We start from the raw sequence: 52,550 nt of genomic DNA on the forward strand, positions 1-52,550 counted from the left end.
TTTTCACCAGGCCCTCCGGGCTTTCCCTTCGGTCTTGCGTTTCCAACCTTACCAGATCGTTTTCCCATTCCGTTTCCGGACTTGGATTCCGATCGAGCGGCCGATTGGAGAGGCCTTCTTGCTTTTGCCTTTCGGCGATTCCGACTTTATCAGAGATTCTGAGTCGGATTCTCCGGCCCCTTGGGAAGATCCTGATCGACTTGGTCAACCGGGTTTCCCGCTCGGGCGGAGCCGTAAACGTACTGGAGCGGGGCGCCCGGATGCAAATCGGGGCGCCCCGCTCCATGAAGCGCGACGTCAGACGGTCGGGACCGGTCCGGGCGTCAGACCTCGATGACCACGGGAAGGATCATCGGGCGGCGGCGGTAGGTGTCGGAGACCCAGCGGCCGACGGTCCGGCGGACCAGCTGCTGGAGCTGGTGCGGCTCGGCGACCCCGTCCGAGGCGGACTTGGCGATCGCCTCCTCGATCCTGGGGATCACGGCACTGAAGACCGCGTCGTCGATACCGGAGCCGCGGGCCTGGACGTGCGGGCCGCCGACGACCTTGCCGGTCGTGGAGTCCACCACCACGAAGACCGAGATGAAGCCCTCGTCACCGAGGATCCGGCGGTCCTTGAGGGACGACTCCGTGACATCGCCGACCGAGAGGCCGTCGACATAGACATAGCCGGCCTGGACCTTGCCGACGATCCTGGCCCGGCCGTCGACCAGGTCGACCACCACACCGTCCTCGGCGATCACGATGTGGTCCTTGGGCACACCGGTCAGCGCGCCCAACTCGGCGTTGGCCCGCAGATGGCGCCATTCGCCGTGGACCGGCATCAGATTCCGGGGGCGGCAGATGTTGTAGAAGTACAGCAGCTCGCCCGCGGAGGCGTGACCCGAGACATGGACCTTGGCATTGCCCTTGTGGACGACATTGGCGCCCCAGCGGGTCAGGCCGTTGATCACCCGGTAGACCGCGTTCTCGTTGCCCGGGATCAGGGACGACGCCAGGATGACCGTGTCGCCCTGGACGATCCGGATCTGGTGGTCGCGGTTGGCCATCCGGGAGAGGGCCGCCATCGGCTCGCCCTGGGAGCCGGTGCAGACCAGCACGACCTCGTGGTCCGGCAGGTCGTCGAGGGTCTTGACGTCGACGACGAGCCCGGGCGGGACCCGCAGATAGCCCAGGTCTCGGGCGATCCCCATATTGCGGACCATCGAACGTCCGACGAAGGCGACCCGCCTGCCGTACTCGTGCGCCGCGTCCAGGATCTGCTGGATCCGGTGCACATGGCTGGCGAAGCTGGCGACGATGATCCGCTTCTGGGCATTGGCGAAGACCTGCCGCAGCACATTGGAGATATCGCGCTCGGGCGGGACGAAGCCGGGGACCTCGGCGTTCGTGGAGTCCGAGAGCAGGAGGTCGATACCCTCCTCGCTCAGCCGGGCGAAGGCGTGCAGATCGGTCAGCCGCCGGTCGAGCGGAAGCTGGTCCATCTTGAAGTCGCCGGTGTGGACGACCATGCCCGCGGGGGTGCGGATGGCGACGGCCAACGCGTCCGGGATGGAGTGGTTGACGGCGATGAACTCGCAGTCGAAGGGGCCGATCCGCTCGCGGTGCCCCTCGGCCACCTCCAGGGTGTAGGGGCGGATCCGGTGTTCCTGGAGCTTGGCCTCGATCAGGGCGAGGGTGAGCTTGGAACCGATCAGCGGGATGTCCGGCTTCAGACGGAGCAGATAGGGGACGCCGCCGATGTGGTCCTCGTGGCCGTGCGTGAGCACGATGCCCTCGATGTCGTCGAGGCGGTCCCGGATCGTGGTGAAGTCGGGCAGGATGAGGTCGACACCGGGCTGCTCCTCCTCGGGGAAGAGGACGCCGCAGTCGACGATGAGCAGTCGGCCGTCGAACTCGAAGACCGTCATGTTCCGGCCGATCTCACCGAGGCCGCCGAGCGGGGTGACCCGGAGGCCGCCCTTCGGGAGCTTCGGCGGGGGACCGAGTTCTGGATGCGGATGACTCAAAAGACTCTCCTCACCATGCACCCCCGCCCCCGGTTCGGAGGCGCGGCGTACATGACATTCGTGCACGTGCTGTGTCGTACGTATTCAGTTGGTGGCGCGTATTCGGTTGTCAGGTCTTGCCGTGTCCGGGTTCAGAGCTGGACGCCGCCGGCCGTGAGGTCCGCCTTCAGCTGCGCGGTCTCCTCGGGGGTCAGCTCCACCAGGGGAAGTCGGAGGGGCCCGGCGGGCAGGCCCTGGAGGGTGAGAGCGGCCTTGGTGGTGATCACGCCCTGGGTGCGGAACATGCCGGTGAAGACCGGGAGCAGCCGCTGATGGATCTCGGTGGCCTTCTGGACGTCGCCGTTGAGATGGGCGTCGAGCAGGGCGCGCAGCTCCGGGGTGACCACATGGCCGACGACGGAGACGAAGCCGACGGCTCCGATCGAGAGCAGGGGGAGATTGAGCATGTCGTCGCCGGAGTACCAGGCGAGTCCGGAGCGGGCGATGGCCCAGCCGGCCCGGCCGAGGTCGCCCTTGGCGTCCTTGTTGGCGACGATCCGGGGGTGGGCGGAGAGCCGGACGATGGTCTCGGTGTCGATGGGGACGCCGCTGCGGCCGGGGATGTCGTAGAGCATCACGGGCAGCTCGGTGGCGTCGGCGATCGCCGAGAAGTGCCGGAACAAGCCCTCCTGCGGGGGCTTGTTGTAGTACGGCGTGACGGCGAGGAGGCCGTGGGCGCCGGCGCGTTCGGCCGCGCGGGCCAGTTCGACGCTGTGGCGGGTGTCGTTGGTGCCGACTCCGGCTACCACGAAGGCTCGGTCCCCGACTGCTTCCCGTACGGCCCGTACGAGCCGGTCTTTCTCCGCGTCGCTGGTGGTGGGCGACTCGCCGGTGGTGCCGTTGATGATCAGACCGTCATTACCGGCGTCCACCAGATGGGCCGCCAGGCGCTGGGCGCCGTCGACGTCGAGTGCGCCGTCCGGCGTGAACGGCGTGACCATGGCGGTGAGGACCCGCCCGAAGGGGGTCTGCGGAGTGGGGATGGGAGCCATGGGTAACACGCTACTCGCTGCTCAGTGCGGTGTGGCCCCTGAGGGGACGTGACGTAGGACGTGGCATGCGGAGCCCGGCACTGCCTGCTCGGGGGTTCAAGCAGTGCCGGGTCCGTTTGATCAGCCTAGATGAAGTTTACGAAAGCCCGCAATGCGGACATTCCACCCGGATAATCCGTACATCTGTACCGCTCGGTGGTCCGACCGGGGGACGGCCGGGCCACGGTCGGGCAGCCGGAATCAGGGCGCGACGCGTCCATTGGCGTTGAAGGCCGCGTACGTCAGCGGCATCAGCCGGGCCCAGTGCTCTTCCATCCGCTCGCCGACCATCTCGATCTCGCGCTGCGGGAAGGACGGCACCGCGGCCTGTTCGTGCTGGGTGCGCAGGCCGAGGAAGTGCATCAGGGAGCGGGCGTTGCAGGTGGCGTACATCGAGGAGAACAGACCCACCGGCAGGACCGAACGGGCGACCTCGCGGGCGATTCCGGCCGCGAGCATCTCCTGGTAGGTCTCGTACGACCGGCGGTAGGAGTCCTGCATCGCCTCGGAGACGACCTTGTGCTGCTCGGGGCTGCCGTCGATGAAGACGTACTTGCCGGGGCGGCCCTCCTGGACCAGCTTCCGGTCCTGGCCGGGCACGTAGAAGACGGGGCCCAGCTCCCGGTAGCGGCCGGACTCCTCGTTGTACGACCAGCCCACCCGGTGGCGCATGAACTCCCGGAAGACCAGGATCGGGGCGCTGATGAAGAAGGTCATCGAGTTGTGCTCGAACGGGCTGCCGTGCCGGTCGCGCATCAGATAGTTGATGAGCCCCTTGGACCGCTCCGGGTCCTTCGTCAGCTCGTCCAGGGACTGCTCACCGGCCGTCGACACCCGGGCCGCCCACAGCACGTCGGAGTCTGCTGCGGAGTGCTTGACGAGCTCGACGGTGACATCGCTGCGGAATGTGGGGGTCGCGGCATCGGCCGGCAGATCGGGCACCTGAGAGGTTCCTTCCTCGGGCGGGGTGGGGGCGGCACCCACCTTAGACCACCCTCCGCCGACCATTCGGGGAGGATTTTCGGACCGATTCACCCGGATCCGGCACCGAATCGCCGTTCTGTTCGTCTCTCTGGGTAACAGGAATCACTGTCGATCATCCGAGGAGCGTGATCCGATGTTCCGCCGGCGGGAAGCCGTCCCGTTCTCCTTCGTCGCCCGGGCCGCCGAAGCCGAGGTCGAGGCCGAACGGTTCCGCAGTAACGTCACTCCCCCGCCACGCGAACGTCCCTCGGTCTCCCGGCTCGCGGGTCGTACGCTGATCGGGCTGACCATCGTCGGCGGCCTGGCCGGCGCCCTGCTGTTCGGGCTCCCGGCGATGGAGTCCGGGGCCGCCCGGGACGCCGAGCGCGGCAGCGTGTCACAGGGCGAGGCCGCCGAACGGCGGTGACCCGCACGGCCCCCGGGGGTGGTCGGTCCCGGGGCACCTCGGTAGCCTCACCCGTCACAGCCCCCACAATTCGAGTGTGCTGGTGAGTGGAGAACAGCCGTGCCCCTGACCTTTCTGACGGCCGACCGCGGAACCGACGCCCGGGCGGCGGACGCGGACGACATCGCGCTGCCCTTCGACGACCACGACCAGTGGCGGCGGCCGTACCGGCCCGGCCCCTGGCGGGTGGGGGCGGCGGCGCTGCTCCTGCTGCTCGCCTCGTTCGTGATGATCGCGGCCATGATCATCGCCGCGGCGGGGGCGATGTCCGGGGCGGGCGTCTGCCTCGCCCTCGGACTGGTGATCATCGCCCTCTCGCTGCGGATGCTGCGGGCGGGCGTCTGGGTGAGCCGCCACGGCCTGCGCCGGGTCGGCTTCTTCGGCACCTCTACCCTGGCCTGGTCCCGGGTGACCCGGGTACAGACGGTCCAGCGGCCGGTGCGCTGGCTGGGGCTGCCGCGGACCGTCCAGGGGCAGGCGCTCCAGCTGGTCCGGGCCGGCCGCGACGAGCCGGTGGAGCTGATCACCGACCACAACGCGGACTTCCTCTCCCGGGAGACCGCCTTCGAGCGCGCGGCCGACACGGTGGAGGCATGGGCGTCGGAGTACGGGCAGACGCACTGAGCGGGGCCGGCGGGCCGTACGGGCGGACGCGCCGGCCGCAGGCCGGGAACGGGCCGTGCTCCCGAGACGTACCGAAACCGCGCCGGACCACGATGGTCCGGCGCGGTTTCTCATGCCGTCGCCGATCCGGGCCCGAATCGGTCCGGGGCGGGTCCGGGCGGGTCTTCTACGCCTTGCCCTCGTGGAGCGTGATGGCCCGCTGCATCGCCCGGCGGGCCCGCGGGGTGTCCCGGGCGTCGTGGTAGGCGATCGCCAGCCGGAACCAGCACCGCCAGTCGTCCGGGGAGTCCTCGGTCTCGGCCCGGCGCAGGGCGAAGACCTCGTCCGCGGCGTCCCGGTCGATCCGGCCGGCCGGGGTCCGGGCCAGGTCGTCGACCGGCAGGCCGCCCTCGGCGTCGAGTTCGGCGGCGAGGGCGTTGGCCCGGGTGACGAAGCGGGTGTTCTTCCAGAGGAACCAGACACCGATGACGGGCAGGATCAGTACGGCCACGCCGAAGGTGACGGTGAGCAGGGTGCCCTGCTGGATGAGGAGCACCCCCCGGCTGCCGACCAGGAAGAAGTAGAGGACCAGGACGGCGGCCGTGACGAAGTAGGTGATTTTCGCGCGCATGACGATCTGTGGTGCCCGGATCAGCCGAGGTCGAGGAAGTGTTCGAGGCCGATGGTCAGCCCCGGTACGGAGCCGATCCGCCGGACGCCGAGCAGGATGCCCGGCATGAAGCTGCTGTGGTGCAGGGAGTCGTGCCGGATGGTGAGGGTCTCGCCCTCGCCGCCGAGCAGCACTTCCTGGTGGGCGAGGAGGCCGCGGAGCCGTACGGCGTGTACGGGGACTCCGTCGACGTCCGCGCCGCGGGCGCCGTCCAGGGCCGTGACGGTGGCGTCCGGCTGGGGCCCGAGACCGGCTTCGGCCCGGGCGGCGGCGATCAGCTGGGCGGTCCGGGTGGCGGTGCCGCTGGGGGCGTCCGCCTTGTTCGGGTGGTGCAGCTCGACCACCTCGGCCGACTCGAACCAGCGGGCCGCAGCCTGCGCGAACTTCATGGTGAGGACCGCGCCGATGGAGAAGTTGGGGGCGATCAGTACGCCCGTCTCCGGGGACGCGGCGAGGCCGGTGCCCAGCTGGGCGAGCCGGTCCTCGGTCCACCCGGTGGTGCCGACCACGGCGTGGATGCCGTGCCGGACGCAGAAGTCGAGATTGCCCATCACGGAGGCGGGGGTGGTCAGCTCGACCACCACCTGGGCCCCCGTGTCGACCAGGGTCTCCAGCCGGTCGCCCCGGCCGAGGGCGGCGACCAGCTCCAGGTCGTCGGCCGCCGCCACGGCACGTACCGCCTCGGAGCCGATCCGGCCCTTGGCACCGATGACCGCCACGCGCAACTTGCTCATCAGTCTCTGTTCCTCCGGGAGGCGTTTCTCAGATCGTCGGGCCCCAGCCTAGGCGGAGCCTGGGGCGTGTCCGGAAAATAGCGCCGTCCGCCCGCAGGGCGGGGCCCGCGGCGTCCGGTGCGCGCGAATTCGCGACGGCGGTGGGAGTCCCCCCGGCGAAGCCAGGGGGCGGCTTCCCCCGTACGGGACGTACTCGGGAAACCCCGGCAACGCCGGGAGCACCTCCCCTGCCCGAAGGGCACAGGGGAAGAGTGCGCGTACCGGGCGTCACGGGCCGGGCGGGATTTTCCGGACACGCCCTAGGAGACCGCTTCGTGGAGCCGGTCGGCCTGGCGGTCCTTGAGGGGGCCGATGACCGCCAGGGACGGCCGCTGTCCCAGGACGTCGGCGGCGACGGAGCGGACCTCGTCGGGGGTGACGGCGGCTATCCGGGCCAGCATCTCGTCCACGGACATCTGGGTGCCCCAGCACAGTTCGCTCTTGCCGATCCGGTTCATCAGCGCGCCGGTGTCCTCCAGGCCGAGGACCGTGGAGCCGGAGAGCTGGCCGACGGCGCGGCCGATCTCTTCGTCCCCGAGGCCCTCGGTGGCGACCCGGTCCAGTTCGTCCCGGCAGATCTTGAGGACGTCGTGGACCTGGGCCGGGCGGCAGCCCGCGTAGACGCCGAAGAGTCCGCAGTCGGCGAAGCCCGAGGTGTACGAGTACACGCTGTAGGCGAGGCCCCGCTTCTCCCGGACCTCCTGGAAGAGGCGGGAGGACATGCCGCCGCCGAGGGCGGTGTTCAGCACGCCGAGGGCCCAGCGGCGGTCGTCGGTCCTGGCCAGTCCCGGCATGCCGAGGACGACATGGGCCTGTTCCGTCTTCCGGCCGAGCAGTTCGACCCGGCCCGCGGTACGGATCGTACGGCGGCCGTCGCGCGGGGCGAGCGGCACCGCGTCGGTACGGGTGAGGGCGCCGGCCTTCTCGAAGGCGCGGCGGACCTGGCGTACGACGGCGGCGTGGTCGACGTTGCCCGCGGCGGCGACCACCAGGTGGGTGGGGTCGTAGTGCTTCTTGTAGAAGCGGCGGATCCGGTCGGCGGCGAGCCCGTTGACGGTGTCGACCGTGCCGAGCACGGGCCGGCCGAGCGGGGTGTCGCCGAACATGGTCTGCGCGAAGAGGTCGTGTACGCAGTCGCCCGGGTCGTCCTCCGTCATCGCGATCTCCTCCAGGATCACGCCGCGCTCGGCGTCGACGTCCTCCTGTTCGATCAGCGATCCGGTGAGCATGTCGCAGACGACGTCGATGGCGAGCGGCAGATCGGTGTCGAGGACCCGCGCGTAGTAGCAGGTGTACTCCTTCGCCGTGAAGGCGTTCATCTCGCCGCCGACCGCGTCGATCGCGGCGGAGATGTCGAGGGCGGACCGGCGCCGGGTGCCCTTGAAGAGGAGGTGCTCCAGATAGTGCGTGGCGCCGTTGAGCGCCGGGGTCTCGTCACGGGAGCCGACGTGTGCCCAGATCCCGAAGGTGGCGGAGCGTACCGACGGCAGGGTCTCGGTGACGATCCGCAGCCCGCCCGGGAGGGTGGTGCGCCGGACCGTGCCGATGCCGTCGGTGCCCTTGAGAAGCGTTTGGGTACGGGCGACGGCCCGCGCCTCCGAGGAGGTGCGGGCCGTCGCCTTGAAGCCGTGCGACGTCACTTGGCAGCGTCGTCCTTCTGGTCCGCCGCGTCGTCGCCGTCCTCGCCCTCGACCACGGGGATGAGGGAGAGCTTGCCGCGGGAGTCGATCTCGGCGATCTCGACCTGGACCTTGGCGCCGACGCCGAGGACGTCCTCGACGTTCTCCACGCGCTTGCCGCCGGCCAGCTTGCGGATCTGCGAGATGTGCAGCAGTCCGTCCTTGCCGGGCAGCAGGGAGACGAAGGCACCGAAGGTGGTGGTCTTGACGACCGTGCCCAGGTAGCGCTCGCCGACCTCGGGCATCGTCGGGTTGGCGATGCCGTTGATGGTGGCGCGGGCGGCCTCGGCGGCCGGGCCGTCGGCGGCACCGATGTAGATCGTGCCGTCGTCCTCGATGGTGATCTCGGCGCCGGTGTCCTCCTGGATCTGGTTGATCATCTTGCCCTTGGGGCCGATGACCTCGCCGATCTTGTCCACGGGGATCTTGACGGTGATGATCCGCGGGGCGTTCGGGGACATCTCGTCCGGGGTGTCGATCGCCTCCATCATCACGTCGAGGATGTGGAGCCGGGCGTCACGGGCCTGCTTGAGGGCCGCGGCCAGGACGGAGGCCGGGATGCCGTCCAGCTTGGTGTCGAGCTGGAGGGCGGTGACGAACTCCTTCGTACCGGCGACCTTGAAGTCCATGTCGCCGAAGGCGTCCTCCGCACCGAGGATGTCGGTGAGGGTGACGTAGTGCGTCTGGCCGTCGATCTCCTGGGAGATCAGACCCATGGCGATACCGGCGACCGGGGCCTTCAGGGGCACACCGGCGTTCAGCAGCGACATGGTGGAGGCGCAGACCGAGCCCATGGAGGTGGAGCCGTTGGAGCCGAGGGCCTCGGAGACCTGACGGATCGCGTACGGGAACTCCTCGCGGGTCGGGAGCACCGGCACGATCGCGCGCTCGGCGAGCGCGCCGTGGCCGATCTCGCGGCGCTTCGGGGAGCCGACGCGGCCCGTCTCGCCGACGGAGTACGGCGGGAAGTTGTAGTTGTGCATGTACCGCTTGCGGGTCACCGGGGAGAGGGTGTCCAGCTGCTGCTCCATACGGAGCATGTTCAGGGTCGTGACGCCCAGGATCTGGGTCTCGCCACGCTCGAACAGGGCGGAGCCGTGGACCCGCGGGATCGCCTCGACCTCGGCGGCCAGGGTACGGATGTCGGTGACACCGCGGCCGTCGATCCGGACCTTGTCCTTGATCACGCGCTCGCGGACCAGGTTCTTGGTCAGGGAGCGGTAGGCGGCGGAGATCTCCTTCTCGCGGCCCTCGAAGGCCGGGAGGAGCTTCTCGGCGGCCAGTTCCTTGACGCGGTCCAGCTCGGTCTCGCGCTCCTGCTTGCCCGCGATGGTGAGCGCCTGGGCCAGCTCGCCCTTGACGGCGGAGGCCAGGGCCTCGTACACGTCGTCCTGGTAGTCCAGGAAGACCGGGAACTCGCCCTCGGGCTTGGCGGCCTTGGCGGCGAGGTCGGCCTGGGCCTTGCAGAGCACCTTGATGAAGGGCTTCGCGGCTTCCAGACCGGCGGCGACGATCTCCTCGGTCGGCGCCTCGGCACCGGCCTTGACCATCTCGACGGTCTTCGTGGTGGCCTCGGCCTCGACCATCATGATCGCGACGTCGCCGTCGTCCAGGACCCGGCCGGCGACGACCATGTCGAAGACGGCGTCCTCCAGCTCCGTGTGGGTCGGGAAGGCGACCCACTGGCCCTTGATCAGCGCGACACGGGTGCCGCCGATCGGGCCGGAGAAGGGCAGACCGGCCAGCTGCGTGGAGCAGGAGGCGGCGTTGATCGCGACCACGTCGTAGAGGTGGTCGGGGTTGAGCGCCATGATCGTCTCGACGATCTGGATCTCGTTGCGCAGGCCCTTCTTGAAGGAGGGGCGGAGCGGCCGGTCGATCAGCCGGCAGGTGAGGATGGCGTCCTCGGAGGGACGGCCCTCACGGCGGAAGAAGGAGCCGGGGATCTTGCCCGCGGCGTACTGCCGCTCCTCGACGTCGACCGTGAGGGGGAAGAAGTCGAGCTGGTCCTTGGGCTTCTTCGAGGCGGTGGTGGCCGACAGCACCATGGTGTCGTCGTCCAGGTAGGCCACGGCGGAGCCGGCGGCCTGGCGGGCCAGGCGACCGGTCTCGAAGCGGATGGTGCGGGTGCCGAAGGAGCCGTTGTCGATGACGGCCTCGGCGTAGTGGGTCTCGTTCTCCACTAGCGTGTTCTCCGTTACGTTGCGTTACGTTTGCGTCTTTACGCCCCCTGCCCGTGTGGCGGGGGACGGGCGGAGAAGCCCTCGTACTGGGCCGGTCTTCGATCGAAGCTTCCGGGGTTCGAGTCTCCCGGGAGCCACTACCGAGGACCGGCGGCGGCGAGTGGGCCTCTCCTGCTGTGTTCGTTGCCGCGTCTGCTGCGGCTCTTCGTGCCGCCCGGACGGTTGTCGTGCGCCGTCACCGGTCGCGCGGTCCGGGCCGGTGCGACCAGACTAAATGCCGGGCGGTATGTCGCGCACGTACAGCGGGCACGTACGGCGGCACGTCCGGCGAAAGAGCCGGTACGTACCGCATATGCATACCGCAGATCGGTAAAAGGACGGCAAAAAGCGAAGGGGAGCGGTCCCGTCTCGCGGGAACCGCTCCCCTTCACGGCGTCTTACTTGGCGCCGCCGGCCGCACCGCGGCGGATGCCGAGGCGGTCGACCAGCGTACGGAAGCGCTGGATGTCCTTCTTGGCCAGGTACTGCAGCAGCCGGCGGCGCTGGCCGACGAGGATCAGCAGACCACGACGGGAGTGGTGGTCGTGCTTGTGGGTCTTGAGGTGCTCGGTCAGGTCCGAGATGCGGCGGGAGAGCATCGCGACCTGGACCTCGGGGGAGCCGGTGTCGCCCTCCTTGGTGCCGAAGTCGGCCATGATCTGCTTCTTCGTGGCGGCGTCGAGAGACACTCGGTACTCCTCAGATGGTTCGAAGCGCCCGCGAGTGCCCCTGGCGTTTTCTCAGGGGGACTTCCGTGACTCGGGGGCGAGGGTCCGATGAGCGCTGCGCCCAGCTCCCCGCTGGGGCCCGTGAGGGCTCCGGGGACTCCGGGCGGGCGTACACAAACGGCCGTCAGCCAGAGTACCAGCCTCCACGGCCGGTCCGGGCCGGATTCCGGGCTCTGGCCGGAGCGGGTGGGCGCAGGGGCCCGGTACCGGGTGCCGGGGTCCTTCGGATACCGGGACCGGGTGTCAGTCCGAGGTCAGGGCGCGGATCGAGTGGTAGACGTCGAAGACCGCCAGGCAGAGCGGGAGCAGCGTCAGCAGGACGAAGGTCTCCGCGATCTCCAGGAAGCGGCCCCAGAACGGGGTGACACCCGCCCGGGGGACGATCAGCCCGATGGCGGTGATCAGGGCGGCGACCCCGGCGACGGCGGCGGTGAGCCAGACCGTACGGATGTCGAGGGCGGTCGTGTCGCCCTTGAGGGCGTCCGCCATCAGCTCGATCGGCGGGTTGATCGCCAGACCGAGGCCGAGCAGGACGAGGCAGCCGAGGCCCGCCGCGAGGGCGCAGCCGACCTGGGCCGTATAGCGGAAGAGATGGGCGCGCATCAGCATCGCGACACCGGTGGCGAGGGCGAGCAGCTGGCCCCAGACGTTGTCGGAGAAGCCGAGGACCGCTCCGGCGCCCAGGGCGACCAGGGCGCAGCCGCCGACGAGGCCGACCAGGAGTTCATGGCCGCGGCGGGCCTGGGCGGCGATCCGCTCGCCGTCGACGGGTCCGGCGGGCTCGTCGTCGGAGCCGTAGTCGCCGACGGTGGTACGGGGCGGGTCGAAGCCGATGGGGAGCCGGGCGAACCGGGTGGAGAGGCCGGGCAGGAAGGCGAGGGTGCCGACGGCGAGCGGGGCGCACATGGCGGCGGTCTCGACCGGGGTCAGCTCCTTCCAGATGGCGACGAAGGTGGCGAGCAGACCGATCGTGGCGGCGAAGACGAAGGCGACGAAGGGGCCGTCGCCGCCGGGCGCGACGATGGTGAGGACGACGGCGACCAGGAGGACGGCGGCACAGGCGAGCAGGAACTGGAGCTTGCCGACGCCCTCGCCGTCGGCGGGGGGCAGCAGTCCGCTGCCGCCGATGGCGGCGTTGGCCATGGCGCCGATGCCGAGGGCGACGGCGGAGGCCCGGTCGTCGTAGACCCGGGCGCGGACTCCGGCGATCGCCAGCAGCAGTACGGCGGCGACCCCGGCCAGTACGCCCGGCAGGCCGTGCATGTCGTTGCGGGGGTCGGAGGTCCACAGGACGAAGGCGAGCAGCAGGAGGAGGACGGAGCCGCCGAAGAGTCCGGCGCCGCGCATCAGACCGTCGCTCCACAGGGTGCGGTCCTTGGCGACGGCGGTGGCGACCGCGTCGGAGACGTCGTCGAAGACGGCCGGGGGGAGGGATTCGGCGAACGGGCGCAGGGAGAGGAGTTCGCCGTCGAGGATGCGCTGGGCGCCGAGGGAGCGGGCGCTGTCGAGGACGGTGCCGTCGCGGCGTACCAGGTGGTAGCCGACGGGGGCGCCGGGGTCGGGGCTCTGGCCGGAGAGCCGGAGGATCTCGGGGTAGAGGTCGGCGACGGCGATGTCCTCGGGGAGGGCGACGTCGACCCGGCCGTCGGGCGCGACGACCGTCACCCGGCAGAAGCCGGTTCCGCTGCTGGCCGGGGTCACGGGTCCCGGCTGACCGGTTCCGTGCGCCGCCGCTGAGGCCGTCATACTCACCTGCTGCATCCCCTCGTGATGTGTCCGCCGCGCCGCCGCCGCGGGCGGTGGCCGTTCGGTCGGCCCGGTGCGCGGTGGCGCCCGGTGTCCGCGTCGGGCGCCGCCGGGCGGTGGTCCGCCGCGGGAGGCCGGTCCACCGGTCGGCCCGATTGCCGTCGTGCCGCCGTACCGTCCGCCGCCGGTCCGCGGTCGGTCCGATCGTCGTGGTGCCGCCGTACCGCCCGTCGTCGCCGTGGTGTGCGGCGGACGGGCGGGGCGTGGACCGCGCGCCGCCGTGCTCGTCGTACCGGTCGCCCACCGCTGTTCGTACGGTGAGTGCCGCCGCCCTGTCCGCCGTGTACACCGGTCTCGTGCGAACTCCGTACGAAGGCTTCACAGATCGCCTGCGTATCGGTGGACACACGGGCCCGACCGCAGCGGCACGCACCTTAGGTCCGGCTTTGCACCCGGCCCGAACGGTCCGAATACGTACTCACGGTCCGCATTCCTCGCACCCGGGCCTTTTCCGCTGATTCGGCATTGCGCTCCGAATGACCCGTTTTCCATGGCGTTTCCACGGTGGGTGCACCGGCGCGCAGGGCCGTCGCGTCACCCTACCCCCCACCTCGCGCACAGGGCGCAAGTAGGATCCCTCACCGCGGACGGGGCCGTCGCCACGGGGGCGCCGATAGGAACATTTCCGTCCGGCAAGGGAATTGGTGAGCTTGTGAGTCAGATCGTCGTCAAGCGCCCACCACGGGCCCTGCCTTCCGAGGTGCCAGGCAACCCGCTCCAGTTGCAACCCCCTCCGGAACTGCCCCGCGGGCAGCAGGAGGGCGCGCTGATGCAGTTGCTGCCGATGCTGGGCATGGGCGGTTCGGTGGTCTTCTTCTTCATGACGCCGAACCCCATCATGCGGATCATGGGCATGATCATGATCGCTTCGACGATCGCCATGGCCATCGCCATGCTGGTCCGCTATCGGCGCGGCACCCAGGGGGAACTGGCGGATCTGCGGCGCGATTATCTGAAGTATCTGAACCAGACCCGCCGCCAGGTCCTGCGGACCGCCCGGCTCCAGCGCGACGCCCAGTACTACCTCCACCCTTCGCCGGAACAGCTCTGGGCGCTGGTCGCCGAGGGCAGCCGGGTCTGGGAGCGGCGGATCGGCGACGCCGACTTCGGCCAGGTCAGGATCGGTCTGGGCAGTCAGCAGCTGGCCACCCCCGTGCTGGCGCCCGAGACCGCGCCGGTCGACGATCTGGAACCGCTGACGGCCGGTGCCATGCGGCAGTTCCTCGCCGCGCACAGCACCCTCGACGACCTGCCGCTCGCGGTGTCGCTGCGCGCCTTCTACCACCTCACCGTGAGCGGGCACGCCGACTCCGTACGGTCCACCGCCCGGTCCGTGATCGGGTCCTTGACGTCCCTGCACTCCCCCGACGACCTGGTCGTGGTGATCGCCGCGAGCCGGGAGTCGGTGGACCGGTGGGAGTGGGCGAAGTGGCTGCCGCACCTCCAGGCCGACGGCGCGGGCGACGGCGCGGGCAGCCGGCGGCTGATCACCGTCGACCCCCGGGAGCTGGACGAACTGCTCACCGCCCGGGTCGACGGCCGCCCCCGCTTCCAGGGCGGCGGCGCGCCCCTGCTGGACCAGCCGCATGTGGTGGTGGTCCTGGACGGCCAGTCGGTCTCCCCCACCTCGCCGCTGGCGGCGCCCGAGGGCATCCAGGGCGTCACCGTGATCGAGGTCGTCCCCGGTGATGTGACCGGGCCGCGCGGCGGGCTCTCCGTCGTCGTCACCCCCGACTCGCTCCGGCTGGAGTCCGGCCACGGCATGGTCTACGACGGGGCGCCGGACCGGCTGAGCACCGAGGCGGCCGAGGCGCTCGCCCGCCAGCTGGCACCGCTGCGGATGGCCAGCGGCGGCGACGACGACCAGCCGCTGCTCGCCAATCTCGACTTCACCGATCTGCTCAATCTGGGCGACGCGGCCTCGGTCGACGTCAGCCGCACCTGGCGGCCCCGCTCCCAGTCGGAGCGGCTGCGGGTCCCCATCGGCGTCGGCGAGGACGGCGTACCCGTCATGCTCGACCTGAAGGAGGCCGCGCAGGAGGGCATGGGACCGCACGGCCTCTGCGTCGGAGCCACCGGCTCCGGAAAGTCCGAGCTGCTGCGCACCCTGGTCCTGGGGCTCGCCGTCACCCACTCGTCGGAGACCCTGAACTTCGTACTCGCCGACTTCAAGGGCGGCGCGACCTTCGCGGGAATGTCGCAGATGCCGCACGTGGCGGCCGTGATCACCAACCTGGCGGACGATCTGACCCTGGTCGACCGGATGGGCGACTCCATCCGCGGCGAGCTGAACCGGCGCCAGGAACTCCTCCGGGACGCGGGCAACTACGCCAATATCCACGACTACGAGAAGGCCCGCGCGGCGGGCGCCCCGCTCCAGCCGATCCCGTCGCTGGTCCTGGTCATCGACGAGTTCAGCGAGCTGCTGACGGCGATGCCGGACTTCATCGAGATGTTCGTCCAGATCGGCCGGATCGGCCGCTCCCTCGGCGTCCATCTGCTGCTGGCGTCCCAGCGCCTGGAGGAAGGCCGGCTGCGCGGGCTGGAGACGTACCTCTCCTACCGGATCGGTCTGCGGACCTTCTCGGCGGCGGAGTCCCGGGCGGCCATCGGCGTCCCGGACGCGTACACCCTGCCGAACGTGCCCGGCTCGGGCTATCTCAAGTTCGGTACGGACGAGATGGTGCGGTTCAAGGCGGCGTACGTCTCCGGGACCTACCGGGAGGGCGGCGACCGGGTCGTCACCGCGAGTGGGGCGCTGCCCGTCGACCGGCGCCCGGTACGGTTCACGGCCGCGCCGGTGCCCGTACGGTACGTCCAGCCCACCGCGCGGCCCGCCGTACCGGACGCCCGGACCCCCGAGGACGACGCCCTCGCCGACACGGTGCTCGATGTGATCGTCCGCAGGCTGGAGGGGCGCGGCGCGGAGGCCCACCAGGTGTGGCTGCCGCCGCTCGACAACCCGCCGACGCTGGACGAACTCGTCCCCGGGCTGGCCAATGTGGACGGCCGGGGCCTCACCCAGCCCGGCTACGAGGGCGCGGGACGCCTCGTCGTACCGCTGGGCGTCGTGGACAAGCCCTTCGAACAGCGCCGGGACACCCTCTACCGCGACTTCTCGGGCGCGGCGGGCCATATGCAGATCATCGGCGGCCCGCAGTCCGGCAAGTCGACCCTGCTGCGGGGCCTGATATCCGCCTTCGCCCTCACCCACACCCCGCACGAGGTGCAGTTCTACGGGCTCGACTTCGGCGGCGGCGGCATGTCGGCGGTGGCCGGGCTGCCGCACGTCGGCGGGATCGCGTCCCGGCTCGACCCCGAGCGGGTCCGGCGTACCGTCGCCGAGGTCCACGGCATCCTCACCCGCCGCGAGGAGTACTTCCGCAGCGCCGGGATCGACTCCATCGCCAGCTTCCGTACGATGCGGGCGCGCGGCGACATCTCGGTGACCGACCAGCCCTGGGGCGATGTCTTCCTGGTCATCGACGGCTGGGGCAACTTCCGTACGGACTACGAGGCGCTGGAGCCCGCCGTCCTCGACATCGCCGCCCGGGGACTCGGCTACGGCATCCATGTCGTCCTCTCGGCCGGCCGCTCCATGGAGGTCCGGGCCAACCTCAAGGACCTCCTGATGAACCGGCTGGAGCTGCGGCTCGGCGACACGATGGACTCCGAACTCGACCGCAGGGTCGCCGCGAACGTCCCCACCGGGGTGCCCGGCCGGGGTCTCACCCCGGAGAAGCTGCACTTCATGGCGGCCGTGCCGCGGATCGACGGCATCAACTCCGACAGTGATCTGTCGGAGGCGACGGCGGCGATGACCCAGGAGGTCACCCGGCACTGGACGGCCCCGGGCGCGCCCGCCGTACGGCTCCTGCCGCGCGAGCTGCCGGCGTCCCGGCTGCCCGCGGGCGACACCGACCCGCAGCGCGGAGTGGCCTTCGCGATCGACGAGAACAACCTCGAACCGGTCTGGCTCAACTTCGAGCGCGACCCGTTCTTCCTGGTCTTCGGCGACAGCGAGTCGGGCAAGTCGAATCTGCTGCGGCTGCTGATCAAGCAGCTGACCCAGCGGTACGACGGCGACTCGGCCAAGTTCTTCGTCATCGACAACCGGCGGGCGCTGCTGGACGTCACCCCGGCGACCCATCTCGCCGAGTACGTGCCCATGTCCAACGCGATGGAGCACCATGTCGACGCCCTCGCCGACCTGATGCAGCGCCGTACGCCGTCGGCCGATGTCACGGCCCAGCAGCTCCGGGACCGCAGCTGGTGGCGGGGCCCTTCGGTCTATGTGGTGGTCGACGACTACGACCTGGTCTCCACCTCCAGCGGCAACCCGCTCGGCAGGCTGACCGAGCAGTTGCCGTTCGCCCGCGACGTCGGCGTCCGGTTCATCATCGCCCGCAGCGCGGCGGGCGCCAGCAGGGCCTCGTACGAGCCCTTCATGCAGCGGATGATGGAACTCGGCGCCCAGGGCGTACTGCTCTCCGGCGACCCCCAGGAAGGCGATGTCCTCGGCGGGGTCCGGATGCGTCCGATGCCGCAGGGACGGGGCATCTTCGTCTCGCGGCAGCGGGGGAACCCGCTGGTGCAGACGGGGCTGATGCCGGAGGACCTGGTGTAACCCCGGAGGGGCCGGACACGAGTGTCCGAGCCGGATGTCTCGAACCGAGGGCCCGCGACGATCAGGTCGCGGGCCCTCGGCTTGTGCGGGGGGCTTCCGGGGGTCCGGCTTTGCGCCATTCTCCGGCCGACTTCACGGTCGGCGGCGAGTTCTCCGAGGCCTCGGAAGCGGCGACTCGTTGTAATGGGCGCCGACGCCGCCACGCCCCTCGGAGGCCCGTGCCGACGCGCCCCGGGGCGTACCGCCGATCCGGCGTCTCCACAGGAGGGAGCCCCCGATGGCATGGGAAGAATGGGACCGGCTCAAGGCGTCCGCGGCGGAGCGCGGCTCCGCCGCGGACACCGGGATGCGCCTCAACGGCCTCCCCGACGACGAACGACCGCAAAGGGCCGGTACGGGAGACCTGCTGGAGGTCGCCCATACCGATCTGGCGGCGGTCGGGGACCACGCGTACAAGCTCTACAACCGGTTATGGCCCGAGGCTCGCCAGGCGGTGATCCCCGGCACCGAGAAGGCCGCCACGAGCCTGACGTCGCAGGACTTCGCCCTGGGCGGGGCGCTGGAGCGGGTCGCGGAACGCTGGGACAAGCAGCTCAAATCGCTGATGGACGCCTGTGCCCACATCTCGAATCATATGGATTTCAGCCAGAAGACCCACCGGGACGACGACGAGTGGATCCGGCGGTCCATGAGCAGCATCTACGAGCTGGACCGGGGCTTCGACGACGACTACGCCCGGAAGGGCGCGCCGAACGCGGTCTATGCGAGGAAGGACGAGGAGGGCGGCGGGGAGGACGGGGAGAAGGCCGGCTGACCATCCATGGCATGCCGTCGCCGGAACCGCTTCGACGGCCCGGCACCGGGCGGTCGCGAGCCCCTCAGCCCGTCGCCCGTCATCGCCCGTCATCGCCCGTACAAGACGAAACACAGGCTCTCCATCATGAACTTCACCGCGTTACACGACGCCGCCTTCGGCCCGCTCGACCATGCCGTCAGCGACTGGGACCAGGTCGTCCGTAACCTGGAAAAACTCGAACGGGACGCCGATACCGGGCTGCGTGGCCAGGCCAACAAGGCGAACTGGGCCGGTCTGAACGCGACGGTGTCCCGTCAGTTCATCGGGAAGACCGCCGGGGAATTCGCGGACGCCCGCACCCAGGCCACGTCGATCCGCAACATCCTCAGCGACACCCGGACCGAGCTGAAGACCTGCCAGAGCAAGCTCAAGGAGGTGGTGGAGCGCTGCCGGGCGAAGAACATCGTCGTCGCCCCCACCGTGTTCGGCGGGTTCACGGTCACGAAATCCCCCGGGGACGGGGATGGGACCGGCGGCGGGACCGGAGGCGGGGGCGCGGGCGGCGGCGCGCGGACACCCGCGGGCACCCCGGACGAGACGATCGCCTTCCGGGACGAGATCCAGGCCCTGCTCAACAAGGCCGCCGACATCGACGACAGCGCGGCACGAGTCCTGAAGGCGCTGGCCGCCCAGTCGGACCTCGGCTTCTCCGACGCCGAGTACGCCGACCGGGACGCGGGCACGGAAGCCCTGGAGACCGCCGACCGGCTGGCGGAGATCGCCAAGAACCCCCGGAATCTCACCCCCGACCAGTTCGCCGATCTCAACGCCGGGCTGAAGCGGTACGCCCACGACGAACTGTTCGCGGAACGCTTCGCCACCGCGGTCGGCCCCCGGGGAGTGGCCGAGTTCTGGGCCGGGCTCGGTACCGACCACCGGTCGGGAGACGTCCGGCGGGCCCATGGCGACGACTACGACGAGCTGCAGCAGTATCTGAGCTTCACCCTCGCCACCGCGTCCCAGAGCGACACCCCCGCGATGACCCGGTGGAAGAGCGACATGATCGACCTGGGTGACCGGCAGATCGGCGGCGGCATCAACGCGCCCCTGGGCTTCCAGGTGATGAGCAACCTCATGCGCTTCGGCAACTACGACGACGGATTCCTCACGGAGTACGGCAACGCACTCATGGCGGAGGAGCGGCAACAGGGCGACAACGGCCGAAGGACCGCGTTCGAGCGGGCCCATGTCACCCCGGTCCTCAACTACACAGGACCGGACTCCGGCGTCGACCCCCTGATCGGCTACCTCAAGGGCCTCTCGGGAAGCCCGGCGGCGGCGACTGATTTCTTCGGAGAAAGCTTCGTCCGCACGTCCGACGACCACGATTTCAAGGAAGAGGAAGGGGAGAAGAAGGCCGAACTCAGCAACTTCGACTACCTCTTCGAAGAGCGCCGCTGGCCCATGGACCACTCGGGCAAGGACAGCCCCGCGGGCCGCGACTTCCTGGCCCAGGCCCTGGAGGCCGCGACCACGGGCCACCCGGCGGGCGAGATGCCGACCGTGGACACCCCTCCGCATACGGAGGAGCAAGCGGCGCTGTTGGAGAAGCTCGTCCAATCGATCAGCAATGACCCGAAGCGGCTGACCGATCATATGCAGATGGCGGACAGCTTCGGCCAGATCGCGTCGGAGTATCTGCCGGACATCAGCCGGGCAGCGTCCAACGACAGCTTCGGGAACACCGACAAGCTGTTCCCGATCGCGGGCCAAGCGGCCGAACTGTCCCATGTGGACGTCACACGCTTCCTGGTGACGGTGGGGCAGTCCCCCGAAGCAAATGCGGCCGTCCAGGTCGGCCAAGCCAATTACATGGGCTCCCTGATGGCCTACCACCTCGACCCGAACCTGCCCGAGGAACTGCGCTACCCGCATCCGCCCGAGGACATCGTGGAAGCCATCTCGCGCAGGTCCGCGGAGGTCGACGGTGTCCTGGCCATCGGCCAGCAGGAAGCGATCCTCGGACCCGCCGGTAAGGAAGTGCAGGACTTCCAGAACTCGGTGGCCCAGCAGAAGAACGCCTGGTCGGGCGCGATCGGCCTGGGTGTCGGCGTCGGCGTCAGCTTCATCGCCACCCCTCTGGGAGGGGCACTGGCCGGAGGAACGGCGGGGACGGTGAGCAGCCTGGTACTGGAGCACATCTTCCAGCAGGCGGAGACCAATTCGTTGCAGGACGCCGCCAAGCACTCTGCAGGCATTTGGGAGTACAGCCAGGACGAGAGTCTCGCGCGTTCGCAACTGGCCGCCGAAAAAGCGGCGGAGATGCACAGAACAGATTATCAGCACCAGGTCGCGGACTGGGTTGACAAAGGCACGAAGAACGGCTTCAACGACGCCGATAGCAACACCGGGAGAATGGCCAAAGATTTGACCACCGAAGTCTCTTGATCATGACACTGAACAATATAAACAGACTGACGGAATCATGAGAATCAAACATTTAACAGCTTCAGTGGCAGCCATAGCCACACTCACACTAACGACTTCCGGATGCAGCTCCGAAGAGAAGAAGACAAAGGCATACACCGTGCCATCTGAACTCTGCGGAACTCCGATCTCGCAGCAGGCGCTGGAGCTGCTACTGCCCCCCGGAGATGAACTCACCGTACGCAAAGCGCAAGGCATGTCCGACTCTTACGTGCGGTGCTCGCTCGACGTCGATGACGAATACATCCTCTCCAGTCGCATCGACTGGGCCAAAAAGAACGAGACAACCATCGAAGTCGCGAAATATCACTGGGAGCCCCGGTTCACTCAAAGTCTTCAGGGAGCTTCAAAATTGGAGTATTCGAGTCTCGGAGGCGTCGGCGCAGTGGAATGCGCCAATCCGAAGCTCGAACACCGAAAGAATCTGCAACTCTATGTATCCATCGCCGTACGAGATGGCAAAGAAAGGGCAAAGGAGGACGTGAAAGCACTTCTTCTCGCTTATCAGAAATCCGTCGGTGAATCAACGCTCTGCCGACGGACGGCAAGCTGAAATGAGAAGGCCATAACGCCATCGGGGTGGGCATCTCCCGCGCATGCCCACCCCGATGTCCCGCTGGCTACGGCTTAGAAGTAGCCCGCCGCCTTCTTGTCGCCCGCCGAGTACGCCGGGCCCGCCTCGCGGACCGCGCGGGCGATGCCCTTCAGCGCGTTGTGGATCTGACGCGTCTCGGTGTCCCACTTCTTGTGGGCCGCGTCGGCAGCCGTCTTGGCCTCACCCTCGAAGGTGGAGGAGACGCTGCGGATCTTGTTCTGAAGGTCTTCGAGCGTCTGGTCCAGACGCTGCGCCTGCTTCTCGATCGTGCTCGCCGCCTGGTCCAGCGACGCGTACGTGACGAGCATGAGGCCGTCGTTGCCCTGTGCCATGAGTCGTCCTCCAACTGCCATTCTGAAAATTGGTTCTGTTGTGGTGCGCCGGGTCGCGGCGCGTATCAGTAGCCGGCGATGTTCGAGGTCGCGGCGCGGGTCGCGCCGGCGTCGCCCGAGAAGCCCGCGGTCACGTCGACGCCCTGAAGCGCGGCACGGACCTCGTCTTCGGTGTTACCGGCGGTGGTGCGGGTGACCTGGATCGCTTCCTGGAAGTTGAGCATCAGCTTGGCGATGCGCACCATGCCCTGGTTGATCTCGGCCTGCTTGACGTCGAAGGCGCCGGCGCCGATTCCCTTCCAGGAACCCTCCAGGCTGTCGATGACGCCCTGCAGGTTCTGCAGCTGCCCCTTGACGTCCTCGAACTGCCGAGAGATCTCGTCCTGGAAATCCTTGAGACTCTGATCGCCGACCTTCTGGACTGCTGACATATCCCGGTCTTCCTTTCCCTGTTGTTTCTCTGGGGTTGTGCGTAGTGGCTTGTGTGCGAGGGGCCGCGCTCAGGCGGCGCGCCGTCGCAGGAAGAAGAAGGCACCCCCGGCGACAACGACCACAGCCACGGCGCCTCCGATGATGAGACCGGTGTTGCTGTCGTCCTTCTCGCTGGTCTTGCTGGAGCCTGCCACGGCGGCTTCGCCTGCGGAATCGCTCTTGGGCGCTTGTGACGAGGCTGGTGCAGAAGACGGAGAGGCGGAAGCCTTGACGCCTGTCTTGAGGTTGGTGAGAGGGCTGATGTCCGGCGCGCCGGGGTCGCCCTTTTTGTCCAGAAGGATCTGCCCCGGCCTGATCAGGCCGTGGCCCAGATAGTTACTTCGGGTCCCCTTTGCCCAGCTGCGCCCAGCGGTGTCGATCAGCGCACGAAGGACCTGGTTTCCGGTCCAATCGGGGTTGGCTGACCACACCAAAGCTGCAGTGGCTGCGGCGATAGCCGTGGCGGAGCTGGTGCCGCCACTATCGCAATAGGACTTGAAATTAGCGTCACACCATGCCGGAATATCATTTCCCGGCGACGCGAGGTCAACATTGTCGCCATGTTGAGAGTATTCGGCCACCGTTCCCTTACGGTCCGCAGAGGCGACACCGATCACGTCTGGATAAGCTGCCGGATACTCGGGCTTGTTACCTCGCTGAGCATTGTTTCCTGCCGAAGCAAAGAACAACTTGCCTTGACTCCAAGCGTACTCCACTGCAGCGCGCGTATCCATGTTCGAGAACTCGGATCCCATGGACATGCTGATGATATGCACGTCGCTATCTGCGGCAGCCCGGATAGCATCAGGAACGTCCTGAGCATTCACCTTCTGCTTATTCTGAAGCTCGGTATCCGACACGCGCATCGGGACGATCTTCACACCGGGGGCCAAACCTCGCAGCCCGCCACCAGCACCGGTTCCCGCGATAAGTTCGGCCATACTGGTGCCGTGACCTGTGTAGTCGTCGGTAGCCTCTCCAGGGGTTTCCGTAAAGTCCTTCCCTTCAAGGACCTGGCCCTTCAGGGAAGGCGTAGCAGGGTTCACACCGGTATCAATGACAGCAATCTTGATGCCCTTCCCAGTGCTGACCTTCCATAGCTCTCTGGCCTGCATGGCATCGAGGTACCACTGGTCAGCAGGTCCCGGGGCGGCTGCAGCCGTTGAGATCGCACCGGGGACACCACCAGCCCAGACACAGATCGCGGCCAGCGCGCACACCGCACCTCGCCGAAGAACGCGAGGTGCACTGCGCTTCTGCGTCTGGATCATTCGTGCCGTCATCGTGGCTTCCGAACCTTCCCAGTACCTAGTCGATTACCGGCGGCCCGGCATTGCGCCGTTGCGCCGTCCACGTCTCTTCGTCTTCCGTCAGATAGTCGGGGCGAGTCGACTCGGACCGCTCTTCTTCTCTGTCCGAGGGCGTGCGGCCGGCACGGCCGCCCACCAAGCCTGCTCCTCCGGTGGTGAAGTTCCCCCGGCTCCCACGGGAGCCTGCGATACTCCCCGAACGAGGTGCCCCGACGACACCGTTGACGCTCTGTGCCCCGCCACCGATCACACCCGGCTGCGGCCGGGTCACCGGTCGGGCGCTGGAGGGCCCGTCCGCGCCCACGATGGTCCCACGAGGGATCCGAGACGCGTTGGTCCCTCCGGCCGCGCGCTGAGGTGTACCGCCGACGATTCCGTCACGGCCCGCCCGAGATCCGGCGGACGGCGTATTCGGGCGTCCGGCCATGGGCTGTGCCGGCTGCCCTCCACGACCCGTGATCGGACCTTGCCCGCCTGCGGCCGGACCTGTGGCCATCGGGTTGGCCCGTCCCATGGGTGACTGCTGTCCCCCCGACCCCATCGGTCCGGTGGGTCGTCCGACAGGGTTCGAAACACCGGTCGACGACGGCGGCGCACCGCCGATCACGGGCTGGCGTCCGGGCCCGTACGGCTGACCCTGCGCGCCACGCGAAGTCACATGGTTCTGGCCGCCCTGGCCGGGACCACTGATGGACTTGGAGACGACCGGCGGGGGCGATCCCCCGGGCCCGGGCTTGAAGGTGTTGGGCGGCGTAGCAACCACCGGGGGGCCCATGGGCGGGGTCTGGACGACCGGAGGGACTCCGCCCGGCCCAGGGGTGATGGTGGGAGGCGGCGCCGAGTTGGGGTTCATGGGCGGCGCCGCAGGGGGTGCGACGCTGTCGAGTTCCATGGACGGGCCCCGGCCAGGTGGGCTCGACGGAGGCGCCCCGGGGACTTCGGACCGAGGGCGCTCACCATTGACAACGGCTTCCGAGCGCCGATCGGAGACTGATGAAGTCTCGGGAGTGCCGGAGATAGTACCGACCGACCTCTGTCGGGTCGGCGGTTCCGTTCGCCTGCCGATCGGAGGCGGCACATCCGCCTTCAGCACCCTGTCGAACTTCGGCGCCTCCTGCCCCGCCAGGGCCTGTTCCGAGACCGCGTAGAAGGAGGCCAGGCGGTTCATCTGATTGATGGCCTCCTGGCGGTTCTGTTCGGCCTTCTTTGCGGCGACGTAGTCCGGGTTGGTGTCGACGCGTTCCGGGACCGGCATCGTCTTGGCGTCGTGCTTGATGAGGCGGTTGTCGCGTTCCGGCATGGAGCTGCGGACGGAGGCGAGGCCCGTGCCGGCGACGCGGATCTGGGTGGCGGCGATGTCCGCGAAGGTGCTCAGTTTGTCGGCGTGGTCGGCGAGGGCCTTGCCGAAGTCGCGGAATGCCTCGCCGGACTGGCCTTCCCAGTGGACCTTGCCGACGTTGGTGCGGAGTTCCTCGGCGGCGTCGCTGAGGGCCTTGCGGGCGAGCCAGAGGTTGTCGCCCGCGTTCTCCAGGTCGGCGGGGTTGGCGGTCTCCACCATGTCGATCATGGCGTTGAGGGCGTGGCCCTCGAAGTCGGTACGGGCGAAGGCTCCGTTGCCGCCGAAGACGGAGGTGACGGCGCGGGTGATATCGGTGATGCCGAGCTGGGCCTGGACGCGCGCCAGGTCCTGCTTGTGCTGTTCCGCTGGGGTCAGCTCCGGCTCTTTGTCGTTGTCAGTCATGTGTCACCGCCATTCCGTTCCGGCGCTCTTGTCGTTGGTGTTCGCCGGTGCGTCCGTCTTCGGGCGCTCGCGTTCGCGTTCGGCCGCGCGCTGCTGGTCGAGGCGGGCCTGGATCTGGGCGAAGCGGACGCGGCGCTCCTCGTCGACGTTGTCCGTACCGACATCGGCGGAGTAGACCGCGATGTTGAGGGCCTCGATCTGGTCTCCCAGGCTGCGGGAGAGGGAGATCAGGGCCTGGTGGACCCGGTTGTACTGGTTGAAGAGACCGTCCGCTTCGGCGAATGCTCCGCCGGGTCCGCTGAGGGAACCGCGATTGACCGTCTGTTCGGAAACCTTGGACTTGCCCGCGGCACTTCCGTTGAAAGTGGCGAGCAGGGTGTTCACCCGCTTCTGGAAGGTGGTCAGTGCCAGGTAACCCTTTTCGAAGTCACCTCTGGCCCTGCCCCCGCCCCCGCCATCGGCTGGATAGACCACTATGCCCTTTCCTCCCCGTTTGTTCCTGCTGCACCACATTGCCAGTGTGATGATCCGGTCTTCTTGAAAAGAGACCGCTTACCACTCTAACGACTGGCTATGACAGTCCCAAGTGGCTTAGTCGTTCCACCACTTCCCGGACGTCCCCCGGTGCCGCGCCCGACCATCTCATCATGGGGGTGGCGCGGCCGGGGTCGGGGGGCGCCGGGTCTCCTCGGGATCTCCCCGAGTCAGCCGCCCATGACCCGGCTCGCGCGGCGGCGGGCGTCGCGGAGGGCGACGGCGGCGCCGGAGATCACGGCGACCAGGACTCCTCCGCCGATCACGACATAGGTGGCGAGGCGGGCGTTGCGTTCCTGGGCGGTCTCGCCCAGGTCGTACCGGGCGGGGCTGGGGGCCTTGCCGCGGACGAGTCCGCCGGCCTCGACGGGCTTCTCCAGGGGGCGTTCGTCCTCGGTGAGGGCGCGTACGGGGTCGACGATCCCCCAGCCGACGAGCCGGTCGTGGCCCGGGGTGGAGCGCTCCGCGGTCTGCTGGATCTGGGCGATGATCTGGTGGGGCTTCCAGTCGGGGTGCTTGGCCTTGACGAGGGCGGCGAGTCCGGCGACGTAGGGCGCCGAGAAGCTGGTGCCGTTGTCGGCGCAGTGTCCGCCGAGCGGGACCGTGGTGACCATGTCGACGCCGGGGGCGGCGACGTCGACGAAGTCGCCGGACTGGGAGAAGGCGGCCCGCTCGTTGTTCCGGTCGGACGAGGCGACCGCGAGTACGCCTTCGTACGAGGCGGGGTACGTCTTTTTGATGTTGCCGCCGGAGCCGTCGTTGCCCGCGGACGCCACCACCACGACTCCTTCGGCCAGGGCCCGGTCGACGGCGTCCTTCAGCGCCTCGGCGGGGGCGACGGCGTCGGCGGTGTCCTGGGAGATGTTGATGACTCCCGCGCCCCGGTCGACGGCCTCGTTGATCGCCTTCGTCAGTGACGCGGCGTCGCCGTTGCCCTCGGCGTCGTTCTGTTTGACGGGGATGATCGTGGCGCCGGGCGCGAGGCCGACGAAGCCGGTGTCGGCGGCGGGCCGGGCCGCGATGATCCCGGCGACCTTGGTGCCGTGGCCGACCTCGTCCGTGGTGCCGTTGGCGGCGCCGCGTTCGATCTTCTCCCCCTTGTCGTTCTTCTCCGGGAGGAGGTTGAGGCCGTTCTTCGCGTCCACGGCCTTGCTGAGCTGGGGGTGCTTGATGTCGACGCCGGTGTCGATGACGGCGACCTTGACGCCCTTGCCCGTGGACTGTTTCCACAGTTCGTCGAGGAGTACGCGCTGGAGCGCCCAGGGGCGGCCCTTGTACGGCTTGCTCGGGTACTCGCACTGGGTACCGCTGGCGGTCGCCTCGCCCGCCGTGACGGGTACGGCGGCGAGGGCGAGGGCGGTGGCCGCGCAGACGGTCAGGGCCCGGCCCGGGGAGGGGAGTGTCATCCGGCCGCCCGCCCTCATGAGCCCTGCGGCTCGTTGGCCGCGCCGGTCGAGAGCCTCGGGCCGGTGGGCAGGAAGGCGGACCACTCGGCCGGGACCCAGACCGGGGTCACGTCCTTGTAGCCGAGCTGCCGCTGGGCGAGCTGGCTCTGGGTCTCCTGCTCCTTCTTCTGCTCCTCGGTGGTTCCGATGCCGGAGTCGTCGGTGGCGCTGTCGCTGTTGGACTGCATGGCGTACCGCAGACCGGTGTCGGTGACCAGGAAGAGGAAGCCGGACCCGACCGACTTGCCGGTGAGCTGGCGGTAGAGCAGCCCGGAGCCCGGGGTGACGTAGGCGGTGCTCGAACCGGTCGGCAGATCGGCCGGGAAGTCGGTCCCGGCCCAGGTGCTGAGGGTCGTCGCGCCTCCGGCGGACGCCTCGCGCAGCACATTGCAGACGGTGTTGCGGCTGCCCTCGCCGAGCCGGGGCGTATTGACGGCGGCGGGCGCCTCGGCGGGCCACTTCCTCGTCCCGGCGAAAGCTTCGCCGGGCTGGAAGGCACCGGCGCTGACATTGGTGGCCTTGCCGCCCTGCTTCAGCCCGACCAGCCGCTCGTCGGGGCTGTTGAGCAGCAGCTTGGCGACGAAGTCCGTGATGGGCGCGACGCTGCCCTTCAAGACGACGTAGTGCTGCTCATCGGTGCCTTCCGTGGCCCTGAGGACCATACCGACCCGGTTGGCGTCGGGTTCGAGGCTGCCGGTGACGCCCGCGTCCTCGCCGACCGTCTCGGGCAGTTCGGGGAAGGTGATCCGATGGCCCTTCTTGAGGGTGGCCAGCCACTGCTTGGAGACCCGCTGGGGTTCCGAGTCCCGGCCGACGACCACGCGCAGCAGGGTCTCGTTCTCCTCGACGGGGTACGCGGTACCGCTCGCGTCCACGACATAGCGGACCTTGTCCGACTCGACGTACAGCAGCTCGCCGCCCGCCAGCCGGTGGTCGCCGTCGACCTTGCCCTTCTCGCGGTCGGCGAAGATGAACGCGGCCTTGTGGATGGCCCGGCCACCCGGACCCGGCCGCTCGCAGACGGCCCAGCGCTTCGCCTTGCCCGCGTCCTTCGCCTTCGGCAGCCGGTCCGGCGCGTAGGGAATTCCGAGGGTGGCGCCGTGCGGGATCTTTCCGCTGTCGAGTATCGACTCGTCGACCTTGATGACCTTGCCCTTGTCGAGATTCAGCAAGAGTTTCGCGGAGGCCATGTTGAGAACGGGATGAAGCTGCTTCTTCCCGTCGGTTTCCACCACCACATATCGCGTGGTGGACTTGCTGGCGATGATCACGTTCTCGCGCGGCTTGTCCCACCCTTTGGGTGCCACCGGTTTGAACATCCCCCACGCACCGAATCCGGCGAGAATCACCACACCGATGATGGCGCCGGGGACGACCGCGCGCAGCGGCTTGGGCGCGCCTTCCTCCGATCCCGTCGTATTGGGCTGGAGGAACTGCGCGATCAACCGTCGCTTGGCGAAGGTGTAGGCGTTGAGTTCGTCCCGACGTGATGCCATCTGTCCGCTTGTCCCTCTCCCCGCTTGGCGACCGGGCCGTGCTTCACCGTCGTTCTCCGAATCGGCCCGCCGTCGTACGGCCCCTACTATGCCTGCTGGGGCTCGTGACTTACCGCTCAGGTAGGGTGATCGCCCTGTCAACGTCCACCGGAATTTGGGAATTACGGACACGAGGGGGCATCGCGGCGATGGCTACGGCGACGCGCGCGCGAAATGGGCGGACGCCCGGACGACGTGCGGGGGGCGCGCGCAACGACCGTGGGCGCGGCGGTTCACGGGGCCGCGGGCCGCGTTCAGGGGCGGACGGCGGCATATCCCGTCCGGGCCCGGCCGCCCCGCCCGCCACGACGACCCTCCGTCCGCTCTCCCGGACGAGCCGGCTCGGCCCGTTGCAGCTGCGGCAGCTCGCCCTGGTGGAGATCGCGCTGGTGATCGCCGCCGTCGGGGCGGTCGCGGGCAAGTTGTGGCTCGTGCCCGCCGCCGCGGTGGCCGCGGTCCTCGTCGTCCTCGCCTTTCTGCGCCGCAGGGGCCAGTCGGCCCAGGACTGGACGACCACGGCGCTGGCGCTGCGCTCGCGCCGCAGGGCATCGGCTCCGGCCCCGGCCGACACGGATCCTTCACTGGCCCCGGTCGTCGAGGGCGTCCCCGGACTCCGCCCCAGTCCTTATGTCGACAAGAACCGCCGTACGGTCGGCATGCTCGGTGACGGCTCCTTCCTGACGGCGGTGGTACGGATCGAGGCGAGCGGCGCCGCGCTGCGCCCGGCGTTCGGCGCCCGTGCCCTGCCGCTCTCCCTGCTGGGCGGCGCGCTGGAGGTGGACGACATCGTCGTCGACTCGGTGCAGCTGGTGCAGCAGGTTCGGTCCGCTCCCGCGCCTCATCTGCCGGAGCGGTCGGTGGCCAGGCTGTCGTACACGCCTCTTCAGGAGAAGACCGGTGCCCCGGCGCTCCGGATGACCTGGGTGGCGGTGAAGCTCGACCCCGAGCTGTGCCGGGAGGCCGTGGAGGCCCGCGGTGGCGGTGTGACGGGCGCCCAGCGCTGTCTGGTGCGGGTCGCGGACCATATCGCGAGCCGGGCGACGGGTGCCGGGTTCTCGGCCGTCGTCCTGGACCAGCAGGAGCTGAACTCCACCCTGGCCACCGCCGCCTGCGCGAGCCCCCGGCTGGCGGCCCGGGCGTCGCGCCCGGACGCCGTACCGCAGCGGCGGACCTCGGAGACCGCCCGGGTGTGGCGCTGCGACGACCGCTGGCACACCACGTACGCGGTGGGCCGCTGGCCCGAGCTGGGCCGGGGCGCGGCGCCGCTGCCGAAGCTGGTGGCGCTGCTGACGGCCGCGCCCGCGTACGCCACCACCTTCAGCCTGACGCTCCGGCGGGGCGCGCACCGGGGAGCGATGTCGATGGCGGGTCATGTCCGGGTCACGGGCGGTTCGGACACCGAGCTGATCGGGGTGCGGCGCACCTTGGAGCAGCACGCCAGGACCGGCAAGGTGTCCCTGGTCCGGCTGGACCGCGAGCAGTTGCCCGGCGCGCTGGCGACGCTGCCGCTCGGGGGTGCGCGATGAGGCTGCTTCCGGCGCGTTCCGCGCGGCGGCTGGCGGGGCCCCGTCATCCCGGTCATACGATGCCCGTCGCCGATCTGGGGGCGCTGTCGCTGCCGGTGGGCGACGACGGTGTGGTCATCGGCGACGACGCCGAGGGCCGGGCGCTGATGGTGGGCTTCCACCGGTCGACTCCGTACGACGTCCTGCTGATCGGCGGGTTGTGGACGGCACAAGTACTTGCGCTGCGGGCGGCCGGGACGGGCGCGCGGGTGGCGGTGGAGACCGGGCGTCCGCAGGCGTGGACGACGCTCGCCCAGGCGGCGGGCGCGGGTCTCGACTGCATCACGCTGCACGAGGTGGGCCGGGTTCCGCCGATGGGCGCGACGGTCGGCAGTCCGGTCGTGGTGATCCGGGACTGCGGGATGCGGCCGCCGCGCGGCCGGGTGGTCTCGGCGCCCTGGCAGTCGGTACTGACCCTGCTGCCGTATCTGAGTCCGGTGGCGCCCCGGCTGCTCCGGGCGGCGACCCTGGTCGGCGTCCAGCGGGTCTCTCCGCAGGAGGCGGCGCAGATCGGCCGGATCCTCGGTCTCGCGGAGGCGGAGAGCGGCGCGCTGCCGACGCTGGCGGACGGGGTGACGCTCTGGTGCGCGGGCCGCGAGCGGAACTGGGTGATGACCAGCGGTACGGACGCGGAGACGGGACTGCTGGGCACGGCCCGGCGGATGGACTGACCCGGGCCGGGCCGGGCCGGGCCGTCGCGGGGCGCGGGGCCGTGGAGGCCCGCGGGACCGCAGGTCCGGTTTGCACGGCACGGCGGTACGGCTCCGGAGGATGTACGGGTCCGGAGGCATACCGGTCCGTACGCGTGGAGGACCGCCCACGCGTACGGACCGGGCACCGGCGCCGCACATCCGTTCGCCGGGTGGTCGGGCGGCGTGGAGCCGGGTCGCGGGTGTCGGGGATCTTCCGGGGAACAGCTCCCGGAACCAGGTCCCGTTGAGCCTAAAATCCCTTCAGTTGCACGGACCGGCGGCCTTCGCACGGTCCGGCCGTCCCGGTGCGGGACGGAACGCGCACGAACGAAGGGGAGCGTGGCCCATGGGCAGCGCGCAGGAGAAGGACGAGCTGTACGCGCTCGACATCTCGGACGTCGAGTGGTTGAGCGCGCCCGGCACCGAGGCCGACGAGGAGCGGGTCGAGATCGCCCATCTGCCGGGCGGCGGGGTGGCGATGCGCTCGTCGCTGGATCCGGACACGGTGCTGCGGTACACGGCGGCGGAGTGGGAGGCGTTCGTCCTGGGCGCCCGGGACGGGGAGTTCGACCTCACCTGACGGCCGTCGGCGCCCCGCGAGCCCGGCGTGCGAGCCGTGCGCCCGGGGCGCGCGCCGTCCTCAGTGACACCGGTGTACGGCACCGCTCGCCGATGCCCGCCGGTGGACCGGGCACCGTTCACCGGGAGTTCACCCGGGCGCCGAAGCGCCTCCTGGAGGCGTTCCGTACCGTTTCGTCCTTCTCGCCGCAGCGCCGGACGGGCCCCGGGGCATACCGGGGCCCGGGCCGCGGGCCGGTGGCGGCGCCGGGGCTGCCGGGCTGTCGTCCCTGGCGTTTAGGGTGGAGGACAGCGGCGGACCGTACCCACGAGCACCCCGTCGCCGAGTGACGGTACCGGCGGGCCGATCGGCAGACGGCGGTCGCCCATCGCACCGGGACCCATCGGTGCTCGACCACACCAGGAGGCAGAGTGAACAGCGATCGGGACGGGATCCGCGGGGGCTGGGACCTTCCCGCCGACGAGTCCGACGCGGATCCCGCCGAGATGACGGGTGAGTTCACCATCGACTACACCCCGCCCGCCTGGTACACGCAGAACACGCCGGGCGACACCTCGGGTGGTGCCACGCCTCCGCCGCCCCCGCCGCCGGACAGCGCGCCCGTGGCGGTACCCGGCCCGCCCGCGGACGGCGGCTATCCGGCCCAGCAGGGCTGGCACCAGCCCGCGCCCGGCCCCGAAACGCCCCCGGCGCCGCCCGCGTACGGCTACGACCCGGCGGCGGCGCAGGGTGCCGCGCCGCTCCCGCCGCCCGTCCCCGGCCCGGAAGCCGCTCCCGCCGCTCCCGCCGCTCCCGCCGTCGACGATTACGGTCACAGCCACGGTGGTACGGCTCCGGCCGCCCCGCCGGCGGCGGCCGAGCCGTTCGGCGGCGGCGATGTGGAGAGCGGCGCCACGATGCGCTTCTCGCCCGCGGCCCTGAAGCGGGAGATCGCGGAGCGGGACGCGGCCGCCGCCGCCGCTGCCGCGGCGGAGCGCGCCGCCGAGGAGGAAGAACCGGCGGGCGACGCCGTCCTCGGCGGATCCGGTGGTACGGAGGAGAGCCCGGCCACCCCCATCGACGCACCGGCCGCACCGGCCGCACCTGCCGACGGTTCCGCGACGGACGGGTCCTCGGACGGGTCGGCGGACGCCGGCGCCGTACCGGAACTCCAGGACTCCCCCGGCGAGACCGAGGAGAGCCGGGCGGCCGGCCCCGAGGTCTCGGACACCTTCGACGGGGCGGCCGACGAGCCCCGCGACACGGTGCCACCGGCCGTGCCGCCCATGGCCTTCGAGCCCGAGGCCGCCCCCGTGCACACAACTGCCGCACCCGTCGCTCCGCACGTACCCGACGCGCCGCCCGCCGCCGAAGTGCCGTGGGACGCCCGGCCGGACGCGGTGCCGCCCGCGCCCGCGCAGCCGTGGACGCCGGGCCCGCCGCAGGGCGGCACGCTGCCGCCGCTGCCACCCGCGTTCCAGCCCGCCGAGGCGTCGGAGCCGCAGTGGCCGGTCTCCCCGCAGACCGCCGACCAGTCCGCCCCGCCGCCGTCGGCGCCCCCGCACGGCGCCCCGCCCCTGCCGCCCGTACCGCAGCAGTCCGGCTACGCCTATCCGCACCCGGCGACGCCGCCCCGGCCCGGCCCGCCCGCGCAACCGCAGCCGCCGGTACAGGCACAGGCACAGCCGCTTCCGCAGCAGCAGGGCACGGGGTACGGATTCCCGCAGCCGCAGACGCCGCCCGCGGTCCCGCCGGTCGTGCCCGCGCAGCCGCAGTCACAACCGCTGCCGGACCATCAGCCGTCGCCGCAGGCGCAGGACCCGGGTCCCGCGCGGGGCTACGGTTTCCCGCCGCCGCACACCGCTCCGTCGGCGCCGCTGCCGCCCGCCGCGCACGAGCCGGGGTACGGCTTCCCGCACCCGGCGCAGCCCGGACCGCCGCAGCACCAGGCGCAGCCGCCGCAGGCGCAGGATCAGGGTCCCGCCCAGGGTGCCGGGCAGCCGCCCGCCGACCCCCGGGCCGGGGGCGGCTGGCCGACGGCCGTCACCCACGACCAGCGCGAGCGTTCCGTGCCGGGCGCGCCGCTGGGCTACACGGCGGCGGTCGAACTGTCGTCCGACCGGCTGCTGCGGAACAACAAGCAGAAGGCCAAGTCGAGCCGGAACCCGGGCGCCGCGTCCCGGTTCAAGCTGGGCGGGCGCAAGGAGGAGGCCGAGCGGCAGCGGAAGCTGGAGCTGATCCGTACGCCCGTGCTGTCGTGCTACCGGATCGCGGTCATCAGCCTCAAGGGCGGTGTCGGCAAGACCACCACGACCACGGCGCTCGGTTCGACGCTGGCGACCGAGCGGCAGGACAAGATCCTGGCCATCGACGCCAACCCGGACGCGGGGACGCTCGGCCGCCGGGTGCGGCGGGAGACCGGGGCGACCATCCGCGACCTGGTGCAGGCGATCCCGTATCTCCACTCGTACATGGATATCCGCCGGTTCACCTCCCAGGCGCCGTCCGGTCTGGAGATCATCGCCAATGACGTGGACCCGGCGGTCTCCACGACCTTCAACGACGAGGACTACCGGCGGGCCATCGAGGTGCTGGGCCGTCAGTACCCGATCATCCTCACCGACTCCGGGACCGGTCTGCTGTACAGCGCGATGCGCGGGGTGCTGGACCTCGCCGATCAGCTGATCATCATCTCGACGCCCTCCGTCGACGGCGCCAGCAGCGCCAGTACGACCCTGGACTGGCTCTCGGCGCACGGCTACGCGGAGCTGGTGCAGCGGTCCGTGACCGTGATCTCCGGGGTCCGGGAGACCGGGAAGATGATCAAGGTCGAGGACATCGTGGCGCATTTCGAGACGCGCTGCCGCGGGGTGGTCGTGGTGCCGTTCGACGAGCATCTGGCGGCGGGCGCCGAGGTCGACCTCGACATGATGCGGCCGAAGACCCGGGAGGCGTACTTCAATCTGTCGGCACTGATCGCCGAGGACTTCTCCCGCGCCCAGCAGCAGCAGGGGCTGTGGACGGCGAACGGCAATCCGCCGCCGACCATGGCGCCCCCGATGCCGGGCCAGCCCGGCTACGGACAGCCCGGCGTGCCGGGACCGTCGGGGCAGCCGGGTCAGCCGGGACCCGGCGGGTATCCCCCGGCCGGACCGCCCCAGCAGGGGCAGCCGTATCCGCCGCAGCAGTCCGCGGGCGGGCCCGTACCGCAGATTCCGGGCCAGCAGATCCCGGGGCAGCCGACACCCGGTCAGCCGTATCCGCAGGGCGGCGTACCGCACCCGTACGGGGGACAGCTCCCGCCCCAGCAGCCCTATCCGCCGCAGGGGCAGCCCACCGCTCCCCCGGCGCAGCAGACCGGCTGGCCCCAGCAGCCTCCGCAGGCTCAGCAGCCGCCGCAGGCCCAGGGGTATCCGCCCGTTCCGCCCCTGCAGGGACCGCCCGCCGAGGCGGATCAGGCCGAATCCCAGGGCGCGGTGCCGCCCGCCGGCTGGCCGCAGCAGCCACCGCCGGCCCCTCAGCAGTAGGGCGGCAGAGGAGTGGACCAATGAGGGCCCGGATCGCCGAAGCGATCCGGGCCCTCGGGGTATCGCCGCAGCCCAGCGGGGGTACGCCGGGCCGTCTACGGGGTATGTACCAGCGCCGGACCGGATCGCCCGCAGATCCCCGGCTCGGCCCGTCCGCGATCCCGCCCCAGCCGACGCGAGGTCACCGCCATGGTCCCCCAGGTCCCGTCGTCCTCATCGGTCCCTCCGGCCCACCCCTGCGACCCGGCCCGGGTCCCGGCCGCGGCGGGCGGGGGCCCGCCGCCGTCCCGGCCCCGCGCGACCGGTGCGGGACGGCTGCTCACCGCCGCCGCGGCCGGTGCGCTGCTCGTCCTCCCCCCGCTCCCGGCCGCCGCCGCCGACGACGGCCGGGACGGCGCCGGAAACGACGGAGGCGGCGGCCGGAAGGTGCTGACGATCGCGGTCTCGCAGAGCGTCGACTCGCTCAGCCCGTTCCGCGCCCAGCGGCTCGTCTCCACCACGGTCCACCGTCTGGCCTACGAGTATCTGACGAACTACGACGTCACGGACGGCCGCCCGATCCCCGGTCTCGCCACCTCGTGGCGCTCCTCGCCGGACAAGCTGACCTGGACGTACACCATCCGGCGGAACGCCCGCTGGTCCGACGGCCGGGCGCTGACCGCCCATGACGCGGCCTGGACGTTCGACAAGATCCTCACCGACGAGAACGCGGCGACCGCCTCCGGCAGCTTCACCGCCAACTTCCGGCAGGTGACCGCGCCCGACGACCGCACCCTGGTGGTACGGCTGAAGAAGCCGCAGGCCACCATGGTCGCCCTGGATATCCCGATCGTCCCCCGGCATATCTGGGAGAAGGTCGGCGACTTCTCCACCTTCAACAACGACAAGCGGTTCCCGGTCGTCGGCAGCGGGCCGTTCGTGATCACCGACTTCAAGATCGACCAGTATCTGCGGCTCAGGGCCAATCCGTCGTTCTGGCGGGGCGCCCCGGAATTCGACGAACTGCTGCTGAAGTACTACAAGGACGGCGACGCGGCCGTGGCCGCGCTCCGCAAGGGCGAGGTCTCCTTCGTCCAGGGGCTGACGCCCGCTCAGGCGAAGGCGCTGGCGGGCGAGCGTTCCATCCGGGTGAACGACGCCCCGGGGCGCCGCTTCCTCGCCCTGGCGACCAACCCCGGGGCCCGTTCCCGCGACGGGAAGACCTTCGGCAGCGGGCATCCGGCGCTGCTGGACCCGGCGGTCCGCAAGGCCCTGTTCCACGCGGTGGACCGGCGGACCCTGGTGGAGAAGGTGTTCCAGGGGCACGCCGTGGAGGGCGACGGCTACATCCCGCCCCGCTATGCCGCGTACTTCTGGAAACCGGCCGCCGGGCAGCGGATCGGCTACGACCCCGCCCGCGCCGCCGCCCTGCTCGACCGGGCCGGATACCGGCGCAAGGCCGACGGACGGCGGGCCGGGAAGGACGGCCGCCCGCTCGACTTCCGGCTCCTCTGCCATGCCGTCGACGCCCACGACCGGGCCATCGGCAAGTATCTGCGGGAGTGGTGGGGCGAGCTGGGCATCGGACTGCGGGTCGACTGTCTCGACAATGTCTCCGACCCCTGGCTCAAGGGCGACTACGACCTGGCGTTCGACGGCTGGTCGGTCAATCCGGACCCCGACTTCGCCCTCGCCATCCATACCTGCGCCGCACTGCCCGCCACCCCCCGGGACACCGGTTCCACCGACAACTTCATCTGCGACCGGCGGTACGACGAGCTGTACGCCGCCCAGTCGGCCGAATACGACCCGGCCGTCCGGGCCGGGCTGGTGAAACGGCTCCAGTCCCGGCTGTACGACACCGGCTATATGAACGTCCTCGCCTATCCGAACGCGGTCGAGGCCTACCGCACCGACCAGATCGCGTCCATCACGACGATGCCCGGGGCCGCGGGCAACATCTGGGGCCAGGACGGCTACTGGAGCTGGTGGTCCGCCGTACCGGCCGCCGGGGCCGGTGACGGTACGCCGGACGGCACCGGCGCCCGAACGATACTGCTCGCCCTCGGCGCGGCACTGGTACCCGCGACGGTCCTCGCGATCCTCGTCGTACTGCGGCGCCGCGCGACCGTGGAGGACCGTGAGTAGCCGATGACCTCTCCCTCGACCACACCCACTCCCCCGCCCGCCGCGGCCGTCGCCCTCGGCGCGCCCGGCACGGACACCGGCCCCGAGAAGACGGCCGCGGCCGGGCGCGGCGCCCGGCTGCGCGGCCGGGCCCGCGGCTATCTGCCCTATCTGGCGTCCCGGCTGGCCGGGGCCGCGTTCTCCCTGCTCGCGGTCCTGGTCACCAGCTTCTTCCTGTTCCGGATCGTCCCCGGCGATCCGGTGAAGGCGATGACGCACGGCACCCCGACCTCGGCGGAGCAGCTCGCGACACTCCGCCGCCAGTTCGGTCTCGACCAGCCGATGTGGCGGCAGTTCACGGAGTACTGCGCGGGCGCGCTCACCGGCGATCTGGGGATGTCGTACCAGTTCCGGGCCCCGGTCGGGGAGCTGATCGCCGAGAAGCTGCCAGCGACCCTGCTGCTCACCGGGGTGGCCGTGGTGCTCTACTCGGCGCTCGGGCTCTGGCTGGGCACCCGTGCGGCCTGGCGGCACGGCGGACTCGGCGACCGGCTGAACACCGGGGTGGCGCTGACCCTCTGGTCGGTGCCGTCGTTCTGGCTGGGGCTGCTGCTGATCGTGGTGCTCGCGGTCGGGGTGGGCCCGGTCCCCGGGCTGTTCCCCACCGGCGGGATGGAGTCCGGTGATACGACCGGCTTCGCCCGGGCCCTCGACATCGGCCACCATATGGTGCTGCCGGTACTGACCCTGGTCGCCGTGGGCTACGCCCAGACCCTGCTGGTGATGCGGTCGTCGCTGCTGGACGAGATGGGCGGCGACTATCTGACCACGGCCCGCGCCAAGGGGCTGCGGGACGCGGTGGTACGCCGCAGGCACGCCGTACCGAACGCCCTGCTGCCGACCGTGACCATGGTCTTCATCAATCTGGGGCAGGTGGCGGCCGGTTCCATCCTGGTGGAGACGGTGTTCTCCTGGCCGGGCCTCGGCGGGCTCTTCTACCAGGCGCTGAGCGTGCCGGACCTGCCGCTCGTACAAGGACTCTTCGTGGTGTTCGCGGGGGCGATGATCGTGATGAACCTGCTGGCCGATCTGGTCTATCCGTTCCTCGACCCCCGGGTGGCGCGATGAGCGCCCCGGCGTCCCTCGCCCGCGCCCGCCGCCGGGCGTCGGCCGTCCGCTTCTGGCGGGCGTACCGTACGCACCGCGCCGGGCTGCTCGGCCTGGCGGCGCTCACCGTGATCGCGCTGGTCGCCCTGGCGGCGCCGCTGCTGGTCGGCGACGACGTCCAGAGCGTCACCCGGGCGTCCGGCGGGCCGCTGGAGCCGCCGAGCGCCGCGTTCCCGCTCGGTACCGACCAGTTCGGCCGCGATCTGCTGGGCCTGCTGGTCTGGGGTGCGCGGATCTCCCTCCTCGTCGGACTGCTGGCGGCGGCGCTCTCGGTCGCCATCGGCACCCTCGTCGGTGTGATCGCCGGGCACTACGGCGGCTGGTTCGCAACGGCCCTGATGCGGGTCACGGACTGGTTCCTGGTGATGCCGACCCTGGTCCTGGCGATCGTGCTGGCCACGGTGATGTCACGCGGCGTCTGGACGGTGGTGGTGGCGATCGGTGTCACCAGCTGGCCCACCACGGCCCGGCTGGTCCGGGCCCAGACCATCGCCGTCGAGTCCCGGCCCTACATCGAACGCGCCCGGGCCCTCGGCGGCGGCCACGGCCACATCATGAACCGGCACGTCCTGCCCAATGTGATGCCGCTGGTCCTGGCCCAGACGACGCTCGGGATCTCCGCCGCCATCCTCACCGAGGCCACCCTCGCCTTCCTCGGCCTCGGCGATCCGACCGTGGTGTCCTGGGGCGGCATGCTCCAGGACGCCCGGGAGGCGGGCGCCGTCTCCTCCGGCCACTGGTGGTACCTCGCCCCGCCCGGACTGGCGATCGCCGCCGTCGCCCTCGCCTTCACCCTCTGCGGCCGGGCCGTGGAATCCGTCCTCAACCCGAAGCTGGGGGCCCGCTGATGACCACGGAACCACTGCTGAGCGTCCGGGACCTACGGGTCGCCTACGGCTCCGGGCCCGGCGCCGTACCCGCCGTCCGGGGCGTCGACCTCGAACTGCCCGCCGGACGGAAACTCGGCATCGCCGGGGAATCCGGCTGCGGCAAGTCCACCCTCGCCATGGCGCTGCTGCGGCTGCTGCCGCCGGGCGCCTCCGTCGGCGGCGAGATCCGGTTCGCGGGCGAGGACGTCCTCACCATGCGCTGGGGGCGGCTGCGGGCCGTCCGCTGGGCGGGCGCGTCCATCGTCTTCCAGGGCGCGATGCACTCCCTCAACGCGGTCCACCGGATCGGCGACCAGATCGCCGAACCGATCCTGCTGCACCGCTCGGCTCCCCCCGCCCGGGCCCGGGAACGGGTCACCGAACTCCTCCACCAGGTCGGCCTGCCCCCCGACCGCGCCGACGCCTATCCGCATGAACTCTCCGGCGGCCAGCGCCAGCGGGTGATGATCGCCATGGCCCTCGCCTGCGACCCCCGGCTGATCATCGCCGACGAACCCACCACGGCCCTCGATGTGATGATCCAGGCACAGATCCTCCGGCTGATCGGACGGCTCGTCGCCGACCAGGACATCGGACTGCTGATGATCAGCCACGATCTGGCGGTACTCGCCGAGACCTGCGACCGGCTGGCGGTGATGTACGCGGGCCGGATCGTCGAGGAGGGCCCGGCCCGGGCGGTCCACACCGCCGCACACCACCCCTACGGCCGGGCCCTCGCCTCGGCGTTCCCCCGAGTCGGCGACCCCGCGTCCCGGCGCGCGCCCCGGGGACTGCCCGGCGACCCGCCCGACCCGTCGGCGCTGCCCGGCGGCTGCACGTTCCGGCCGCGCTGCCCCAGGACCGACGACCGCTGCGGCGAACGGGAACCCGCCCTCGTCCGGGTCGGCACCGCCCACCACGCGGCCTGCGTCCACGCCGGAGAGGGGTCGCGGTGACCACCACGACGGGCCCGCTGCTCGGCGCCGAGGACATCCACGTCACCTTCCCGGGACGCCGCGGCCGACCCCCGGCGCGCGCCGTCGACGGAGTCGACCTCACCGTCGGCCGAGGCGAGATCGTCGCCCTCGTCGGCGAGTCCGGCTGCGGCAAGACCACCCTCGCCAGAACCCTCCTCGGACTGGTCACCCCCACCTCCGGCCGGGTCGCCTTCGCCGGACGGCCCCTGGAATACACCGCCCGCGCCCTCAAGGCGTACCGCCGCCGCGCCCAGCTCGTCCTCCAGGACCCCACCGGCTCCCTCAACCCCCGGCACACCGTCTACGACGCCGTCGCCGAGGGCCTGCGGGTGCACGGGACACCCGGCGACGAACGCGCCGCCGTCGCCCGCGCGCTCTCCCTCGCCGGGCTCCGGCCGCCCGACCGCTTCTTCCTCCGCTACCCGTACGAACTCTCCGGCGGCCAGCGGCAGCGCGTCGTCATCGCGGGCGCGCTCGTCCTCCAGCCCGAACTCCTCGTCGCCGACGAGCCCGTGGCCTCCCTCGACGCCTCCGTACGCGGCGAGATCCTCGCGCTGCTGCTCCGGCTCCGCGACGAACTGGGGCTCTCCGCACTCGTCGTCACCCACGACCTGGGCCTGGCGTGGAACATCGCCGACCGGGTCGCCGTCATGTACCTCGGCCGCGTCGTGGAAGCGGGCCCGGTCGAAACGGTCCTCACCGAGCCCCGGCACCCCTATACGCGGGCGCTGCTCTCGGTACTCCCCGAATCCCCGCTCCCCGCGACGGTCCTCTCCGGGGAACCCCCGGACCCGACGCGCGTCCCACCCGGCTGCCGCTTCCACGCGCGCTGCCCGTCACTGGCGTCCGGCGCGGCGGAGTCCTCGGGCGTGGCCTCGCTCTGCCGCGGGACGCCGCCGGTCCGCATCGGTGACGCGGGGGTCTCCTGCCACCTCACCCAGGTGGCGCCCCGGGTAGCGCCCGGCGCCTGACGCTTCTTCGCGGCCCGCGCCCCTGGTCACGCCCCTCGTGAAGGGGTGCGCCCTCCGGGCCGCGACAGTGCCTCCTCCGGAGGTGTTCCGACCGCGGGCCGTCGTGGGCTTGTCGTGCGGTTCCGCCCCCTATGCCTTCGGCACTGGGGGGACCCCCAGCGCCTCGGCCCTCCTGAGCACCGCCCCGAACTACCCGGGACGCGCCCAGCAACCTGATGTTGTCGGCGGCCTGCGGCCCGTGCGTGGCTTGTCGCGGCAGTTCCCCGCGCCCCTGACCACCTCCCCCGGGACGGGCTCCAGCACCAGGGGACAGGTGCGGTCGGCGTGGTCGGGGGGTGCGGGGTCGCCCCCTGGGGGTCCCCCCAAAGGCAGCTTTGGGGGAGGACGGCGGAAAAGAGACGGGTCTCCCTCCCAGGCAACCCCACCTCCGCCGTACGTGAGGAGGTGAGCCCGGAGGCCACCGACCCTCCCGCCACAGAACAAGACCGCCCGCATACCGCTGGAGCAACGGTCACATCCCCAACAGCCCCGCCGGCACCTGAGGCGCGAACGGCCCCGCACGAAGCGGGAAACCTCAGCACCCGGCGCCCCGACGCGGCGCACCCCACAGCGGGAGGCGCCCCAGCGACTACGCCAAGAGCTCCCGGCACTGGGATACGTCGCGGGCCATGGCCACCAGGAGGTCGTCGACCGTGGCGAATCTTTCCTGGCCGCGGATGTACTGGAGGAAGTCGACCGCCACGTGGAGGCCGTACAGATCGAGGTCGACGCGGTCGATCGCGTACGCCTCGACGCTCCGCTCGACCCCGTCGAACTGGGGGTTCGTCCCGACGGAGATCGCCGCCGGCATCCGTTCGCCGTCGGCGGTGAGCCAGCCCGCGTAGACCCCGTCCGCGGGGATCGCGGTATGCGGCAGGGTCTCCACGTTGGCCGTGGGGTAGCCCAGTTCCCGGCCGCGCTGGGCACCGCGGACGACGATGCCCTCGACGCGGTGGGGGCGGCCGAGGATCTCGGCCGCGCCCGCGACGTCACCGGCGGCGACGAGGCGGCGGGTGAGGGTGGAGGAGAAGGGTTCGCCGCCGCCCGCCGCACCGCTGACGTAGAGGTCGACGACCTCGACGTCGTAGTCGTAGGTGGCGCCCAGTTCGGCGAGGTACGCCACGGTCCCGGCGGCTTTGTGGCCGAAGCGGAAGTTGGGGCCTTCGACGACGGTCCTGGCGTGGAGTTTGTCGACGAGGACCTTCACGATGAAGTCCGCCGGGGAGAGCTGGGAGAACTCGGAGGTGAACGGGAGGACGAGTACCGCGTCGACCCCGAGTTCGGCCATCAGTTCGGCACGCCGGTGGTGCGGTGCGAGGAGCGGGGGGTGGCTGCCGGGCCGTACGACCTCGCTCGGGTGGGGGTCGAAGGTGACGACGACCGCCGGTACGGACAGTTCCCGGGCCCGTTCCACGGCCCGCCCGATGATCAGCTGATGCCCGCGGTGGACCCCGTCGTAGGAACCGATGGTGACGACGCTGCGCCCCCAGTCCTGGGGGATGTCCTCCAAGCCACGCCAGCGCTGCACTGTGACCGCTCCTCGCCGAACCATCAGTTTCACCAGACCAGTATTCGCAGCACTAAGGGTGCCATGTCCCCGGCGGAGGACCGCCACCGGCCGCCACTTCGGCCGCCCGCCGCCCCTCGCCGGACGGCGGATGGGCGGCGGGCGGACGGCCGTCAGACGAACACGGCCAGGCTCTTGGCCTTGCCCTTCTCTTCCTCCACGAGCGCCACGAAGCGGTCCTCGGGACCGAACGCGGCGACCGGTGAGCGCTCGTACGACGGCATGTCGAGCCGTACGCCGTTGGCCAGCAGCCGGGCGCGCCGGTCGTCGACGTCCCAGCGGGGGAAGGCCGCCGCGGCGGCCTCGGCCACCGGCATCACGGTCAGCTCTTCCTGGAGCTGGTCGAGGGTGCGGGCGGCGTCGAGCCCGTAGGGTCCGACCCGGGTCCGCCGCAGGGCGGTCAGATGGCCGCCGACCCCGAGTCCGGCGCCGAGGTCGCGGGCGAGGGCCCGGATGTAGGTGCCGGAGGAGCAGACCACGGAGACGACCAGGTCGAGGACGGGGGTGCCGTCGTCGGCCACGGCGTCCCGGACGTCGTAGACGGTGAAGGCGGAGACGGTCACCGGGCGGGCCGGGATCTCGAAGTCCTCGCCGCCGCGGACCCGGGCGTACGACCGCTTGCCGTCGATCTTGATGGCGCTGACCTTGGACGGGACCTGCATGATCGCGCCGGAGAGGGCGGCGACTCCGGTGTCGATCGCCGCGCGGGCGATCCCGGAGGCGTCGGCGGACCCGGTGATCTCGCCTTCGGCGTCGTCGGTGACGGTGCTCTGGCCGAGCCGGATGGTCCCCAGGTACTCCTTCTCGGTGAGGGCGAGGTGGCCGAGGAGCTTGGTGGCCCGTTCGACGCCGAGGACGAGGACTCCGGTGGCCATGGGGTCGAGGGTGCCCGCGTGGCCCACCCGGCGGGTCCGGGCGATGCCGCGCATCTTGGCGACGACGTCATGGGAGGTGAAGCCCGACGGCTTGTCGACGATGACCAGGCCGTCGGGCACGGGGGTGCGCTGCGTCATGCGGAGGTGTTGCCCTCGTCCTCGTCGTCGCCCTCACCGGGCTTGCGGTACGGGTCGGCCTCGCCCGCGTAGGCCGCGCCGGACGAGGTCTCCCTGACCCGGGCGTCCGAGGCACGGGCCTGGTCGAGGAGGTTCTCGATAGTCTTGGCGTTCTCCGGGAGGGCGTCCGCCACGAAAGTGAGGGTGGGGGTGAATTTGGTGCCCGCGGCGGCGCCCACGGCGCTGCGGAGTACGCCCTTGGCGCTCTCCAGACCGGCGGCGGCACTGGCCCGGTCCTCGTCGTCGCCGTAGACCGTGTAGAAGACCGTGGCCTCCCGCAGATCTCCGGTGACCCGGGTGTCCGTGATGGTCACATGCGTACCGAGCCGCGGGTCCTTGATGCCGCGCTGCAGCTTCTGGGCGACGACTTCCCTGATCAGGTCCGCCAGTTTCTTCGCCCGCGCGTTGTCGGCCACTGGTCCTTCTCCTTCTTACCTGCTGTGCCGGGCCACGGTGTCGTGGCGGCGTCTCCTTCAGTCTTCGTCGCCGTGAAGCCTGCGTCGAACCGAGAGCAGTTCCACTTCGGGGCGTCCGGCGACGAAACGTTCGCACCGGTCGAGCACATCCGTCAGATGCCGTATGTCGCCGGAGACCACCGCGAGGGCGATCTCGGCTCTGCGGTAGAGGTCCTGGTCGCCGGTCTCCGCCACGCTGACCGCGAATTTGCGGTGCAGCTCGGCGACGATCGGGCGGACCACCGAGCGCTTCTCCTTCAGCGACCGTACGTCGCCGAGGAGGAGGTCGAACGAGAGCGTCCCCACAAACATGGATAAATCCGGATGTCCCGCCGGTTCGGGTTCAAGGGCGCCTGTCGGTGTTCGACAGGGACACAGGAACCGTACACGCAGCGGCCGGGGCCGATCGACGGAAATTCTCCGTCGACCGGCCCCGGCCGACCGCCCGGCATCAGCCGCGCGGCTTCTCGCGCATCTCGTACGTCGCGATGACGTCGTCGATCTTGATGTCGTTGAAGTTTCCGAGGTTGATACCGCCCTCGAAGCCTTCGCGGATCTCGGTGACGTCGTCCTTGAAGCGGCGCAGACCCTCGATGTTGAGGTTCTCGGCGACCACCTTGCCGTCTCGGATGAGGCGGGCCTTGGTGTTCCGCTTGACCTCGCCGGACCGGATGAGGACACCCGCGATGTTGCCCAGCTTGGACGAGCGGAAGACCTCGCGGATCTCCGCCGTACCCAGCTCGACCTCTTCGTACTCCGGCTTGAGCATGCCCTTGAGGGCCGCCTCGATCTCCTCGATGGCCTGGTAGATCACCGAGTAGTACCGGACGTCGACGCCCTCGCGCTCGGCCATCTGCGAGGCCCGGCCGGCCGCGCGGACGTTGAAGCCGATGACGATCGCGTCGGAGCCCATGGCCAGGTCGATGTCCGACTCGGTGACGGCACCGACGCCGCGGTGCAGCACCCGGATGTCGACTTCCTCGCCGACGTCCAGCTGGAGCAGCGACGCCTCCAGCGCCTCGACCGATCCGGACGCGTCGCCCTTGATGATCAGGTTGAGCTGCTGGATCTCGCCCGCCTTGAGGACCTTGTCGAGGTCCTCGAGGGACACCCGGCGTACCCGCTTGGCGAACGCGGCGTTGCGCTCACGGGCGGCGCGCTTCTCGGCGATCTGGCGGGCGGTGCGGTCCTCGTCAACGACGAGGAAGTTGTCGCCCGCGCCCGGGACGTTGGTGAGACCGAGGACGAGGACCGGGGTCGAAGGACCGGCCTCCGCCACGTTCTCGCCCTTGTCGTCGAGCATGGCGCGCACACGGCCGTAGGCGTCGCCCACGACCATCGTGTCGCCGATCCGGAGCGTTCCGCGCTGGACCAGGACGGTCGAGACGGCGCCGCGACCGCGGTCGAGGTGGGACTCGATCGCGATGCCCTGCGCGTCCTGCTCCGGGTTGGCCCGGAGGTCGAGGGACGCGTCGGCGGTGAGGACCACGGCCTCCAGCAGCTCCTCGATGTGGAGGCCCTGCTTGGCGGAGATGTCGACGAACATGGTGTCGCCGCCGTACTCCTCGGCCACCAGACCGAACTCGGTGAGCTGACCGCGCACCTTGGTCGGGTCGGCGCCCTCGACGTCGATCTTGTTCACCGCGACCACGATCGGCACCTCGGCCGCCTTGGCGTGGTTGAGCGCCTCGATCGTCTGGGGCATCACACCGTCGTTCGCCGCCACCACGAGGATCGCGATGTCGGTCGACTTGGCACCGCGGGCACGCATGGCGGTGAACGCCTCGTGACCCGGGGTGTCGATGAAGGTGATCCGGCGGTCCTCGCCGTTGACCTCGGTCGCGACCTGGTAGGCACCGATGTGCTGGGTGATGCCGCCGGCCTCGCCCGCGACCACGTTGGTCTTGCGGATCGCGTCGAGCAGTCGGGTCTTACCGTGGTCGACGTGGCCCATGACGGTGACCACCGGCGGACGGGAGACCAGCGATTCCTCGCCGCCCTCGTCCTCGCCGAACTCGATGTCGAAGGACTCGAGCAGCTCGCGGTCCTCCTCCTCCGGGGAGACGATCTGAACCGTGTAGTTCATCTCGCCGCCGAGGAGCTGGAGCGTCTCGTCGGAGACCGACTGCGTCGCCGTGACCATCTCGCCGAGGTTCATCATCACCGCGACGAGGGACGCCGGGTTGGCGTTGATCTTCTCGGCGAAGTCGGTGAGGGACGCGCCGCGCGACAGACGAATGGCTTCGCCGTTGCCGCGGGGCAGCATCACGCCGCCGACCGACGGGGCCTGCATGGCCTCGTACTCCTGGCGCCGCTGCCGCTTCGACTTGCGGCCACGACGGGCCGGGCCGCCGGGACGGCCGAAGGCGCCCTGTGTGCCACCGCGGCCACCGGGGCCGCCGGGACGGCCACCGAAGCCGGGACGACCGCCGAAGCCGCCGCCACCGCCACCGCCACCGGGACCGCCGCCGCCGGGACGGCCGGCGAAGCCGCCGCCACCACCGGGACGACCGCCGCCGCCACCGCCGCCGGGACGGCCGGCGAAGCCGCCACCGCCGCCGGGGCGACCGGCACCGGCACCGCCGGGACGACCGCCGCCGCCACCGGGGCGACCGCCACCGCCACCGGGACCCGGACGGGGGCCCGCGGCCGGACGCTGCGGCATCATGCCCGGGTTCGGGCGGTTACCCGCGGGACCGCCGCCGGGGCGGGGGGCCTGCGGACGAGGCATCGCGCCGGGCGTGGGACGGGCACCGCCCTGGCCCTGCGGACGCGGGGCGCCGCCGGGGCCGCCCTGCGGGCGGGGAGCGCCACCGGGCGCGGGGGCACCGCCGGGACGGGCGCCGCCGGGACGGGGCGCCTGGGGGCGCGCCATTCCGGTGGAGCCGCCGGAGGTGAAGGGGTTGTTGCCCGGACGGGGACCGGCCGGACGGTTGCCGCCGGGGCGCGGGGCGCCCTGGCCGGGCGCGGGACGCCCGGGACGGTCACCGCCGCGGTCGCCGCCGCGGCCACCCTCACGACCGCCGTCGCGGCGGTCGCCGGACGGGGCGGGACGGGCGCCGGGACGCGGACCGGAGGCACCGGGCCGGGGACCGGACTGGCCGGGCTGCGCGGCGGGCTGCGCCGGGGCCGGGGCGGAGAACTCCGCCGCGGGTACGGGCGCGACCGGGCCGGGCCGGGCCGCAGGCTTCGGACCCGGCCGGGGGCCGGGGGCCGCCGGGGCGGCCGGAGGGGGGGTGCTGCCGGGGGCCTCGGCGGCGGCCGGCTTGGGGGCCGGGGCGCCGGGCTTGGGGGCGGCGGGACGGGGCGCGGCCGGAGAGGGCGCGCCGGGGGTGGGACCGCCCGGACGGGGGGCGGCGGGGGTGGGCGCGGCCTTACGGGGCGCGCCGGGCTTGGCAGCGGTCTTGCCGGCACCTGAGCCGGACCCCTGCAACGCGTCAGTCAACTTGCGCACAACCGGCGCCTCGATCGTCGAGGACGCCGAACGGACGAATTCACCGAGTTCCTGGAGCTTGGCCATGACGACCTTGCTCTCTACACCGAACTCCTTGGCGAGCTCGTATACCCGGACCTTAGCCACTTCGCTCCTTTGAGGTCCGGTTACCGCCGGACCGTCGCTACTTCATGGGCGTACTCATCGCGTACTCATCGAGTGCTCATCGCAATCTCGACCTACTTCCGACTCGCGAGGTACCTGACCGCACGGGAATCCGTGCCGTACTTCTTCTTACACATCCTGCTCCGCCGCCCGCTCCGTCTTTTGTACGGACAGGCGCAATCCGGCCGTTTCGAGCGGCCCCCCGGCCCGGAAGGCCCGGGGGAACGCCCGGCGGCGGACCGCCAGATCGAGACAGACCACGACGGGGTGGACGTACGCACCCCGGCCGGGCAGCGTACCGCGATCGTCGGGGACGCACTCGTCCCCGATCCTCACGATGCGCAGGAGATCGCTTTTGGCCGCTCGCTGGCGGCAACCCACACACGTGCGCTCTGGGCATGCGCCGACATACGTCCGGCCAGACACGGCTAAGTCTACCTCCCCGTAGCGACCTCACCCCTTTGGGGCAAAAATCGAACACTCATCTGTCTCGATCGGCCACGGCGCGTGGCCGTGTGATCTCCGCGGATCGCGCCCGGCGTGCGCCGGGCGCAATCCGCGGGGCCGGTGAACCGCTGGTCGGCGGCTTCCGGGCGCGGTCCCGAACGGTCCCGGTTCCCGACTGGGCCGGTCCCGGTCTCAGCGGCGGTCCGGCTCCCCGGCGTCACCGGTCTGCTCGGTGTCGGGACGGATGTCGATCCGCCAGCCGGTCAGCCGGGCGGCGAGCCGGGCGTTCTGGCCCTCCTTGCCGATGGCGAGGGAGAGCTGGTAGTCGGGGACGGTGACCCGGGCCGAGCGCGCGGCCAGGTCCACCACCTCGACCTTGCTGACCCGGGCCGGGGAGAGCGCGTTCGCCACCATCTCGGCCGGGTCGTCCGACCAGTCGACGATGTCGATCTTCTCGCCGTGCAGTTCGGCCATCACATTGCGCACCCGGCCGCCCATCGGGCCGATGCAGGCGCCCTTGGCGTTGAGGCCGGACCGGACCGAGCGGACCGCGATCTTGGTGCGGTGGCCGGCCTCGCGGGCGATCGCGGAGATCTCCACACTGCCGTCGGCGATCTCGGGGACCTCCAGCGCGAAGAGCTTCTTCACCAGGTTGGGGTGGGTCCGCGAAAGGGTGACGGAGGGGCCGCGTACGCCCTTGGCCACCCGGACGACATAGGTCCGCAGCCGCAGTCCGTGGCTGTAGTCCTCGCCCGGGACCTGCTCCTGCGCCGGGAGGATGGCCTCCAGCTTGTCGTCCAGCTTGACCAGGACGTTCTTCGGGTCCTTGCCCTGCTGGACCTGGCCGGAGACGATATCGCCCTCGCGGCGGGCGTACTCGCCGAAGGTGACGTCGTTCTCGGCGTCCCGCAGCCGCTGCTGGATGACCTGGCGGGCGGTGGTGGCGGCGATCCGGCCGAAGTCGGTCGGGGTGTCGTCGAACTCCTTGGGCTCCTGCCCCTCCGGCACGTCCGACGGGTCCTCCTTGGCCCAGACGGTCACATGGCCGGTGTCGCGGCTGAGCACCACCCGGGCGTACCGGCGGCTGTCCGGAGTGCGGTGGTACGCGATGAGGAGGGCCGACTCGATCGCCTCGACCAGCAGATCGAAGGGGATCTCCTTCTCCTGTGCCAAGCCCTTCAGGAGCTTCACGTCGATGTCCACGGCTACGCCTCCTCTTCCTTCTTGTCCTTGCGGTTGAACTCGATCTCCACACGCGCCTTGGCGATCTCGCCGAGGGCGATCCGGCGGGCGGTCGGCTTGCGCCCCTTCACCCCGGGGACCTCCGTGTCCAGACCCTCCTCGTCGACGGCGAGCACCCGGGCGACCAGATCGCCGCCGTCGTGCAGCCGGAACCGCACCAGCCGGCCGGTGGCCCGGACGTAGTGGCGGAGCTGGGTCAGGGGGCGGTCGGCACCGGGGGAACCCACTTCGAGGGTGTACTCCCCGTCGCCCATCACATCGGACTCGTCGAGCCGGGCGGAGATCTCACGGCTCAGCTCGGCACAGGCGTCGAGGGTGAGCCCCTCCTCGGAGTCGACGACGATCACCAGCTGGCGGCGACGGCCCGCGCGGGACACCTCGATCTCTTCCAGATCCAGTCCGGCGGCGCTGACGAGCGGTTCCAGCAACCCGCGCAGCCTCTCGCTCTGGGTGGTGCTCATCCGGGTGACTCCTCGGCCGCGTGTGCTGTTGTGGGTCCGTCGCGTCCGCGCCGCGAGGCGGTCACGGATGGTCGCGTGTCAGATCAAAGGGTATCCGGTCCGGAAGGGTGTTGCCGTCCACCGCGGGGGCCGCCGCGGGTACGCTCGCCTGCGGTGATGATCATCTCAATACCGGCCGCCGACCGAGGGAGAAACGCGTGGGACGCCCGGGAACGACGAGACGAAGAGCGCTCGCGATGACGGGCGCCACGGCGGGCGCGGTGGCGGCGGGCGCGCTGACGGGCTGTTCGGGTGAGCCGTCGGATACCGGCGGACGAGACCGGGCACGAGGTGCGCAGGGGGCGTACGAGCAGGGGAACGCGCCGGGTGGCTGGTCCGAGGCGGCGGACACCCGGCTGCGGAAACGATTGGCCGCTTCCGGCGGGGCGCTGAGGGACCGCTACGACGCCGTGATCGCCGCGCATCCGGCGCTCGCCGGGCGCCTCACGGAGCTGCGGGCCTCGGCCGCCGCCCATGTCACGGCCCTCGGCGGGGCAGCGCCCGGCGGCGCCGGCGCATCCGGAGCCGTCCATGACCCGGCGCACACGACGGCGCCCTCCCCCGCGACCTCCACCGCCCCCGCGCCCGGCCTCACCCCCGACCCCGACCCGGCACGCGCCCTGGCCGACCTGGTCGCCGCGGAGCGCCGGTCCTCCGCCGCGTACACCGCCGCACTCGACGGCGCGGGCCCCGAACTCGCCCGGCTGCTCGCCTCCGTCGCCGCGGCCGGAGCAGCCCACGCCTATCTGCTCTCCCGGCCCGTCGCGGCCGACCCGGGACCGGGCCGATGACCGGGCGGGGCGCCCCCGGCGCACTCCGGACCGTGAGCGGCGGCGGCCGGGAGCCGCTGACCGCCCTCCAGGCGGCGCTCGCCGCCGAACACGCCGCCGTCTACGGCTACGGCGTCGTCGGCGCCCGGGTCGGCGACGGCCGCCGGACCGAGGCGCGGGAAGCCTTCGCCGCCCACCGGGCCCGCCGCGACGCCCTGATCAGGGCCGTACGCGACCTGGCCGCCGCGCCCGTCGCGGCCGCCCCCGGCTACGCCCTGCCGTTCCCCGTCCCCGACCCGGCGTCCGCCGTCCGGCTCGCCGCCCATCTGGAGGACCGGGTCGCGGGCGCCTGCGCGGACCTCGTCCGGGCCGCGCGCGGCCCCCTCCGCACGGAGGCGGCGGTGGCCCTGCGGGAGGCGGCGGTGCGGTCGGCGCGCTGGCGGGGCGGCGGCGTAGCCTTTCCTGGGCTCGCCGAGCGGTCGGCGGCGACCGGCCCACCGGCCGGGGAATGAGAGGAAGTCGCGCAGGCATGGAATTCGAAGCGCCCCGGCGTCTGGTGCGGGCGCTCGCCGAGGACGGCCGCGCGGAAACGGACGGGCCCTGGCTCGGCGAACTGCCGAACCTCGGCGCCGCCGCGGTCGACCGCTGGGAACTCGACGTCGAGCGGGTGGTGGCCCCCGGGGGCCGGGGCGGTCTCGTCGTCCTCGTACGCCGGCCCGACGGCACCCCGGCCGCGCTGAAGCTCGCCCCGCCGTCCGCGGCGCCCGGCGCGGAGCTGGCGGCGCTGGAGCGCTGGGACGGCTTCGGGGCGGTCCGTGTGCTGGACGCGGCGGGTCCCGGTGACGGCGGCGGGTCGGGTGCCGGGGGCGGGCTGCTGTTGGAGCGGCTGCACCCCGAGGTGTCCGTACGGTCCCTGCCGGAGGCGAAGGCGGTACTCGAAGCGGCGGGTACGCTCCGCCGGCTCTGGGTGGAACCGCCCGCTGGCCACGGCTACGACTCCGTCGCCGACCGTACGGCCCCGGCCGCGGCCCGGCTGCGGGCCTTCGCCGGTACCGACGACCCCGTGGCGCCGCTGGCCTCGGCGGCACTGGAGGTACGGGACGGACTGCTGGCCGACGCGGTGCCGGAGACGTACCTGCTGCACGGCTCCTTCCACCAGGGCAAAGTCCTGGCGGGCGACCGCGCGCCCTGGCTGACGGTCGGGCCCGCGCCGCTCGTGGGGGAACGCGCCTACGACCTCGCGCGGCTCGCCCGCGACCGGGCGGAGGACCTCGTCGCGGTCTCGGCGGGCGCGACGACCGCACGCCGCCGGGTGGCCCGGCTGGCCGACTCGCTGGACCTCGACCCCGAGCGGGTCAGGGGCTGGACCCGGTTCCGGGCGATCGCGTCGGCGGTACGGTCCCTCGACACGGACCGGGCCCGTATGGCGGAGCCGGTGCTGGAGTTCGCCTCCTGGCTGTGAGGCCGCGGGCCCCGTTCTCGGAGGGCGGCCAGGGGTGCGGGCCCGCACCCCGATGATCGCGTTCACCGGTACGTCGGACCGGCGCGGCGAGGCCGCCGACATCGCCAACGCCGTCGCCGACGC

42 protein-coding genes are annotated in these 52,550 nt (G+C 71.2%); 18 read left to right on the forward strand and 24 right to left on the reverse strand.

Translation table 11 applies throughout. The features are described from left to right. Nucleotides 1–323 precede the first annotated feature (323 nt). The 3 genes from ABZ714_RS27785 to thyX all read right to left on the reverse strand — a co-directional run bounded on the left by ABZ714_RS27785 (nt 324) and on the right by thyX (nt 4,021). Nucleotides 324–2,009 (reverse strand): ribonuclease J, encoded by a 1,686-nt coding sequence (locus ABZ714_RS27785; protein WP_358828081.1) that lies wholly within the window; start codon nt 2,007–2,009, stop codon nt 324–326. 131 nt (nt 2,010–2,140) lie between these two features. Next, a complete protein-coding gene (gene dapA, locus ABZ714_RS27790) occupies nt 2,141–3,040 on the reverse strand; it encodes a 4-hydroxy-tetrahydrodipicolinate synthase (RefSeq protein WP_358828082.1) in 900 nt (299 codons plus the stop codon). A 240-nt stretch (nt 3,041–3,280) separates the two neighbouring features. Continuing rightward, nucleotides 3,281–4,021, reverse strand: coding sequence for an FAD-dependent thymidylate synthase (thyX, locus tag ABZ714_RS27795; protein WP_358828083.1), 741 nt, complete (start codon nt 4,019–4,021; stop codon nt 3,281–3,283). Between the two features lie 175 nt (nt 4,022–4,196). Here thyX and ABZ714_RS27800 point away from each other — a divergent pair, with 175 nt between their 5' ends. Then, nucleotides 4,197–4,469 carry a hypothetical protein gene (locus tag ABZ714_RS27800; protein WP_358828084.1) on the forward strand — a complete coding sequence of 91 codons (273 nt, stop codon included), beginning with the start codon at nt 4,197–4,199 and terminating at the stop codon, nt 4,467–4,469. A gap of 99 nt (nt 4,470–4,568) precedes the next feature. Then, nucleotides 4,569–5,132, forward strand: a complete 564-nt coding sequence (locus ABZ714_RS27805; protein WP_358828085.1) for a hypothetical protein — start codon at nt 4,569–4,571, stop codon at nt 5,130–5,132. 166 nt (nt 5,133–5,298) lie between these two features. Here the strand turns inward: ABZ714_RS27805 and ABZ714_RS27810 are convergent, their stop codons facing one another. The 6 genes from ABZ714_RS27810 to eccD form a co-directional block, all read right to left on the reverse strand. After that, complete coding sequence (locus tag ABZ714_RS27810) at nt 5,299–5,742, reverse strand: hypothetical protein (RefSeq protein ID WP_358828086.1); 444 nt, start codon at nt 5,740–5,742, stop codon at nt 5,299–5,301. 20 nt (nt 5,743–5,762) lie between these two features. Continuing rightward, entirely contained in the window at nt 5,763–6,515 is a 753-nt protein-coding gene (gene dapB / locus ABZ714_RS27815; RefSeq protein ID WP_358828087.1) for a 4-hydroxy-tetrahydrodipicolinate reductase, read from the reverse strand. Nucleotides 6,516–6,814: 299 nt separating this feature from the next. Further along, a complete protein-coding gene (locus tag ABZ714_RS27820) occupies nt 6,815–8,194 on the reverse strand; it encodes a pitrilysin family protein (protein ID WP_358828088.1) in 1,380 nt (459 codons plus the stop codon). After that, nucleotides 8,191–10,416, reverse strand: coding sequence for a polyribonucleotide nucleotidyltransferase (locus tag ABZ714_RS27825; RefSeq protein ID WP_358828089.1), 2,226 nt, complete (start codon nt 10,414–10,416; stop codon nt 8,191–8,193). Before ABZ714_RS27825 ends, ABZ714_RS27820 begins: the two co-directional genes overlap by 4 nt. A gap of 437 nt (nt 10,417–10,853) precedes the next feature. After that, nucleotides 10,854–11,144, reverse strand: a complete 291-nt coding sequence (gene rpsO / locus ABZ714_RS27830) for a 30S ribosomal protein S15 (protein WP_323370980.1) — start codon at nt 11,142–11,144, stop codon at nt 10,854–10,856. Between the two features lie 282 nt (nt 11,145–11,426). Then, entirely contained in the window at nt 11,427–12,929 is a 1,503-nt protein-coding gene (gene eccD, locus ABZ714_RS27835) for a type VII secretion integral membrane protein EccD (protein WP_358828121.1), read from the reverse strand. Between the two features lie 712 nt (nt 12,930–13,641). On the opposite strand from eccD, the gene eccCa reads away from it, so the two are divergent. The 4 genes from eccCa (at nt 13,642) to ABZ714_RS27855 (ending at nt 21,452) form a co-directional block, all read left to right on the forward strand. After that, entirely contained in the window at nt 13,642–17,616 is a 3,975-nt protein-coding gene (gene eccCa, locus ABZ714_RS27840) for a type VII secretion protein EccCa (RefSeq protein ID WP_358828090.1), read from the forward strand. Nucleotides 17,617–17,893: 277 nt separating this feature from the next. Beyond that, nucleotides 17,894–18,430, forward strand: a complete 537-nt coding sequence (locus ABZ714_RS27845) for a hypothetical protein (RefSeq protein ID WP_358828091.1) — start codon at nt 17,894–17,896, stop codon at nt 18,428–18,430. Between the two features lie 126 nt (nt 18,431–18,556). Then, nucleotides 18,557–20,860, forward strand: coding sequence for a hypothetical protein (locus tag ABZ714_RS27850; protein WP_358828092.1), 2,304 nt, complete (start codon nt 18,557–18,559; stop codon nt 20,858–20,860). Between the two features lie 139 nt (nt 20,861–20,999). Then, on the forward strand, nt 21,000–21,452 hold the full coding sequence (locus ABZ714_RS27855) for a hypothetical protein (RefSeq protein WP_358828093.1): 453 nt from the start codon (nt 21,000–21,002) through the stop codon (nt 21,450–21,452). 74 nt (nt 21,453–21,526) lie between these two features. Here ABZ714_RS27855 and ABZ714_RS27860 read toward each other — a convergent pair whose 3' ends face one another. From ABZ714_RS27860 to eccB, 7 genes are all read right to left on the reverse strand, one after another. Then, the gene (locus ABZ714_RS27860) at nt 21,527–21,826 is read right to left on the reverse strand and encodes a WXG100 family type VII secretion target (RefSeq protein ID WP_358828094.1); all 300 of its coding nucleotides are present in this window, start codon (nt 21,824–21,826) and stop codon (nt 21,527–21,529) included. 65 nt (nt 21,827–21,891) lie between these two features. Further along, nucleotides 21,892–22,257: a WXG100 family type VII secretion target gene (locus ABZ714_RS27865; protein ID WP_358828095.1), complete on the reverse strand. Its 366-nt coding sequence runs from the start codon at nt 22,255–22,257 to the stop codon at nt 21,892–21,894. A 69-nt stretch (nt 22,258–22,326) separates the two neighbouring features. Then, nucleotides 22,327–23,580, reverse strand: a complete 1,254-nt coding sequence (locus ABZ714_RS27870; RefSeq protein WP_358828096.1) for a S8 family serine peptidase — start codon at nt 23,578–23,580, stop codon at nt 22,327–22,329. A gap of 25 nt (nt 23,581–23,605) precedes the next feature. After that, entirely contained in the window at nt 23,606–25,348 is a 1,743-nt protein-coding gene (locus ABZ714_RS27875; protein WP_358828097.1) for a hypothetical protein, read from the reverse strand. Nucleotides 25,349–25,351: 3 nt separating this feature from the next. Further along, complete coding sequence (locus tag ABZ714_RS27880) at nt 25,352–25,822, reverse strand: hypothetical protein (RefSeq protein WP_358828098.1); 471 nt, start codon at nt 25,820–25,822, stop codon at nt 25,352–25,354. A 230-nt stretch (nt 25,823–26,052) separates the two neighbouring features. Then, on the reverse strand, nt 26,053–27,288 hold the full coding sequence (gene mycP / locus ABZ714_RS27885) for a type VII secretion-associated serine protease mycosin (protein ID WP_358828099.1): 1,236 nt from the start codon (nt 27,286–27,288) through the stop codon (nt 26,053–26,055). 14 nt (nt 27,289–27,302) lie between these two features. After that, on the reverse strand, nt 27,303–28,823 hold the full coding sequence (eccB, locus tag ABZ714_RS27890) for a type VII secretion protein EccB (protein ID WP_358828100.1): 1,521 nt from the start codon (nt 28,821–28,823) through the stop codon (nt 27,303–27,305). 188 nt (nt 28,824–29,011) lie between these two features. Here eccB and eccE point away from each other — a divergent pair, with 188 nt between their 5' ends. From eccE to ABZ714_RS27935, 9 genes are all read left to right on the forward strand, one after another. Further along, nucleotides 29,012–30,388, forward strand: coding sequence for a type VII secretion protein EccE (eccE, locus tag ABZ714_RS27895; RefSeq protein ID WP_358828101.1), 1,377 nt, complete (start codon nt 29,012–29,014; stop codon nt 30,386–30,388). Next, a complete protein-coding gene (locus tag ABZ714_RS27900; RefSeq protein ID WP_358828102.1) occupies nt 30,385–31,098 on the forward strand; it encodes a hypothetical protein in 714 nt (237 codons plus the stop codon). The genes eccE and ABZ714_RS27900 overlap by 4 nt, the downstream gene beginning before the upstream one ends. A gap of 367 nt (nt 31,099–31,465) precedes the next feature. Next, a complete protein-coding gene (locus tag ABZ714_RS27905; RefSeq protein ID WP_358828103.1) occupies nt 31,466–31,699 on the forward strand; it encodes a DUF397 domain-containing protein in 234 nt (77 codons plus the stop codon). A gap of 410 nt (nt 31,700–32,109) precedes the next feature. Next, entirely contained in the window at nt 32,110–35,205 is a 3,096-nt protein-coding gene (locus tag ABZ714_RS27910) for an SCO5717 family growth-regulating ATPase (RefSeq protein WP_358828104.1), read from the forward strand. A gap of 189 nt (nt 35,206–35,394) precedes the next feature. Then, on the forward strand, nt 35,395–37,332 hold the full coding sequence (locus tag ABZ714_RS27915; protein WP_358828105.1) for an ABC transporter substrate-binding protein: 1,938 nt from the start codon (nt 35,395–35,397) through the stop codon (nt 37,330–37,332). Between the two features lie 3 nt (nt 37,333–37,335). After that, nucleotides 37,336–38,439, forward strand: a complete 1,104-nt coding sequence (locus ABZ714_RS27920) for an ABC transporter permease (protein ID WP_358828106.1) — start codon at nt 37,336–37,338, stop codon at nt 38,437–38,439. Then, entirely contained in the window at nt 38,436–39,326 is an 891-nt protein-coding gene (locus ABZ714_RS27925; RefSeq protein WP_358828107.1) for an ABC transporter permease, read from the forward strand. Before ABZ714_RS27920 ends, ABZ714_RS27925 begins: the two co-directional genes overlap by 4 nt. Next, a complete protein-coding gene (locus ABZ714_RS27930; protein WP_358828108.1) occupies nt 39,326–40,303 on the forward strand; it encodes an ABC transporter ATP-binding protein in 978 nt (325 codons plus the stop codon). The genes ABZ714_RS27925 and ABZ714_RS27930 overlap by 1 nt, the downstream gene beginning before the upstream one ends. Next, nucleotides 40,300–41,295, forward strand: coding sequence for an ABC transporter ATP-binding protein (locus tag ABZ714_RS27935; RefSeq protein WP_358828109.1), 996 nt, complete (start codon nt 40,300–40,302; stop codon nt 41,293–41,295). The genes ABZ714_RS27930 and ABZ714_RS27935 overlap by 4 nt, the downstream gene beginning before the upstream one ends. Before the next feature lie 628 nt (nt 41,296–41,923). Here the strand turns inward: ABZ714_RS27935 and ABZ714_RS27940 are convergent. The 8 genes from ABZ714_RS27940 to rimP all read right to left on the reverse strand — a co-directional run bounded on the left by ABZ714_RS27940 (nt 41,924) and on the right by rimP (nt 50,156). Next, complete coding sequence (locus tag ABZ714_RS27940) at nt 41,924–42,862, reverse strand: bifunctional riboflavin kinase/FAD synthetase (RefSeq protein ID WP_358828110.1); 939 nt, start codon at nt 42,860–42,862, stop codon at nt 41,924–41,926. A gap of 152 nt (nt 42,863–43,014) precedes the next feature. After that, nucleotides 43,015–43,914: a tRNA pseudouridine(55) synthase TruB gene (gene truB / locus ABZ714_RS27945; protein ID WP_358828111.1), complete on the reverse strand. Its 900-nt coding sequence runs from the start codon at nt 43,912–43,914 to the stop codon at nt 43,015–43,017. Next, nucleotides 43,911–44,369, reverse strand: a complete 459-nt coding sequence (rbfA, locus tag ABZ714_RS27950; RefSeq protein ID WP_358828112.1) for a 30S ribosome-binding factor RbfA — start codon at nt 44,367–44,369, stop codon at nt 43,911–43,913. The genes truB and rbfA overlap by 4 nt, the downstream gene beginning before the upstream one ends. A gap of 57 nt (nt 44,370–44,426) precedes the next feature. Then, entirely contained in the window at nt 44,427–44,720 is a 294-nt protein-coding gene (locus tag ABZ714_RS27955; RefSeq protein ID WP_358828113.1) for a DUF503 domain-containing protein, read from the reverse strand. 139 nt (nt 44,721–44,859) lie between these two features. Further along, nucleotides 44,860–47,988 carry a translation initiation factor IF-2 gene (gene infB, locus ABZ714_RS27960; RefSeq protein ID WP_358828114.1) on the reverse strand — a complete coding sequence of 1,043 codons (3,129 nt, stop codon included), beginning with the start codon at nt 47,986–47,988 and terminating at the stop codon, nt 44,860–44,862. A gap of 147 nt (nt 47,989–48,135) precedes the next feature. Further along, nucleotides 48,136–48,432 (reverse strand): YlxR family protein, encoded by a 297-nt coding sequence (locus ABZ714_RS27965; RefSeq protein WP_358828115.1) that lies wholly within the window; start codon nt 48,430–48,432, stop codon nt 48,136–48,138. A gap of 213 nt (nt 48,433–48,645) precedes the next feature. Then, complete coding sequence (gene nusA, locus ABZ714_RS27970) at nt 48,646–49,656, reverse strand: transcription termination factor NusA (protein ID WP_358828116.1); 1,011 nt, start codon at nt 49,654–49,656, stop codon at nt 48,646–48,648. Between the two features lie 2 nt (nt 49,657–49,658). Next, nucleotides 49,659–50,156, reverse strand: coding sequence for a ribosome maturation factor RimP (gene rimP / locus ABZ714_RS27975; protein WP_358828117.1), 498 nt, complete (start codon nt 50,154–50,156; stop codon nt 49,659–49,661). Between the two features lie 236 nt (nt 50,157–50,392). Between rimP and ABZ714_RS27980 the strand changes: the two genes are divergently transcribed. The 3 genes from ABZ714_RS27980 to ABZ714_RS27990 are packed head-to-tail and all read left to right on the forward strand — an operon-like array spanning nt 50,393 to nt 52,427. Further along, nucleotides 50,393–50,986 carry a hypothetical protein gene (locus ABZ714_RS27980; RefSeq protein ID WP_358828118.1) on the forward strand — a complete coding sequence of 198 codons (594 nt, stop codon included), beginning with the start codon at nt 50,393–50,395 and terminating at the stop codon, nt 50,984–50,986. Beyond that, nucleotides 50,983–51,477 carry a ferritin-like domain-containing protein gene (locus tag ABZ714_RS27985; protein ID WP_358828119.1) on the forward strand — a complete coding sequence of 165 codons (495 nt, stop codon included), beginning with the start codon at nt 50,983–50,985 and terminating at the stop codon, nt 51,475–51,477. Before ABZ714_RS27980 ends, ABZ714_RS27985 begins: the two co-directional genes overlap by 4 nt. Nucleotides 51,478–51,494: 17 nt before the next feature. Next, the gene (locus ABZ714_RS27990; protein ID WP_358828120.1) at nt 51,495–52,427 is read left to right on the forward strand and encodes an aminoglycoside phosphotransferase family protein; all 933 of its coding nucleotides are present in this window, start codon (nt 51,495–51,497) and stop codon (nt 52,425–52,427) included. Nucleotides 52,428–52,550: the final 123 nt, after the last annotated feature.

The sequence above is a fragment of the Streptomyces sp. NPDC006798 genome (assembly GCF_040635975.1).
GTDB lineage: Bacteria > Actinomycetota > Actinomycetes > Streptomycetales > Streptomycetaceae > Streptomyces.

What these genes read in the sequence shown, in the direction of transcription:
- ABZ714_RS27860 (WP_358828094.1), bottom strand. Translation starts at nt 21,826, where the DNA reads ATGGCACAGGGCAACGACGGCCTCATGCTCGTCACGTACGCGTCGCTG.
- truB (WP_358828111.1), bottom strand. Translation starts at nt 43,914, where the DNA reads ATGACGCAGCGCACCCCCGTGCCCGACGGCCTGGTCATCGTCGACAAG.
- eccD (WP_358828121.1), bottom strand. Translation starts at nt 12,929, where the DNA reads ATGACGGCCTCAGCGGCGGCGCACGGAACCGGTCAGCCGGGACCCGTG.
- ABZ714_RS27845 (WP_358828091.1), top strand. Translation starts at nt 17,894, where the DNA reads ATGGCATGGGAAGAATGGGACCGGCTCAAGGCGTCCGCGGCGGAGCGC.
- ABZ714_RS27930 (WP_358828108.1), top strand. Translation starts at nt 39,326, where the DNA reads ATGACCACGGAACCACTGCTGAGCGTCCGGGACCTACGGGTCGCCTAC.
- ABZ714_RS27955 (WP_358828113.1), bottom strand. Translation starts at nt 44,720, where the DNA reads ATGTTTGTGGGGACGCTCTCGTTCGACCTCCTCCTCGGCGACGTACGG.
- dapB (WP_358828087.1), bottom strand. Translation starts at nt 6,515, where the DNA reads ATGAGCAAGTTGCGCGTGGCGGTCATCGGTGCCAAGGGCCGGATCGGC.
- eccB (WP_358828100.1), bottom strand. Translation starts at nt 28,823, where the DNA reads ATGGCATCACGTCGGGACGAACTCAACGCCTACACCTTCGCCAAGCGA.
- ABZ714_RS27875 (WP_358828097.1), bottom strand. Translation starts at nt 25,348, where the DNA reads ATGACTGACAACGACAAAGAGCCGGAGCTGACCCCAGCGGAACAGCAC.
- ABZ714_RS27920 (WP_358828106.1), top strand. Translation starts at nt 37,336, where the DNA reads ATGACCTCTCCCTCGACCACACCCACTCCCCCGCCCGCCGCGGCCGTC.
- ABZ714_RS27990 (WP_358828120.1), top strand. Translation starts at nt 51,495, where the DNA reads ATGGAATTCGAAGCGCCCCGGCGTCTGGTGCGGGCGCTCGCCGAGGAC.
- ABZ714_RS27865 (WP_358828095.1), bottom strand. Translation starts at nt 22,257, where the DNA reads ATGTCAGCAGTCCAGAAGGTCGGCGATCAGAGTCTCAAGGATTTCCAG.
- ABZ714_RS27810 (WP_358828086.1), bottom strand. Translation starts at nt 5,742, where the DNA reads ATGCGCGCGAAAATCACCTACTTCGTCACGGCCGCCGTCCTGGTCCTC.
- ABZ714_RS27850 (WP_358828092.1), top strand. Translation starts at nt 18,557, where the DNA reads ATGAACTTCACCGCGTTACACGACGCCGCCTTCGGCCCGCTCGACCAT.
- ABZ714_RS27800 (WP_358828084.1), top strand. Translation starts at nt 4,197, where the DNA reads ATGTTCCGCCGGCGGGAAGCCGTCCCGTTCTCCTTCGTCGCCCGGGCC.
- ABZ714_RS27980 (WP_358828118.1), top strand. Translation starts at nt 50,393, where the DNA reads ATGACGGGCGCCACGGCGGGCGCGGTGGCGGCGGGCGCGCTGACGGGC.
- ABZ714_RS27900 (WP_358828102.1), top strand. Translation starts at nt 30,385, where the DNA reads ATGAGGCTGCTTCCGGCGCGTTCCGCGCGGCGGCTGGCGGGGCCCCGT.
- dapA (WP_358828082.1), bottom strand. Translation starts at nt 3,040, where the DNA reads ATGGCTCCCATCCCCACTCCGCAGACCCCCTTCGGGCGGGTCCTCACC.
- rimP (WP_358828117.1), bottom strand. Translation starts at nt 50,156, where the DNA reads ATGAGCACCACCCAGAGCGAGAGGCTGCGCGGGTTGCTGGAACCGCTC.
- ABZ714_RS27915 (WP_358828105.1), top strand. Translation starts at nt 35,395, where the DNA reads ATGGTCCCCCAGGTCCCGTCGTCCTCATCGGTCCCTCCGGCCCACCCC.
- ABZ714_RS27905 (WP_358828103.1), top strand. Translation starts at nt 31,466, where the DNA reads ATGGGCAGCGCGCAGGAGAAGGACGAGCTGTACGCGCTCGACATCTCG.
- eccE (WP_358828101.1), top strand. Translation starts at nt 29,012, where the DNA reads ATGGCTACGGCGACGCGCGCGCGAAATGGGCGGACGCCCGGACGACGT.
- ABZ714_RS27925 (WP_358828107.1), top strand. Translation starts at nt 38,436, where the DNA reads ATGAGCGCCCCGGCGTCCCTCGCCCGCGCCCGCCGCCGGGCGTCGGCC.
- mycP (WP_358828099.1), bottom strand. Translation starts at nt 27,288, where the DNA reads ATGACACTCCCCTCCCCGGGCCGGGCCCTGACCGTCTGCGCGGCCACC.
- ABZ714_RS27870 (WP_358828096.1), bottom strand. Translation starts at nt 23,580, where the DNA reads ATGACGGCACGAATGATCCAGACGCAGAAGCGCAGTGCACCTCGCGTT.
- ABZ714_RS27985 (WP_358828119.1), top strand. Translation starts at nt 50,983, where the DNA reads ATGACCGGGCGGGGCGCCCCCGGCGCACTCCGGACCGTGAGCGGCGGC.